At 69.3% G+C, this 56,379-nt stretch carries 51 protein-coding genes and 1 pseudogene (2 of these 52 running past the window's edge); 26 read left to right on the plus strand and 26 right to left on the minus strand.

The annotated features are described in order from the left end of the window. Together J7I98_RS17880 and J7I98_RS17885 are read right to left on the minus strand one after the other, a co-directional pair. On the minus strand, positions 1-1,865 hold the 5' portion of the coding sequence (locus J7I98_RS17880) for a germacradienol/geosmin synthase (protein WP_214921714.1). The gene continues 388 nt to the left of window position 1, outside the view; only the first 1,865 of its 2,253 coding nucleotides appear in the window; the start codon lies at positions 1,863-1,865; its stop codon lies beyond the left edge, outside the window. 90 nt (positions 1,866-1,955) lie between these two features. Next, on the minus strand, positions 1,956-3,056 hold the full coding sequence (locus J7I98_RS17885; RefSeq protein WP_214921715.1) for a DNA glycosylase AlkZ-like family protein: 1,101 nt from the start codon (positions 3,054-3,056) through the stop codon (positions 1,956-1,958). Positions 3,057-3,159: 103 nt separating this feature from the next. On the opposite strand from J7I98_RS17885, the gene J7I98_RS41070 reads away from it, so the two are divergent. Together J7I98_RS41070 and J7I98_RS41075 are read left to right on the plus strand one after the other, a co-directional pair. Continuing rightward, entirely contained in the window at positions 3,160-3,762 is a 603-nt protein-coding gene (locus J7I98_RS41070) for a hypothetical protein (RefSeq protein ID WP_251020838.1), read from the plus strand. After that, positions 3,759-4,430, plus strand: coding sequence for an SGNH/GDSL hydrolase family protein (locus tag J7I98_RS41075; RefSeq protein WP_308377843.1), 672 nt, complete (start codon positions 3,759-3,761; stop codon positions 4,428-4,430). Before J7I98_RS41070 ends, J7I98_RS41075 begins: the two co-directional genes overlap by 4 nt. Positions 4,431-4,492: 62 nt before the next feature. Here the strand turns inward: J7I98_RS41075 and J7I98_RS17895 are convergent, their stop codons facing one another. Beyond that, positions 4,493-5,401: an oxidoreductase gene (locus J7I98_RS17895; RefSeq protein ID WP_214921716.1), complete on the minus strand. Its 909-nt coding sequence runs from the start codon at positions 5,399-5,401 to the stop codon at positions 4,493-4,495. Between the two features lie 243 nt (positions 5,402-5,644). On the opposite strand from J7I98_RS17895, the gene J7I98_RS17900 reads away from it, so the two are divergent. Both J7I98_RS17900 and J7I98_RS17905 read left to right on the plus strand, forming a co-directional pair. After that, a complete protein-coding gene (locus tag J7I98_RS17900; RefSeq protein ID WP_374225146.1) occupies positions 5,645-6,619 on the plus strand; it encodes an endonuclease/exonuclease/phosphatase family protein in 975 nt (324 codons plus the stop codon). Positions 6,620-6,838: 219 nt separating this feature from the next. Next, a pseudogene (locus J7I98_RS17905) lies at positions 6,839-7,564 on the plus strand (SDR family NAD(P)-dependent oxidoreductase); the annotation flags it as partial. A gap of 598 nt (positions 7,565-8,162) precedes the next feature. On the opposite strand, the gene istB reads toward J7I98_RS17905, so the two are convergent. From istB to J7I98_RS17930, 5 genes are all read right to left on the minus strand, one after another. Then, entirely contained in the window at positions 8,163-9,428 is a 1,266-nt protein-coding gene (istB, locus tag J7I98_RS17910; RefSeq protein WP_374225139.1) for an IS21-like element helper ATPase IstB, read from the minus strand. Between the two features lie 240 nt (positions 9,429-9,668). Continuing rightward, positions 9,669-9,857, minus strand: a complete 189-nt coding sequence (locus tag J7I98_RS17915; RefSeq protein ID WP_214921718.1) for a hypothetical protein — start codon at positions 9,855-9,857, stop codon at positions 9,669-9,671. A gap of 39 nt (positions 9,858-9,896) precedes the next feature. After that, the gene (locus J7I98_RS17920) at positions 9,897-10,601 is read right to left on the minus strand and encodes a DUF429 domain-containing protein (protein WP_214921719.1); all 705 of its coding nucleotides are present in this window, start codon (positions 10,599-10,601) and stop codon (positions 9,897-9,899) included. Between the two features lies 1 nt (position 10,602). Continuing rightward, positions 10,603-11,277 carry a protein-L-isoaspartate(D-aspartate) O-methyltransferase gene (locus J7I98_RS17925; protein WP_214921720.1) on the minus strand — a complete coding sequence of 225 codons (675 nt, stop codon included), beginning with the start codon at positions 11,275-11,277 and terminating at the stop codon, positions 10,603-10,605. A 5-nt stretch (positions 11,278-11,282) separates the two neighbouring features. Beyond that, entirely contained in the window at positions 11,283-12,083 is an 801-nt protein-coding gene (locus tag J7I98_RS17930; protein WP_214921721.1) for an SDR family oxidoreductase, read from the minus strand. Positions 12,084-12,246: 163 nt separating this feature from the next. Here J7I98_RS17930 and J7I98_RS17935 point away from each other — a divergent pair, with 163 nt between their 5' ends. Further along, entirely contained in the window at positions 12,247-12,702 is a 456-nt protein-coding gene (locus J7I98_RS17935; protein WP_214921838.1) for an archease, read from the plus strand. Positions 12,703-12,775: 73 nt separating this feature from the next. Here the strand turns inward: J7I98_RS17935 and J7I98_RS17940 are convergent, their stop codons facing one another. Further along, positions 12,776-14,188: an RtcB family protein gene (locus tag J7I98_RS17940; protein ID WP_214921722.1), complete on the minus strand. Its 1,413-nt coding sequence runs from the start codon at positions 14,186-14,188 to the stop codon at positions 12,776-12,778. A 194-nt stretch (positions 14,189-14,382) separates the two neighbouring features. Between J7I98_RS17940 and J7I98_RS17945 the strand changes: the two genes are divergently transcribed. Next, positions 14,383-14,847 (plus strand): Crp/Fnr family transcriptional regulator, encoded by a 465-nt coding sequence (locus tag J7I98_RS17945; RefSeq protein ID WP_214921723.1) that lies wholly within the window; start codon positions 14,383-14,385, stop codon positions 14,845-14,847. A gap of 15 nt (positions 14,848-14,862) precedes the next feature. Beyond that, complete coding sequence (locus J7I98_RS17950; RefSeq protein ID WP_214921724.1) at positions 14,863-15,708, plus strand: alpha/beta fold hydrolase; 846 nt, start codon at positions 14,863-14,865, stop codon at positions 15,706-15,708. Positions 15,709-15,723: 15 nt separating this feature from the next. On the opposite strand, the gene J7I98_RS17955 is transcribed toward J7I98_RS17950, so the two are convergent. Continuing rightward, positions 15,724-17,145 (minus strand): M64 family metallopeptidase, encoded by a 1,422-nt coding sequence (locus J7I98_RS17955; protein ID WP_251020804.1) that lies wholly within the window; start codon positions 17,143-17,145, stop codon positions 15,724-15,726. Between the two features lie 140 nt (positions 17,146-17,285). Between J7I98_RS17955 and J7I98_RS17960 the strand changes: the two genes are divergently transcribed. Continuing rightward, positions 17,286-18,626: a tetratricopeptide repeat protein gene (locus tag J7I98_RS17960; protein ID WP_214921725.1), complete on the plus strand. Its 1,341-nt coding sequence runs from the start codon at positions 17,286-17,288 to the stop codon at positions 18,624-18,626. 35 nt (positions 18,627-18,661) lie between these two features. Here J7I98_RS17960 and J7I98_RS17965 read toward each other — a convergent pair whose 3' ends face one another. Next, positions 18,662-19,102 carry a hypothetical protein gene (locus J7I98_RS17965; RefSeq protein WP_251020805.1) on the minus strand — a complete coding sequence of 147 codons (441 nt, stop codon included), beginning with the start codon at positions 19,100-19,102 and terminating at the stop codon, positions 18,662-18,664. A gap of 132 nt (positions 19,103-19,234) precedes the next feature. Between J7I98_RS17965 and J7I98_RS17970 the strand changes: the two genes are divergently transcribed. Beyond that, positions 19,235-20,068, plus strand: coding sequence for a helix-turn-helix domain-containing protein (locus J7I98_RS17970; RefSeq protein WP_214921726.1), 834 nt, complete (start codon positions 19,235-19,237; stop codon positions 20,066-20,068). Positions 20,069-20,091: 23 nt separating this feature from the next. On the opposite strand, the gene J7I98_RS17975 is transcribed toward J7I98_RS17970, so the two are convergent. Further along, a complete protein-coding gene (locus J7I98_RS17975) occupies positions 20,092-21,681 on the minus strand; it encodes an adenosine deaminase (RefSeq protein ID WP_214921727.1) in 1,590 nt (529 codons plus the stop codon). Between the two features lie 164 nt (positions 21,682-21,845). On the opposite strand from J7I98_RS17975, the gene J7I98_RS17980 reads away from it, so the two are divergent. Together J7I98_RS17980 and J7I98_RS17985 are read left to right on the plus strand one after the other, a co-directional pair. Then, positions 21,846-22,925 carry a dihydrodipicolinate reductase gene (locus J7I98_RS17980; RefSeq protein WP_214921728.1) on the plus strand — a complete coding sequence of 360 codons (1,080 nt, stop codon included), beginning with the start codon at positions 21,846-21,848 and terminating at the stop codon, positions 22,923-22,925. Beyond that, entirely contained in the window at positions 22,922-23,401 is a 480-nt protein-coding gene (locus J7I98_RS17985; RefSeq protein WP_214921729.1) for a carboxymuconolactone decarboxylase family protein, read from the plus strand. Before J7I98_RS17980 ends, J7I98_RS17985 begins: the two co-directional genes overlap by 4 nt. Before the next feature lie 55 nt (positions 23,402-23,456). Here the strand turns inward: J7I98_RS17985 and J7I98_RS17990 are convergent, their stop codons facing one another. The 3 genes from J7I98_RS17990 to J7I98_RS18000 all read right to left on the minus strand — a co-directional run bounded on the left by J7I98_RS17990 (position 23,457) and on the right by J7I98_RS18000 (position 27,090). Next, entirely contained in the window at positions 23,457-25,100 is a 1,644-nt protein-coding gene (locus tag J7I98_RS17990; RefSeq protein ID WP_214921730.1) for a GMC oxidoreductase, read from the minus strand. Positions 25,101-25,194: 94 nt separating this feature from the next. Next, positions 25,195-25,428, minus strand: coding sequence for a hypothetical protein (locus J7I98_RS17995; protein ID WP_214921731.1), 234 nt, complete (start codon positions 25,426-25,428; stop codon positions 25,195-25,197). 111 nt (positions 25,429-25,539) lie between these two features. Further along, positions 25,540-27,090 carry an MFS transporter gene (locus J7I98_RS18000; RefSeq protein WP_214921732.1) on the minus strand — a complete coding sequence of 517 codons (1,551 nt, stop codon included), beginning with the start codon at positions 27,088-27,090 and terminating at the stop codon, positions 25,540-25,542. Positions 27,091-27,205: 115 nt separating this feature from the next. Here J7I98_RS18000 and J7I98_RS18005 point away from each other — a divergent pair, with 115 nt between their 5' ends. Continuing rightward, entirely contained in the window at positions 27,206-28,117 is a 912-nt protein-coding gene (locus J7I98_RS18005; protein ID WP_214921733.1) for a TetR/AcrR family transcriptional regulator C-terminal domain-containing protein, read from the plus strand. 12 nt (positions 28,118-28,129) lie between these two features. On the opposite strand, the gene J7I98_RS18010 is transcribed toward J7I98_RS18005, so the two are convergent. After that, positions 28,130-28,507 carry a hypothetical protein gene (locus J7I98_RS18010; RefSeq protein WP_214921734.1) on the minus strand — a complete coding sequence of 126 codons (378 nt, stop codon included), beginning with the start codon at positions 28,505-28,507 and terminating at the stop codon, positions 28,130-28,132. 169 nt (positions 28,508-28,676) lie between these two features. Between J7I98_RS18010 and J7I98_RS18015 the strand changes: the two genes are divergently transcribed. From J7I98_RS18015 to J7I98_RS18040, 6 genes are all read left to right on the plus strand, one after another. Then, a complete protein-coding gene (locus J7I98_RS18015; protein WP_214921735.1) occupies positions 28,677-29,681 on the plus strand; it encodes a GlxA family transcriptional regulator in 1,005 nt (334 codons plus the stop codon). Beyond that, the gene (locus J7I98_RS18020) at positions 29,678-30,442 is read left to right on the plus strand and encodes a DJ-1/PfpI family protein (RefSeq protein WP_214921736.1); all 765 of its coding nucleotides are present in this window, start codon (positions 29,678-29,680) and stop codon (positions 30,440-30,442) included. Before J7I98_RS18015 ends, J7I98_RS18020 begins: the two co-directional genes overlap by 4 nt. A 121-nt stretch (positions 30,443-30,563) precedes the next feature. After that, positions 30,564-31,766 carry a serine hydrolase gene (locus tag J7I98_RS18025; RefSeq protein WP_214921737.1) on the plus strand — a complete coding sequence of 401 codons (1,203 nt, stop codon included), beginning with the start codon at positions 30,564-30,566 and terminating at the stop codon, positions 31,764-31,766. Positions 31,767-31,999: 233 nt separating this feature from the next. Beyond that, positions 32,000-32,812, plus strand: coding sequence for an SDR family NAD(P)-dependent oxidoreductase (locus J7I98_RS18030; protein WP_214921738.1), 813 nt, complete (start codon positions 32,000-32,002; stop codon positions 32,810-32,812). A gap of 304 nt (positions 32,813-33,116) precedes the next feature. Further along, positions 33,117-33,590, plus strand: a complete 474-nt coding sequence (locus tag J7I98_RS18035; RefSeq protein ID WP_214921739.1) for an RICIN domain-containing protein — start codon at positions 33,117-33,119, stop codon at positions 33,588-33,590. Positions 33,591-33,804: 214 nt separating this feature from the next. Continuing rightward, positions 33,805-34,713, plus strand: a complete 909-nt coding sequence (locus tag J7I98_RS18040; protein ID WP_214921740.1) for a hypothetical protein — start codon at positions 33,805-33,807, stop codon at positions 34,711-34,713. Between the two features lie 106 nt (positions 34,714-34,819). On the opposite strand, the gene J7I98_RS18045 is transcribed toward J7I98_RS18040, so the two are convergent. Together J7I98_RS18045 and J7I98_RS18050 are read right to left on the minus strand one after the other, a co-directional pair. Continuing rightward, positions 34,820-35,023 carry a cold-shock protein gene (locus J7I98_RS18045; RefSeq protein ID WP_214921741.1) on the minus strand — a complete coding sequence of 68 codons (204 nt, stop codon included), beginning with the start codon at positions 35,021-35,023 and terminating at the stop codon, positions 34,820-34,822. A gap of 179 nt (positions 35,024-35,202) precedes the next feature. Beyond that, entirely contained in the window at positions 35,203-37,485 is a 2,283-nt protein-coding gene (locus J7I98_RS18050) for an MMPL family transporter (protein ID WP_214921742.1), read from the minus strand. A 612-nt stretch (positions 37,486-38,097) separates the two neighbouring features. On the opposite strand from J7I98_RS18050, the gene J7I98_RS18055 reads away from it, so the two are divergent. Continuing rightward, positions 38,098-40,815, plus strand: coding sequence for a SpoIIE family protein phosphatase/ATP-binding protein (locus J7I98_RS18055; RefSeq protein ID WP_214921743.1), 2,718 nt, complete (start codon positions 38,098-38,100; stop codon positions 40,813-40,815). 37 nt (positions 40,816-40,852) lie between these two features. Here the strand turns inward: J7I98_RS18055 and J7I98_RS18060 are convergent, their stop codons facing one another. Together J7I98_RS18060 and J7I98_RS18065 are read right to left on the minus strand one after the other, a co-directional pair. Further along, positions 40,853-42,094, minus strand: a complete 1,242-nt coding sequence (locus J7I98_RS18060; RefSeq protein WP_214921744.1) for a PP2C family protein-serine/threonine phosphatase — start codon at positions 42,092-42,094, stop codon at positions 40,853-40,855. A gap of 223 nt (positions 42,095-42,317) precedes the next feature. Further along, positions 42,318-44,384 (minus strand): SpoIIE family protein phosphatase, encoded by a 2,067-nt coding sequence (locus J7I98_RS18065; RefSeq protein ID WP_214921745.1) that lies wholly within the window; start codon positions 44,382-44,384, stop codon positions 42,318-42,320. A 284-nt stretch (positions 44,385-44,668) separates the two neighbouring features. Here J7I98_RS18065 and J7I98_RS18070 point away from each other — a divergent pair, with 284 nt between their 5' ends. Then, entirely contained in the window at positions 44,669-46,372 is a 1,704-nt protein-coding gene (locus tag J7I98_RS18070) for a lysyl oxidase family protein (RefSeq protein WP_214921746.1), read from the plus strand. Positions 46,373-46,453: 81 nt separating this feature from the next. Here the strand turns inward: J7I98_RS18070 and J7I98_RS18075 are convergent, their stop codons facing one another. Continuing rightward, the gene (locus J7I98_RS18075) at positions 46,454-47,125 is read right to left on the minus strand and encodes a DUF4360 domain-containing protein (RefSeq protein WP_214921747.1); all 672 of its coding nucleotides are present in this window, start codon (positions 47,123-47,125) and stop codon (positions 46,454-46,456) included. A gap of 178 nt (positions 47,126-47,303) precedes the next feature. Further along, positions 47,304-49,766 carry a SpoIIE family protein phosphatase gene (locus J7I98_RS18080; protein WP_214921748.1) on the minus strand — a complete coding sequence of 821 codons (2,463 nt, stop codon included), beginning with the start codon at positions 49,764-49,766 and terminating at the stop codon, positions 47,304-47,306. A gap of 215 nt (positions 49,767-49,981) precedes the next feature. Here J7I98_RS18080 and J7I98_RS18085 point away from each other — a divergent pair, with 215 nt between their 5' ends. From J7I98_RS18085 to J7I98_RS18105, 5 genes are all read left to right on the plus strand, one after another. Continuing rightward, a complete protein-coding gene (locus tag J7I98_RS18085) occupies positions 49,982-50,215 on the plus strand; it encodes a J domain-containing protein (RefSeq protein ID WP_214921749.1) in 234 nt (77 codons plus the stop codon). Between the two features lie 10 nt (positions 50,216-50,225). Next, complete coding sequence (gene dnaK / locus J7I98_RS18090) at positions 50,226-52,103, plus strand: molecular chaperone DnaK (protein WP_214921750.1); 1,878 nt, start codon at positions 50,226-50,228, stop codon at positions 52,101-52,103. Next, positions 52,100-52,732 carry a nucleotide exchange factor GrpE gene (grpE, locus tag J7I98_RS18095; RefSeq protein ID WP_214921751.1) on the plus strand — a complete coding sequence of 211 codons (633 nt, stop codon included), beginning with the start codon at positions 52,100-52,102 and terminating at the stop codon, positions 52,730-52,732. The genes dnaK and grpE overlap by 4 nt, the downstream gene beginning before the upstream one ends. Before the next feature lie 82 nt (positions 52,733-52,814). Further along, positions 52,815-53,147 carry a MerR family transcriptional regulator gene (locus J7I98_RS18100; RefSeq protein ID WP_214921752.1) on the plus strand — a complete coding sequence of 111 codons (333 nt, stop codon included), beginning with the start codon at positions 52,815-52,817 and terminating at the stop codon, positions 53,145-53,147. A 56-nt stretch (positions 53,148-53,203) separates the two neighbouring features. Continuing rightward, positions 53,204-54,133 (plus strand): zinc-binding alcohol dehydrogenase family protein, encoded by a 930-nt coding sequence (locus tag J7I98_RS18105; RefSeq protein WP_374225142.1) that lies wholly within the window; start codon positions 53,204-53,206, stop codon positions 54,131-54,133. 128 nt (positions 54,134-54,261) lie between these two features. Here the strand turns inward: J7I98_RS18105 and J7I98_RS18110 are convergent, their stop codons facing one another. Continuing rightward, the gene (locus J7I98_RS18110) at positions 54,262-54,465 is read right to left on the minus strand and encodes a cold-shock protein (protein WP_214921753.1); all 204 of its coding nucleotides are present in this window, start codon (positions 54,463-54,465) and stop codon (positions 54,262-54,264) included. Positions 54,466-54,700: 235 nt separating this feature from the next. On the opposite strand from J7I98_RS18110, the gene J7I98_RS18115 reads away from it, so the two are divergent. Further along, positions 54,701-55,153 carry a YbhB/YbcL family Raf kinase inhibitor-like protein gene (locus tag J7I98_RS18115; RefSeq protein ID WP_214921754.1) on the plus strand — a complete coding sequence of 151 codons (453 nt, stop codon included), beginning with the start codon at positions 54,701-54,703 and terminating at the stop codon, positions 55,151-55,153. Here J7I98_RS18115 and J7I98_RS18120 read toward each other — a convergent pair. From J7I98_RS18120 to J7I98_RS18130, 3 genes are all read right to left on the minus strand, one after another. Beyond that, the gene (locus tag J7I98_RS18120) at positions 55,141-55,626 is read right to left on the minus strand and encodes a GNAT family N-acetyltransferase (RefSeq protein WP_214921755.1); all 486 of its coding nucleotides are present in this window, start codon (positions 55,624-55,626) and stop codon (positions 55,141-55,143) included. The genes J7I98_RS18115 and J7I98_RS18120 overlap by 13 nt on opposite strands. Positions 55,627-55,751: 125 nt before the next feature. After that, on the minus strand, positions 55,752-55,892 hold the full coding sequence (locus J7I98_RS18125; protein WP_214921756.1) for a hypothetical protein: 141 nt from the start codon (positions 55,890-55,892) through the stop codon (positions 55,752-55,754). A 132-nt stretch (positions 55,893-56,024) separates the two neighbouring features. Further along, positions 56,025-56,379, minus strand: partial view of a VOC family protein gene (locus J7I98_RS18130; protein WP_214921757.1) — the 3' portion only. It continues 47 nt past the right edge of the window; the window shows 355 of its 402 coding nt (coding positions 48-402); its start codon lies beyond the right edge, outside the window; it ends in the stop codon at positions 56,025-56,027.

Here is a 56,379-nt window from a genome sequence, read left to right on the forward strand (position 1 = left end):
ACACCGTTGCTGACCTCCTGCTCCGAGTCGATCTCCTTGCGGTAGGAGTAGATGTCGTTGCGAATGCCGACGGTGTCGGCGAAGACGTTCACCAAGGTCCGCATCGGCGCGGACTCAAGGACCTCGGGCGGGAGTTCGCGGCCGGGAGCGTGGACGGTGAGGCCGGTCGACAGGTCCGTCCCGGCCGTGGTGCGGCGCATCTCCAGGTAGTCGACCGGGTCGGGCACCCGGTCCTCGATGATGTTGAACAGCTCCCACAGGTTGGAGCCGACGAAGTCCATCACATAGCCGGGGAACCGGCTCCGCAGCTCCGGCGGCATGGCTGGCGCGCTCAGGGCCCACACATCGGCCAGCCCGCGCTCCACCTGGTTGGCAGGCTCCGGGGCGGGCGAGCCGTCCAGCGGCATGAACCGCGGCAGCCTGTCGACGAATGCTTTGGCCCCGGCCAGGTCGCGCGGGTTCTTGTACGCGGTGACGAAGTAGTCGTCGAGGGAGAGCAGGCAGACGTCCCAGAGGGCCACCCGCTGGAGTTGCTCCTCGGTGGCATCCGGTTGGGTCAGGGCCGCGAACAACGGCCAGTCGTCGGAGTCGAAGGTGTACTCGTCCCAGATCGCGGGGCCGGGCGGCAACTCCAGTGGGTCGAGCAGGCCCATCCGGCGAGCCCAGTTCTTGGCGTGGCGCCGCGCGGAGTCCACGTGCGGGTTGAGCCGCGCGGGCCACGGCAGGCTGAAGGGCGGCAGGACGAACGGGTACCCGGGGGTGTTGCTCGTGTGACCGGGCCGGCGTGGTCGCGCGATCCGCAGGGCTGAGGCACCCAGGCCGGTGTGGCTGATCAGCGGCCGGAACCCCGAGGGGGCCTGAGGCGGCTGGGAGTTCATGTAGCGGCTTGAGCGCAGGTGCCACTCGAGGCCGCCCGCCTGCCAGTCCTGCAGGCCCTTGACGTAACGGGCCACGTCCAGCCGGGCCTCGGGATCGAGGCCGTGTTCCTCCAGAAGAAGCGGCAGCTCCGTGGCGGCGGTGTTCTCGAACTGGTGCAGCCGGGAGGTACGTAGGTCGTTGACACGGTCGGCGGCACCCTGCGGATCACAGCCGAGGAACCGCTCGACCACCAACACACCGTTGTTGAGCTCGCCCTCCTCCCCTGTCTCGCGTTCGTAGGAGAAGACGTCATTGAGCAGATGCACACCGTCGGCGAAGGTGTCCCGCAGCACGCGCAGCTGCCGGGTGCCGAAGAGAGCGGCGGGGACCTCCGCGCCGACCGCGTGCTCCACCAGGGCCGCCGACCAAGGGGCTCCGCCCGAAGTGCGGCGGAGTGCGAGGTACTCGATCGGGTTGGGAACCCGGTCGGCCTCCATATTGGACAGCTCGCGAAGGCAGTCCTGGATGAGGTTCTGCGTACTGGCGGCGAAGCGGCGGCGCCATTCGGCCGACCTGGCGGGGACGGTACGCGGCCACAGGTCTGACAGCGCCCGCTCGTCCGGGTTCGCAGGAGAGGGCGCAGCCCCGTCCAGAGGCGTGAACAGGGCCAACCGGGCAAGGTGCGCTCTGGCGCCGTCGTAGTCCCCGGTGCGCTTGAACACCTGGAAGAAGTGGTCGTCGAAGAAGAAGACCCACACGTACCAGTCGGTCAGCAGCGCGAGTTCCTCGGCGCTCGCATCGGGGTGGACGTACGCGTTCATCAGGGCGTAGTCCATGGAGTCGAACCGGGCCTCGTCCCAGACCGGACTGCCGTCGGCTCCCGCGTGGCCCAGCATCCCCATCCCGCGCGCCCACGCCTTGCTGTGCTGGCGCGCGGACCTCAGATGCGGATTCAGACGCGCGGGCCACGGCCGGTAGAAGTCGGGAAGCCGAAGAGAGCGCGTCATGCCGCAGCCTTCTCTCGCTGGTTGACATTCGGGTTCACATCGGGCGCGAGAGTTCCACAACTGAGCGTGAGTCAGGAGCGTATTCCCAGCTCAACCATCCGATCGAGCGATGTGCAGCCGGGGCTCGGCCGCGCCGCGCGCCGAGGCCACAGTGGCGGCCTCGGCGTCCAGTTCCCTGCGGACGGCGGAGGACAGCGGTCCGAAAGGGGTGACCGTCAGGTCGAGCTTGCGGCCGGTGGCCTTGGCACGCCACGTACCGGCGATCTCCGAGCCGACCAGCAACGCGCCCGGACCACCGATCGCCCGCCAGATCTCCTTCTCTCTGCTCTTGTCCGGCACGACCAGTCCCCGGTCGCGTGCCTGCAGGAACGGATCGCCCGGCGGCAGCAACCGTACGAGTCCCTGGCTCTCCGCCGACAGCAGTGCGTCCAGGTCGGAGGCGGGCAGCCATGCCTTTTTGCCGTTCAGCCACACCTCGGCCAGGTCGTTTTCCGGCCACACCGTCTTGACGACAGTCGGTTTGGTGCCGAGGTACTTCGCCACCTCGGCGGGCGTGGCAGGACCGAGGAAGCGCAGATAGGCGCGCACCAGCTCGGTGGTCCCGGACGCCTCGGCCGGTACGGGAAACCTCTCGCCCAGCGGGGCCAGGATGGTCCTCCCCCCTTCCGACCGGACGCCGATCCCTCCGAAGATCCCAGCCTGTTGGAACAGCAGCCCGGAAATGTGCTGCGCACCGCACCGCGCACACCAATACGTCAGCGACTCCGGTACGGACGCACTGACCGCGGTACTGACCTCACCCTTGGGCATAGGCGCCGTCACCACCTCGCGGAACGCCTCGGCGGTGACCCGGAACGCCTCGATACCGAGCCGCGCGCCCTCCTTGATCACCGCAGTGTCGATCCGCGCCGTCGCGTCGGCATCGTCCAGCGGCCAGAGAGCGGCGGCGAGCGCCGACAGGTCCGCACGCCGGTGCAGATGGGGAGCGCCGCGGAACGACCAGACGAGCTCCAGCCCGTCAAGTGACGCGCGCCGCGCGGCCAGAGCCTGCCGGGCCGATCCGATCGGCGTGTCCTGCGCTCCTATGACGAGTACGTCCGGTGCGGGCGAGGAGCGGTCGAAACCGTGGGCCGCCATCCGGTAGGCCAGTACCTGTTCCCGGCTCACTTCGATCCGGTGTGTGTTGCTCACGACCGCACCCTTCGCACGCGTTGTCCGTACCGTACACACGCCGGTGCCCGCGGAAGCGGCGACCTGACCGTCACATTCCTTCGACAGGATCCGTCAATGGAGCATGACTGCCAAATCAATTGCCCTCGCGATCCCGTTTGCCGCCGCCCTCATGACCGCGAACGCCACCACACCGGCCGCCACACCGGTCGCCGCGCACATAGCCCCCTGGCGCAGCGCCTGGACCGCCTCCCAGCAGGCGCCCACCCACACCGACTGGTTCCCCAACTGGTCCGAGGCGGGCTTCGACAACCACTCCGTACGCCAGGTGATCCGCGTCGGCGCCGAAGGTTCCGAGCTGCGCGTCCGGCTCTCCAACGCCTACGGCACGACGCCGCTCCGGCTCACCGGCGCGACCGTCGCCAAGAGCGCCGGGGGCGCCGCACAGCGGCCGGACACCGTACGCGCGCTGCGGTTCAAGGGGGCGGGCGCCGTTACGGTCCCCGCCGGCCAGCAGCTGTCGAGCGACCCGGTCGCCCTCCCCGTCACGGCCCTCGAACAGCTCACCGTCACCTTCTACTTCCAGGGCACCACCGGGCCGGCCACCTTCCACAACGTCGCCATGTCCACGTCCTACCGTGCCACCGGGACCACCTCCGCGACCCGGCTGCGGACGCCTTCTCGGAACAGAGCTACTCCTGGTACTACCTGGCCGGCGTCGATGTGAAGGACGGCAGCCCGAGCCGCGCCCGGCCCGCGGTCGTCACCTTCGGCGACTCCCTCACGGACGGCTACGGCGCGACCCCCGGCGCCGACCGCCGCTACTCCGACGAACTCGCCAAACGCCTTGCTGCAGACGGCCGTTCACGTCCGGTGCTCAATGCGGGCATCGGCGGCAACAAGGTCCTGGGCGACTCGGACTGCTACGGCGAGAGTGCCCTCGCCCGGTTCCGGCGCGACGCGCTCGGCCGCTCCGACGTGGGCACGGTGATCGTCCTGGAAGGCACCAACGACATCGTCCACCCCGACAGCCCCGCCGACCGCTGCACGACGCCCAGCCCGGAGGTGAGCGCCGAGCAGATCATCGCCGGTCACCGACAGCTCATCCGCGAGGCCCACGCCCGTGGCGTCAAGGTCCTCGGCGGCACCCTTCCGCCGTACCACGGTTACGAGTACTGGACCGAGCGCGGCGAGCACGTACGTAACGCGGTCAACCACTGGATCCGCACGAGCGGCGCGTACGACGGCGTCGTGGACTTCGACCGGGCGGTGGCCGACCCGGCCGACCCCAAGAGGGTCAAGATCAAGAAGGAATACGCCTTCGAAGACCTCATCCACCTCAACGACGCCGGGTACAAGGCGATGGCCGACGCGGTCGACCTGGACTCCCTCTAAGTCGTCGCGACGCCGGCCGGAGGGCCGTCTGCACCTGCGCCAACGCTTCGTCGCCCCTTGGCTCACTCCCGGCCTGTGGGGAGCGAGTCGAGGCGGGCCAGTTCGTCCGCGGAGAGCCGCAGCGCACCACCGGCAACGTTTTCGACGAGGTGGTCCGGATTGCCGGTGCCCGGGATGGCCAGCACATGCGGCCCGCGGTGCAGTGTCCACGCCAGCCGGACCTGGGCGGGCGTCGCGCCGTGTGCGCGGGCGACGGCGAGTACCTCGTCGCTGTCGGCGCCGCTCGCGCCCGCCTCGCGTCCGGCGCCGGCGATCGCGTAGAACGGCACGAACGCGACGCCACGCTCACCGCAGGTACGCAGGAAGTCGTCCTGCTCGGGCCGGGCGCCGATGCCGTACTGGTTCTGTACGCAGACCACCGGCGCGATGGCCTGGGCCTCCGCGAGGTGTTCGGGGCGGACGTTGGAGATGCCCAGGTGGCGGATGAGCCCGGCATCGCGCAGTTCGGCCAGTGCGCCGAAACGCTCGGCGATCGAATCGGTTCCGACGATGCGCAGGTTCACCACGTCGAGGTGGTCACGGCCGAGCTGACGGAGATTCTCCTCGACCTGGCCGCGCAGCTGCTCGGGGGTGGCATGGGGCAGCCACTCCCCCGACGGGTCCCGGCCCGGCCCGACCTTGGTGGTGATGACGAGATCATCCGGGTAAGGGGCCAGTGCTTGGTTGATCAGCTCGTTGGCGGAACGCAGCGGTGAGAAGTAGAACGCGGCGGTGTCGATATGGTTCACACCGAGCTCCACCGCTCGGCGCAGCACACTGATCGCCCGGCCACGGTCGCTCGGTGTGGCGCCGGCCCCGAACGCCTCGCCGCTCTGTGTCAGGCGCATCGCGCCGAAACCGATCCGGTTGACTGTCAGGTCGCCGAGTTCCCAAGTGCCCGCGGCCGCCGCGGTGATTGTCTCTGAGGTCATGATCGGAGTCTGGTCAGACGGCCTTCGGAGCGCCTCCACGTGGCAGCAAGCTGCCAGACGCAAGCCGACTTCACGGTCCGGAACCTGATCAGCGGCTCATGCGTCGTAACAGGCACGTCGTGCTCATCGCTGCGGGGCGAAGACAGGTCCGAGGCAGATGGGTGGCACGTGGTGGAGGGGGCGAACAGCAACGGTACGGCGCCGGGGTCGAGGGCTTCGGCGCTCCGGCGGTGGCTGCGTCGCATCGACCGGTGGCGTTGGGGCAAGGATGCGAAAGGCCGGTCGCCCTGGGCGCGTGGTCGTATTCTCGCGTCGCTTGCCGTGCTGACCGCAGGCCTGCTGGCGTTCCACTCCGCCGTGCCCAACACCGTAGGCCGCCTCGGCAGCCTGCTGGAGACGTTTCTGCCCTGGCTCGGCCTGACCATTCCGGTGCTGCTCGGCCTGGCACTGCTGCGCCGCTCGGTCATCGCGCTGGTGGCCGTGCTGGTGCCCGCAGCCGTCTGGGCAAACCACTTCGGCGGGCTGCTTCTCGCCGATCCGACGGCGGGCCGCGGCGCACACGACATCATCGCGCTCCAGCACAACGTCAGTGACGAGAACACCGATCCCGCGGGCACCGCGGCTGCCCTGATCAAGTCCGCACCGGATCTCGTCGCTCTGGAAGAGCTGACGCCCTCCGCGTTGCCGGTCTACGAGAGGGCCCTGGCAGCCGACTACCCCTACCACGCGGTTGCAGGCAGCGTCGGACTCTGGTCGAGGTATCCGTTGGCTGACGTCCGGCCGTTGGACATCAAGCCGGAGGGGATCGGGGAGGGCTGGAGCCGTGGGCTGCGGTGCAGCGTACGTACGCCACGGGGCGAGATCGCGGCGTACGTCGCCCACCTGCCCTCGGTCCGCGTCCGGCTGAACGGTTTCAGCTCCGGTTGGCGGGACGAGAGCGCCGGCCTGCTGGGCGCGGCCATCGCCGCCGAGAAGCAGGACAAGCTGATCCTGCTGGGCGACCTCAACAGCACAGTGGACGACCGTGGGCTGGCTCCGGTCACCTCGCGGACGGATTCGACAGGGCGGGGCTTCGCCTTCAGCTGGCCTGCGGCTTTCCCCATGTCCCGGATCGACCACATCATGACCCGCTCGGCGACCGTCACCGGCGTCTGGACTCTGCCCGCCACCGGCAGCGACCACCTGCCGACCGCCGCCCGCATCGATCTTGGACCCTGATCGCTGAGCGGGCTTGTTGCCGAGTCCCGCCACGTACGGCCGGGCGGATGCGTGTGGAACGTGCAGCGGTTCGGCTCAGGAACGATCATAGTGAATGGTTGCCATCGAAAAGTCAGCTTTTGTGGCCTTCTGAGAGGACTGTCGTGGCGCGTTCATTCGCCGGTCTCAGCGCCGTCGCCGGCTCCACCGGCCGCAGCGAGGCCGACCGGGCCGCCCAGCCTGCGGGCACCGGTTCCGGCGGTGGTGCGCGGGGGGGCCGGAGTGGCGCTGGTGACCGGCGCGTCCTCGGGCATCGGCGCTGCCGTCGCCGAGCGGCTTGCCGCCGAGGGTGGCTGGCGACTGCTGCTGAACGGGCGCGACCGGGACCGGCTGGACGACGTGGCACGCAGGACCTCGGCCACTGCTCTCCCGGCCGACCTGGCCACGCTGGAGGGCAGTCGGGCGCTGGTGCGTGAAGCGCTGCGGGCCGCGGGGCGCGTGGATCTTCTCGTGGCGGGGGCGGGGATCGGCTGGGCCGGTTCCTTCAAGGACATGCCGCTGCCCGACATCGACCAGGTGCTGTCCGTGGACCTGGTTGCCGTCATTCATCTGGTGCGGCTCCTGCTGCCGGACATGGTGGCGGCCGGGCACGGCCGCATCGTCCTGGTCGGTTCCATTGCGGGCTCCGTCGGCGTCCGCGGCGAGGCGGTCTACTCAGCCGCCAAGGCCGGGTTGCAGACCTTCGCGGACTCTCTGCGCTACGAGCTGCGTGGGACCGGAGTGACCATCACGGTGGTGGTGCCCGGCGTGGTCGACACCCCGTTCTTCGACCACCGAGGAGCTCCGTACAACCGCTCCCATCCGCGGCCGGTACCGGCCCACCGGGTCGCCTCCGCCGTCTGGAACTCCATCGCGCGGGACCGTGCCGAGGTCTACGTACCCGCATGGGTGGAGGTGAGCGCCCGCACGTCGGTGTGCACGGAAGCCACGAGTCCCGGCCGGTTCGCCGGCCCCGCCCGCTGGTGCGTCCGGCGCAGCCGCACCGCGGTGTTGGCGAGGGAGAACATGTGCGTCAGATGCCAGACGCTGTGCAGGGGCAGCAGCCGGTTCAGCGCCGGGTGGTGGGGCGAGAGGTCGCAGACGTCCGCTCCGGCCTTCCGGACCAACGGCGCCGTACTCAGCAGAGGTGGCAGCGAGACGAACCGTACGGCCGGCGAGAGGCGCTCCACGCGGTGCGCCTCACCCAGCGTGTAAACGGTGAGATCGACTCCCAGCCCGGCCGGGCTCATGCCCGCAGCGGCCTCGGCGAAGTGCTCCCAGCACTTGACCTGGCCGCCCGAGGAAGGCGTCCTGACCAGGTCCACGAGCACCGCGACGGACGGCACGTCGGACGCTGCCACCGCGGCATGCAGCAGTCCGACGACACCACCGAACGGATCGCTCATGGGAAGGCACCTCCAGGCCACCAGCCTCAGCGGCCCACCGCACCACTACCCCTGGACACGCCCCGTGTCACCCACGCCACCCGCACGCCGCTCCGATGGCCGTACCGGATCTCTGCCCGTCAGAAGCCGGGCGTCCCCCGCCCCGCGACCGCGGCGGCTTCGAGTCCTCGCGTCCGGTAGCTGTCGGCGTCGAGGGTGACGACCTCCGCGTGATGAGCGAGGCGGTCGACCGCTGCTGAGGCAACCCCGGCGTCGCCGAACACCTCCTCCCAGCGGCCGAACGGGCGGTCGCTGGTGACGATCAGCGAGGCCCGCTCGTAACGGCGCGAGACGAGCTGGAAGAGGAGGTGGGGCGCCTCTCCCTCCAGAGGTACGTAACCCAGCTCGTCCACGATCAGCAGCGGATAGTCGTCCAGCCGCGCGAGCTCCTTCGTCAGCCGTCCCGCGGCCTTCGCGTCACCGAGGCGGGCGGCCCACTCGGCCGCGGTGGCGAACAGGACCCGGTGGCCGGCCTGGCACGCGCGTACGCCCAGCGCGACGGCCAAGTGCGTCTTGCCGGTGCCCGGAGCGCCGAGGAACACCACATTGCCCTTGCGGCCGACGAAGTCGGCCTTGCCCAGCCGGGCGAGGGTCTGCGGGTCGGGCGAGCGCAGGTGAGTGTCGTCGAACATCTCCAGGACCTTGCGCGCGGGGAATCCGGCCGCCTCGATCCGCTCCTCCGCCGCGGAACCCGGCTCCTCGGCCCCGCCGTCCCGCTGCCGCGGCAGGACCGGCGACTGCGACCCGTGTGCAGAGTTTCCCCTGCTCTCGTGCGAGGCCATGGGGCCGGACATGTACGCGAGGATGGCCGCCGAGGCGATGAACGCCATGTGGATTACCGTGCCCCAGAGCAGGTCGTGCTGGGGCGTGTGGTGCACGTCCACGAACATCTGCAGCAGGTGCACCGACGAGATCCCGACGATGGCGGTGGCCAGCTTCACCTTCAGCACATTGGAGTTGACGTGCGAGAGCCACTCCGGCTGGTCACGGTGGCCCTGGAGCCCAATCCGGGAGACGAAGGTCTCGTACCCGCCGACGATCACCATGATCAGCAGATTGGCGATCATCACGACATCGACCAGCTTGAGGACGGCGAGCATGACGTGGGTCTCGTCCGCCCGCCCGCTCACGACGTGGTCGATGAGATGCCACAACTCGTTGAAGAATTTGTAGACGTAGACCCCTTGAGCGGCCACCAGGCCGAAATACAGAGGTGCTTGGAGCCATCGGGTGGCGAACAACGCGCACCCGAGCGTCATCATGGTCGACGGGGACGACTGGGAAGAGGCGGGACGGGACAACGGCACCTCCGGCAGTGGGAAGAGATTCGTATTCTTGTGGGCCACCACCGAAAATCTGAATTCCCGCCACCCTTTGGGGTTAATAGAATTCCAGTAGGACAACGCCTCTCGCGGACCGCCGCAGCGGCGTGACGGTGGAGACCGCCGGCGAACTCAGAACGAACCGCGACGCGTTCTCGGCGATCTCGTCGGGACACCGACTCCGTGCACAAGCCGGCAGCAGCGCGTCGGCGGGCGCCTGGTCGAAGGCTTGCTCTGCGGCCGCACCGGTTTCACACGACGTCGTCAGTCGGTATCCGTCGCGGCCAGCACCGCCATACGCCGACGGTCCGGAGCAACAGCCAGAGCGACCCCCAGGTCCGCCAGGAAGACTCCGTCACCTTGCGCGAGACGGCGTTCCGCCACGGCCCATACGCCTGTGACGTCCTTCAGGTCCGGCAACGTCGTCACGATCTTGTGTATCTCATCAGCCACGACGCATGAGCCTATGCCGTCAGCCGCCTTCCGCTCCGGTCAGTACCAGATCGCGACAGCCCGGCCACGGCTGTCGTATTGCGGCGGGTCGGGGAGGGGCTGCGCGCGGCCCTGGGCGATCCGTTGTGCGCTCCATGCTGCGGCAGCCGCGTCCAGTACGTCGTCCGGCGGCACGCGCCCCACGTCCCCCAGCTCGTCGGGGAGGACGACACCGGCGGCCTCGAGGAGCGAGCGTCGTGCCATCTGACCCGCCCAGCTCTTCTTGCGGTGCGGAAGCGGTGTCTTCCCCGCCAGCGCCCAGAACGACACCTCGGGGTGCACTTCGAAGAGCCGGTCGGCCCCGGCGTCCGCCAAGCAGCCGTTCGCCTCGCGGAGTTTGACGGCGAGGCCCCAGCTCTGGCGGCTCAGCCCGGCTCCGGTGAGTTCCCGGCACCGGCGGTTCGCGGCCTCGTAGTGCTCCTCCTGCCACACCGCGTGGGGCGGCACCCGGAAGACGCTGCCCCTCAGCCGGCCCAGCAGGGCCGCCGCTTCCGCCTCCGCGCGCCGCCATCCCGTATCGAGGAGACCCAGCGGCATGTCCACGGCCACGACTTCGACGCCACCGCCGCCGCTCCGGGCCTCCCCTGCCTCGCGCAGCAGGGAGCGAACGTCGGTGGCCAGGCGTGCCCCCGCGAATCGGGCGTCCCGCAGCTCGACCGCCACCCACCCCGCCGTGCACGCATCGACGCCCAGGACCGCCACCATGTCACCCAGCATCCCCGAACGGCGTCGTCGGGGGATAGCCGTATGCCCCGAACAGGCGGACGAAGCGGGCCGGTACGACGTTCCCGCGGTGCTCGAGGCCGTGGGCGGTCCGCTCGTACAGCTCGACTTCCTCCTGGCCGCCCGGGCCGATCGGCTGGACGAGGCGGCCGCCGATCCGCAGTTGTTCGACCAGCGGGGGCGGCACTTGCGGAAAGGCGGCGCAGACGACGACAGCGTCGTAGGGGGCATGGGCGGCCATGCCGAGGGTGCCGTCGCCGACGACGATCTCGACGTTCTCCACGCCCTCGTCGGCGAGGTTGGCGCGGGCCTCCTCCGCCATGTCGGGCCATCGCTCGACGCTCACGACGTACGTCGCAAGGCGTGCCAGCAGTGCGGTCTGGAAGCCGTATCCGGTACCGATTTCCAGGACGTTCTCGCTCCCGGTGAGGTCGAGCGCGTCGATCATCATGGCGACGAGGGAGGGCTGCGTCGTCACCTGACTGTGGCTGATGGGGATCGGCGCGTCCGTGTACGCCGACGCGCGGTACGAGGCGGGTACGAATGCCGAGCGCGGGACGACACGCATGGCGTGCAGCAGGCGCTCATCCCTCACACCGGCGGCGCGAGCGGCCCTCACCAGGTTTTCAGGGGTGAGGTCCGGGCCGGGGTGGGTCATCGCGTCTATTCGGGCTGGTGGGTGCGCAGCCAGTCCGACCAGGTGGTGTCGCCGAGGCGGCCGTTCGGGGCGGTCATGTCGCGGGCCGCTCGCCGGAGACGTGCGGGCGCGGGTACGTTCAGCACCCGGAATTTCCGGCCGCGGGCCTGCTGCCACTGCCTGACGAGATCACGCAGCTCCAGCACCTCGGGGCCGCCGAATGTTTCGCAGTCCCCGCCGGGCCCCTCCTGGACGCGGTCGGCCACGTACGCCGCGAAGTCGCGCGAGTCCACCGGATGAGTCACCAGGGCGCCGGGTACCGCCAGCAACGGCATCCTCGATGCCTTGCCGAGCATGCGGTCGGCCAGCCAGTGGAACTGCGTGGCCCGCAGGACGGACCAGGGCACTCCACCGGCCCGTACCAATTCCTCGGCGGCGTGCTTCACCAGCATGTAGGGGATACGGGAGCGGTCGACGCCGACGATCGAGATGTACGCGAAATGGGCGACGCCTGCCTTCCGGGCCTCCTCCAGCAGTCGGCGGGTGCCGTCCACATCGACCTGGGGAGGGCTGCGCCAGAAGTCGGTCGGAAGGAGGTAACCGCGCCGGGCGGCCGGGGAGAGTGTCGCCGCATGAATCACGATCTGCGCCCCCGAAACGGAGTCCTGTACTCCGGCGCCGGTGGCGAGATCGCCCTTGATCCACTCCACGTCGGGGTCCTGCCCACGCGACCGGGCCAGCACGCGCACCCGGTACCGGGACTTCAGTGCGGCCACCACGTCACGCCCGAGATGGCCGGTCCCACCGGTGATCAGGACGGTGTCCATGAGCAGCACCTCCGGGTTGAACGGGCTCGCTCTCCGACTCTCCCACCGGTGCGACATCAGGGCACGTGCAGAACACGCAGGTGGACGGCGCGCACGTGGTGACTGTCGGGGACCGCCGGCACGCGTCACGCATCGGCGCGGGATGAGCGGGCACATGCTCGGCATGGCCGGTGACATGGACAACGACAGGCAGGTGCGACGCCCCGGGGAGTGCGGGCATCGGGCCGTCCCGCACACGGCCGACATGCGCATCGAGGCGTGGGGGGCGAGCCGGGAGCAGTGCCTGGTGGAGGCGGTGCTGGGGATGGTGGAGTGCTTCGCCGACCTGTCCGGCGTGCGGGCGAGCGCCGTGCGGCAGATGAGGGTGGACGAGGGCAGCGACGACGACCTGCTGGCCGCGCTGCTGGACGAGGTCATCTTCCGGCTGGAGGTGGACGGCGAGGTGCCGGTGAACGTCGAGGCGGAGACGGATGACGGCGGGCTGGACCTGCGGATGGCGGTGACCGATGTGCGATCGGTGCCGATCACCGGTGCTGTGCCGAAGGCCGTGTCCTGGAACGAGCTGCACCTGGCGCCGGATCCGTACGGATGGTCCTGCGCGGTGACGGTCGACGTCTGAGGCGGTGCGGGCGACGTGGTGCAGGCCGCCGCCCTGCGTAACTGCCCCTGCGTAACAGCCTTGCGTAACGCTGCTATCCCTTCACCACACCGATCGGGACGAGCCGGGCCACCTTGCGGCACAGCCCCGCGCCCTCGCTCGCCTCCACCACCGCGGTGACGTCCTTGTACGCCTCCGGGGTCTCCTCCGCCAGGCCCCGCCAGGACAACGGGCGCACCGCGATGCCGCCCGCCTCCAGCCTGGCCCGCAGCTCCTTGCCACCGATGGTGCGTGCCGCTTTGTGGCGGCTCATGACCCGGCCGGCGCCGTGGCAGGTGGAGTGGAAGGCGTCGCCTCCGCTGACGCCGGTCAGGATGTACGAGGCGGTGCCCATGGTGCCGGGGATGAGCACCGGCTGGCCGACGCCGCGCAGCTCTGCGGGCAGCTCGGAGTGGCCGGGCGGGAACGCCCGGGTGGCGCCCTTGCGGTGCACGCACAGCCGACGCGGCTCGCCGTCCACCACGTGGGTCTCGATCTTGGCGAGGTTGTGGGACACGTCGTACACGAGCGTGAGCCGGGCGCCTGCCTCTCGGCGGAAGACACCTCGGGCCGCCTCGGCCAGCAACTGCCGGTTCGTGCGTCCGTAATTGGCGGCCGCGGCCATCGCTCCGAGGTACGCGTTGCCCTCCGGCGAATCGACCGGGGTGCAGGCGAGCTGCCGGTCCGGCACGGCGATCCCGTACCGGGCCATGGCCCGGTCCATCGCCCGTACGTGGTCGGAGCAGATCTGGTGCCCGAGCCCGCGGGAACCGCAGTGGATCATCACGCATATCTGGTCGGCGGCGAGCCCGAACGCGGCGGCGACCGACTCGTCGTAGATCTCGTCGACCTGCTGGACCTCCAGGAAATGGTTCCCGGAGCCGAGGCTGCCGACCTGGCCGAGCCCGCGCTCACGCGCCCGCTCGTTCACCTGGCCCGGGTCGGCGCCGGCGACCGCTCCGCTGTCTTCGCAGCGCCGCAGGTCGCGCTCCTCGCCGTGGCCCTGCTCCACGGCGTACCGGGATCCGCCCTCCAGGACCCGCTCCAGCTCACGGTAGCCGTCCAGCCGCCAGACACCGCCGGGTCCGGCGCCGCGCGGGATCACCCGGCCCAGGCCGTCCATGAGCGCGGGCAGCGCCGGCTCCAGCGCCCGCCGGTCGCAGTCGGCGGCCAGCAGCCGGACCCCGCAGGAGATGTCGAAGCCGACGCCGCCGGGCGAAACCACGCCGCCGGCGTCGATGTCGGTGGCGGCCACTCCGCCGATGGGGAAGCCGTAGCCCCAGTGGATGTCCGGCATGGCGTACGAGGCAGTCACGATGCCTGGCAGCGTCGCCACATTGACGACCTGCTCCAGCGATTTCTCGGCATCGTGCAACAACTCCCGGGACGCGAACACCACGCCGGGCACTCGCATCTCCCGCTGCTGATCGATCCGGAAGCGGTACGGACGCTCCTCCACGCACTCCATCGCAGCCTCCCGGGTTCGCCCGTGAGCGCCAGTACCCGTTCGGACTGCCTCCATACCTCCGGGCATACCTCCGGGATCCTCATGCTGTGAACGCCGGGGCAGCGCTGCGGGAACTCGGTCCCGGCGACCGCTCCTGTCGTGCGTCCGGCCACGCGGGGTGACACTGGAAGGGGACTCAGAACCGGAGGGCAGCCATGAGCATGCTTTCCCCCACCCGGATCGCCGCCTCCTTGTCGGCGGAGCACCGGTCACGCCTCATGGCGCTGGCACGCGAGGTGCACTTTCCCGAGGGGGCGCGTCTATTCACCGAAGGCGCTCCCGCGGACCGCTTCTGGATAGTCCGCTCCGGCGCGGTCACTCTCGACATCCAGGTACCGGGCGGTCGTGCGGTCGTGATCGAGACCATGGGGCAGGGCGAACTGGTCGGATGGTCCTGGCTGTTCCCGCCGTACCGCTGGCAGCTCGGCGCCGAGGCCATGACTCCCGTGCGTACTAATGAGTTCGACTCGGCGGCCGTGCTGAGGATGATGGACTCCGACCCCGTGTTCGCCTCGTCGGTCAATCACTGGGTCGGGCGAGTGCTCTCCCACCGGCTGCAGGCGGCCCGGGTCAGGCTCCTGGACCTGTACGCCCCGCACGGCAGCGACATCACGCGCTGACGGAGGGCCGCCGCGATGATGCGCCTCGCCAAGAATTCTGGCGCGGCCCTCCGCAGCCGAAGGCGCACGGTCAGGGAAGGGCGCTTCAGGCATCGCGGGGCCGAGCTGGTCTACGACGATGCCGGTGAGGGACCTCTTGCCGTGTACGCGCACGGCGGATTCGTCAGTCGGGCCGCCGAGGACCGGATGGGCCTGTTCGACTGGGCACCGGTCCTGGACGTGGGGGTGCGTCTGGTCCGCTATGACGCCCGGGCCCACGGCCGGTCCACCGGCGAGCCCGTGGACAGCGACTACACCTATCCCTCGCTCGCAGGCGACCTGCTGGGCCTGATCGATCACCTGGGCGCCGCCGGTCCCATCGACGCCATGGGCGCGTCGATGGGATGCGGCACCGTGCTGCACGCCGCTGTCCGGGCCCCCGACCGGTTCTCCCGACTGGTCCTGCTCATCCCGCCCACGGCCTGGACGACGCGGGAGGCGTATGCGCGGGCCAACCGGGAATCCGCAGACACCGTCGAACGAGAGGGAGTCGACGCCTGGCTCGCCGCCAAGAGGAAACAGCCTCGCCCGGAAGTCGTAGCGGGCGTTCCCCCCTTCCGACCGACGCCCACCGAGCGCGTACTGCCCTCCGTCCTGCGCGGCCTGGCGCGGTCCGATCTGCCCTCCCCCACGGCAATCGCCGCGCTGCACCAGCCGGTCTTGATCCTGGCCTGGGTGGACGACCCGGGCCACCCCTTGTCGACCGCGGAAACACTGGCCCATCTGCTGCCGCACGCCGACCTGCATGTCTCCCGGACACGCGCCGACATCCGTACCTGGGGGGAACGCATCGCGGCGTACCTGACCCGGCCCCAGTCGTGACCGGCAGCCCTTACGCTACGAGCCGGCGATCGCGCGGCCGCCGGGCTTGATGGCAACCGGCCGGATCTTCCAGCCGATGGTGGATTTCAGTGCCCCGGCGACCTTCGGGTCCCGCACTGCCGGAGTACGGTCCTCCACGGTGACCGACAGCCTGTGCGTGCGCAGGTCGAGAGGCCGTAGGCCCAGGTCCGTGACCCGCACCTCGGCACGGCCCGCGAAAGACTTCAACTCCCTGCCGTCCAGATACCAGCGGGCCCTGAGCTGACGCCCGTCCGGGCCCGTCAGCCGCGGTAGGGCGGCCTTCGCGGTGTCTCCCGGCCGGAGGGTCCTGTCGGTGGGGGTGATCGCGGTGACGATCCGCGCATGGCGGTAGAAGCCGGCGATCATCGCTTCGACACCGGGCAGGTTGAAGGGCTTTCCGAGGGAACGCATCAGGGAGTTGCCGGTGGGCCGGTTCAGCCCTGTGACGTAGTAGCCACCGCCTTCGTACGCGCCGACCGTGCCGCCGTCGGGTGACTCCTCGCCCAGCCAGCGGTACCACTTTGCGTGCCGCCGGGCCATGTCCTCGGCCGTCAGGGTGGAGATGTTGGAGTCCGCCGGCTCGGGGCCCTCGTACTTTTCGTAGCCCGGGTAGTCGGGGTAGAAGTACTCGTCGGCGAGCTTGCCCAGCGAGTGGCCGGTCTCGTGGATGGCGACCTGGCCGGACTTCTCGTTGCCCGCCGATGCGGTCGCGATGCCCTCGTAACCGAGGGTCGCGCTGGGTTCGTTGTAGCCCGCGCCGCCGTACTTCGCGCTGTTGGCGAGGACGATCACCAGGTCGGCCTCCGGCGCCTTCGCCACGTACCCGTCGACCTTGTCCTGGTCGATGCACAGCAGCCGCTCGATGTCGTCGCACCAGAAGTACGAGCCGAGGGCCGTGTCGCGGACGGTGGCCGGATCGGGGTCGCCGGAAACGCCGGACTGGTTCGATACCGCATCGACCGCCCAGACGTTGAAGAGATTCTGGTACGTCGTGTACGGCTCGACGGCCGCCACCTCGGCCCACTTCTGCTTGGCGTCGGTGTGGAACTGAGCGAGCTCGGCAACGGTGTAGCCGTCCCCTATGACAACGACGTCCAGCCGGTCGGCGGTGGAGCCGTTGTCAATCAGCTTGGCGACCTCGCCGTCGGCGGCTCGCTCGGTCCCCGAGAGCCGGCGCTGTTGCTGCGCCTGTCCATACGGCGATACGGGCGATTCCGGCGATACGTGTGCGTGGCCGGCTCCGGCAGCTGTGCCGTGTTCCGGCCCGGGTATCTCGACCTCGACCTCGCTCCCGGCGACGGCCCTGCCGGGTGTCCCCGGATCGACGGCCGCGCTGCCGGGTGCGGCGGCCAGTACGGCCGTGAGGGCAGCGGCCATGATGGTCGCCGCCATGGCTCTGCGCCGTGCTGAACGCATGAAGTCCTCCCCCTGATACGGAAGTTAAGCGAATGAGTAAGCGCAATGAACTCGGCGCTTAAACTAGGCGGAGGCGCAGGATGCGCGCAATGGTCTACTGCCCATGAATACTGGGGAGTTGGAGCAACCAGGGGGTTCCCATGGACGAACCGGCCGAGATCGGCCGCCGGGTGCAGCGACTGCGTACACAACGCGGCCTGACGCAGCGGCAGTTGGCAGAACCCTCGTACACTCCTGCGTACATCTCGACACTCGAGTCCGGCAAGCTACGCCCCTCCGAGGCCGCACTGCGCTTCCTCGCGGAGCAGCTCGGCACGTCGTTCGAGGAGCTGGCCACCGGACGTCCCGCCCATCTGGCCACCGAGCTGCGGCTCGCCCTCACCGACGCCCAGCGGGATCTCGCCACCGGCGCCGCCGACGAGGCTGCCGTCCGCTACCGCCGGCTGCTCACCGACGCGGAACACCTCGACCTCGCCCCCGAGCAGGCCGAGGCGCTGCTGGGACTCGGCGAATGCGCTCTGGAGACCGGTGAACTGGCCAACGCAGGACGGCACTTCGAAGCGGCGGAACGGCTCCTGGCCGGTGAACCACTCCCCCGCCGCGCCCGCGCGATCCGGGGCCGCGCCATCGCGCACCTCCTCGCCGGGGAGCTTCGCTACGCCTGTTATCTCCTTGAGTCCACCATCGACGAGCTCACCGCGAGCGGCCTGGCCGACCCCGAGGCGCTGGTCCAGCTGTACGCCGCCGTCATCGGCCCGTACATCGACATGGGCGCCCACGCCCGCGCCGCGCACGCCGCCGAGCTCGCCCTTGCCCTGGCACCGCAGGTCAACGACCCGGCGCTGGTGGCGGGCATGCATCGGCAGGTGGCCCGTACGTTCCTCACCGAAGGGCGCACGGCCGACGCCGACGCCTCGCTCGCCAAGGCCCAGGCGATCTACCGGCACCTGAGGCTGCACACCGATCTCGCGCACTGCCACTGGATGCGCGGCTACGTCCAGGCGCAAAACGGTGAACTGACGCTTGCAGAACAGGAGTTGCGTACCGCCCGCGACATGCTCGCCGCCAAGCGCGCCGCGCTCTACACCGCCCAGGTCGAGGTGGAGCTGGCCGATGTACTGCGGCGGCTCGGGCGACACGACGAGGCGGCCGACCTCCTCTCGGCACTACTGGAACTGGGCGACCGGCACGGCGCGGTGCACGCGGGGGGCGCGCACCGGCTGCTCGGGTTGATCGCCGAGGAGAGGGGCGAGGCGGAGGCGGCAGAGGAGCACTACGTCCTGGCCCTCGCCCTGCTGGAGCGCAGCGGGGCCAGCGGCGACCTCGCCGACCTGTGCCGCCTGCTGGGCGACCTGCTGCGCCGCGGCGGCCGCACTGAGGCGGCCCTGGACGTATACCGCACGGGACTGGGCCACCGGGCGGCCCGGGGCACAACGACTCTCGGTCCCGCACCGGCGGGTCCGCAGATCCCGCCGCGCTGATGCAGGCTGTCACGCATGCGTCAGGCGAACACACGTCATGAGGTGGGAACAGCGTTCCCGGAGCGCCGAAGGCCGATGAGCTCAAGTTCGGCGAAGACCGCGACCACCAGCGCCCCGACGACCATGAAGGCCGTACCCAGGCCGGTGAGCGGTATGACGCTCGTGAACGCCAGCACGAGCATTGCCGCGCAGGACAGTGTGTTGCCCACGACGACGATCGCGGCGAGGCGCGACGGGATCCGGGGATAGCCGGCGATGAGGGCGAGCGCGGCGGCCCCGCCCAGCATGGCGACCCCGAACGGTACTGACCAAGAAGTCGGCAGCCCGAGCGGGCCGCTGAGCCACTCGCTGCCGACGAGCATGACAACGCCGAAGACGGCGGTGCTCCAGGCGTCGATGCGCAGGCTGGTACGCAGCAGGTCCGATGCGGCGCTGCCGGCCGCTGGGCGCTGGGCGGTCATGGCCGGGACGGTCATACAGGTCTCCTTGGTGTGAGGGGCGGACTGAACATGCCCGGCCTGGGGAGACGGTGGCATCGCAAGCGTCATGGACTCAATGACCTCTGAGGTCATGGCCTCCCTGATCCAGTGGCAGTTATCCTCCCGGGCATGGATGTTGAACAGCCGTCCCGGGTGGGCGCGTTGCTACGGGACTGGCGTCGGCGCCGCAGGTTCAGCCAACTCGACCTCGCTCTCCTGGCAGACACCTCCGCGCGCCACCTGTCCTGCGTGGAGACAGGCCGCGCACGCCCGAGCCGTACGATGCTGCTCCGCCTGTCCGCCGCCCTGGACGTCCCCTTGCGCGAGCGCAACACCTTGTTGCTGGCTGCCGACTACGCGCCGGCGTACCGGGAGAGCAGCCTCGACGACCAATACATGGCGTCGGTCCGTTCCGCGCTCGACACCATGTTGACGGCGCACGAGCCGTATCCCGCCATTGTGGTCGACCGCTGCTGGAATGTTCTGACAGGCAACCGGGCCATGGCCGTACTCATGGACGGCATACCGCCTCATCTACTGGAGCCGCAGCCGAACGTGTTCCGGCTGGCTCTGCATCCCGACGGGCTGGCCCCGCGACTGTCCAATCTCGGCGAGGTCCGAGGCCTCTTCCTCGAACGGCTGCTCCGCCAGGTCAACGCCACCGGAGACGCGGAACTACGCGCGCTGTACGAGGAGGTGCACCGGTACCCAGTGCGCGCCGACCAGGAGAACGCCGGGACCGACGCCCCGGCAGCGAGGCCGAGCCCGCCGAGTCCGATACAGGTGCCGCTGCGAATCCGCACTCCGTGGGGCGAGCTGTCGATGTTCAGCACCATGGCAACGTTCGGAGCCCCGGCCGATGTGACGCTGTCTGAGCTGGCGATCGAGCTGTTCTATCCTCTCGACGAGTTCACCACGAAGGTCCTCCGCGAGCTGGCCGGGACACCGAGCCAGGGGAGCTGAGTTGGGGCCTGTCCCTTGTCGCCTCAGATCCGCTCGCGGTGGGTGTACCGGTCTTCGAAGGCCCGCCAGTCCGCTTCCAGCTTCCACTGCAGCTCCGCCTTGGGGCTGTCGGCCAGGAACTTTCGACAGTCCGCGCCGGGCGATCCGTCCAAGCCCGGGCCCGGAGTGTCATTCCTGCACGGGGTGACGAATGCGCCGTACCGGTCCTGCTCCTTCCACAGGGTTCGCCCCTCGATAAAGGCGTGGTCCAGTGAGGCCCGGCTCAGGTTGCGCAGCTGCGCGACGTTCAGGCCCTGGTCGGTGACGGCCCGTCGGAAGACCGCAGTGAGGTCACTGCGGCTGACGCCGGGGTCGTCGGTGGCCAGGGCGACCGGTACGCCCGCGGCCAGATAGGTGCGCAGCGGGTGCCGGTCTCCGCCGACCCGCAGAATCTGGGCATTGCTGATCAACGGAGCCTCGACCAGGACGTGGTGCCGGCGCATCCGGGCGGTCAGCACGCCGGGGTCCTTCTCATGGGCGAGGTCGACGGCCTCCGTGATGTGGAACGTCAGATCGTCGTCGGTGACTCCTGCCAGGCCCTTGACGAGTTCACCGGCATGCAGGCTGACCCGTACCGACGGGGCTCGGGACTTCAGGAAGTCGATCATTTTCATGTGCAGGGTGTAGTCCCTCAGCGCAATCGGGGCGTCCTCGGGCTGGACCATGTTGACCCCCACCACCCGGCCCAGCCGACGACGAGCGAGCTCGACGCCGAGGATCTGCTGAGCAAAGACATGGCGGGGCGCTTGGGCACGTCCGACCTGGTAGTCGAAGCGAATGGCAACCCGGCATGCCTCCTGAGCAGGTCGGCTGTCGCAGTCCAGCAGCTTGCGGTAGTCGCGGAAGTGCCGGTCGTAGTCGGCCGCGGCCTGCTCGACGATGGCCCGGAACCGGGGGCTAGCCGTCAGCGTGGAATGGAATTCGGCGAGATCGGACGGGCCCGGATCCTGCGGGTGGATGCGGTCGACGAGCCGCCGCAGTGAGTTGGCCTCCACTGTTACCAGGGTCTCCAGGTAGCTGGTCCGCTCCCGCGCCGCAGTCTGCGCCACTTCGGCGAGCATGTCGGCATCGTGTCCTGCGGCAGCCTCCGCGAACTTCCCGAACGTGGCGAAGAAATGGTCGTGGCCGGGTTGTGGATCACCATTGGGCGGAAGGACGAAGTCCTGCATCGACCACTCCTGGATGACCCGCTGACGGAACGGCCCCGCCGGTACGGCGTCCCTCGCAGGGCGTTGACCGGCCGGACACGGCACCGGCCCGGGTGTCACCACGAAGGTCGAGGTGTCGATGCATTTCGCGTCCCGGGCCGCGTACCGGATCAGCGACTCCGTGCGCACGGCGCCCGCGAGGTGATGGTGCAGATCACCGCCCTTGGGCAGGTCCCCCATGAAGCGCGTGCGCTCTCCCGGGGAATGCGTCACAGTGTCCAAGTACGCCTGAACCTGGACCTGTTCACGGCCGTGATGACCATGGCCTACGGGCGTGGCGGCGGCTGCGGGGAGAACCCCCGTGGCCATCCCCGACGCCGCCAGCCCGGCCAGCACCGGCCACCCGGCTCCGTATCTCTGCGGCATGATCCGTTCCCCTCTTCCGATGCGTCCGGCATCGGCTGAGAGGTCACTCCCCTCCCGGAAGTCGCGATACCCACAAGAGCGGCCCTTGGGGGGGGAACTCCCCCTGTCGTTTCGGGTCGTCGCGTCCCTAGGAACCGTTGGGCCCTCGCGCTACCCTCCGCCGCATGATTTCCACGGTTGTCTGGGGTACCGGGAACGTCGGCCGCTTGGCGATCCGTGCCGTCGAGGCCGACCCGGCGCTGAAACTCACGAACGTACTCGTCCACGACCCCGGCAAAGTGGGCCGCGACGCGGGCGATCTCGGTGGGCTCCACCACGATCTGGGCGTCGCGGCGACGGACGACATCGACGCGGTGCTGGCCGCCCGCCCCCAGGCCGTGGTGTACGCGGCTTCCGGTGACATCCGCCCTGACGATGCCCTCGCCGACGTCGTCAGGGCGATCCGCGCCGGAGCCGTGGTCGTCACCCCTTCGATGTACGCGCTGTACGACCAGGCGGGCGCCCCGCCGGAGTTGCGCGAGCCGGTGCTGGCCGCCATCGCGGACGGCGGCGGCTCGCTGTTCGTCTCCGGTGTCGACCCCGGCTGGGGCAACGACGTACTGCCACTGCTGATCAGCGGACTCGGCACCACCGTGGACGTGATCCGCTGCCAGGAGATCTTCGACTATTCCACGTACGACCAGCCCGACTCGGTCCGGTACCTGGTCGGCATGGGCCAGCCGATGGACTACGAGCCGCTGATGCTCGCCCCGATGGTCCCGACCATGGTGTGGGGCGGGCAGATACGGCTGATGGCCAGGGCGCTGGGCGTCCAACTCGACGAGATACGCGAGACCATGGACCGGCGCCCGCTCGACGCCACTGTGAGTACCCGGACGATGGGCTCGTTCGAGGCCGGCACCCAGGGCGCGGTGCGGTTCGAAGTGCAGGGCGTCGTCGAGGGCGAACCCCGCATCGTCATCGAGCACGTGACCCGAATCCACCCGTCCTGTGCACCGGACTGGCCCACGCCGCCCAACGGCGACGGGGCACACCGGGTGATCATCGAGGGCCGACCGCGCATCGAGGTCACGGTCGAGGCCACCGACGAGGGCGAGAACCGGTCGGCGGGCGGGAACGCGACCGCGGTCGGCCGGCTGGTGGGCGCCATCGACTGGCTCGTGGACGCGGAACCCGGGCTCTATGACGCGCTCGACGTGCCACTGCGCCCCGCAGTCGGCAAGCTCGGAAGGAGTAAACGATGAACATCGACATCCCCGAGGGCAAGAACGCGATCGAGTACGTGTGGGGCGAGATGGTCCCCGGCATCGGGATCGCCGCCTCGAACTTCTCGCTGTCGGTATACGCCCACACGACCCTGGGGCTAAGCGAGTTCGAGGCCGCGCGACTGCGGATCGCGCAGATCAACGGGTGCGCCTTCTGCCTCGACTGGCGGACCGAACGGGACGGGCAGAAGGTCGAGGAGGAGTTCGCCGACGCGGTGGCCCAGTGGCGTACCACCGACGTTTTCGACGACCGGACGCGGCTGGCCGCCGAGTACGCCGAGCGGTACGCCCTGGATCACCACGGCCTCGACGACGAATTCTGGACGCGCATGACGGCGTACTACAGCCAGCTCGAGATCGTGGAGCTGAGCATGAGCATCGGCTCCTGGCTGGCGTTCGGCCGGCTCAACCATGTGCTGGGCCTCGACACTGTGTGCGTGCTGCCCTGGCACTGAGGTGGTCGGGGGGCGCCCGGTGAGCCCGGCTCCCCCTGGGCTCACCCGGCCACCGTCACAGGTCGGTGGCGATGATCTTCTCGATGTTCCGTTCGGCGAGCGCAGTGATGGTGACGAACGGGTTGACACTGGTGTTGCCGGGAATCAGCGAGCCGTCGATGACGTACAGGCCGGAGTAGCCGTGGAGACAGCCGTAGTTGTCGGTGGCCTTGTTCAGCACCGCGCCGCCGAGCGGGTGGTACGTGAGGTGATCGCCCCAGATCTTGTACGCCCCGAAGAGGTCGGTCCGGTAGATCGTCCCCTCCTTCGCGTTGATCTTGTCGAAGATCGTCTTGGCGGCGTCGATGGACGGCTGTTTCCATGCGGTCTGCCAGTTCAGGTCGACCTTGCCCGTGGCGGCGTTCCAGGAGAACTCGGCGCGGTTCGGGTTCTTGGTGATGGACAGGTAGAACGAGGCGTACGTCTCGATCCCTGTGGGCAGCGGTGCCACCTCGGCGAACGCGCCACCGGCGTCCCAGTTGTCGATGCCGGCCGTGGGCATGGATGCCTGGAGCTTGCCGGTCGCGTCCCACATGTGGTTGGCGCGGCCGCACATGACGTTGCCGTTGTCGCCCCAGCCCTTCCCGATCTCGTTGTTCAGGCCGGGCAGCAGGCCGGTGGCCTTCAGCTTGGTCAGGAGCTTGCTGGTGCCGACGCTGCCTGCCGCGAAGAACACTCTGTCCGCGGTCACGGTTTTGGTGGCCGTGGTGTTACCGCTGGTGCTGATCTGGTCGATGAGGACGGTGTAGCCGCCACCGGCCGCCGGGGCGACCGATGTGACCTTGTGCAGCGGCGAGATGGTGACCCTGCCGGTCGCCTTTGCCTGGGCGATGTAGTTCTTCTGCAGGGACTTCTTGCCGTAGTTGTTGCCGTAGAGGACCTCGCCCTCCAGCGCCGACTTGGGGACGGCTCCGGTGGCCTCCTGCTTCATGTAGTCCCAGTCGTACACGTTGGGCACGAAGACGAACGGGAAGCCGGAACGCTGGGCGTGCTTGCGGCCGACCCTGGCGTACTGGTAGCAGGCGGCGCTCTCCCACCAGGCCGGGTCGACGTGGCTGACCCCGAGCCCGGCGTTGGCGCGCGGGTAGTAGGTGCCGTACATCTCGTCGGCGTTCACCGACGGGAGGACGGCGCTGAATCTCTCGCGCTTGGGGGTGACCGCCATGCCGCCGTTGACCAGGGATCCGCCGCCGACGCCGCGGCCCTGGTACACCGTGATGCCGCTGAATTCCTCGGCGTCCAGGATCCCGGTGTAGCGGGAGACGTCCTTGTCGAGCGGAAAGCCGAGGAAGTTGCTGAGGGGCTGCTTGGTCCTGGTGCGAAGCCAGAACGACCGGTAGTCCGGCTTGGTGGTGTTGGCGAAGATCTTGCCGTCCGTGCCGGGCGTGTCCCAGGACATGCCCATCTCGATCATGTGCACTTCGACGCCGGCCTGAGCGAGACGCAGGGCGGCAACGGAGCCGCCGTATCCGGTGCCGATCACGAGGGCCGGGACGTGGGCCCCGGCCTCGATCGGAGCGGCCGCGGAAGCGGCCTTCGGCTGGGCTGCGGTGGCGTGACCGGCGAGGGCGACGGCACCCAGAATAGAACCAGTTCCAGCGATGAATCCTCGGCGCGAGACGCCCTTGGAACCCGTACCACGTACGGCAGGATCATTCATGTGAGGTTCCTCACTCTCAATGGAGTGGAAACAGGTTCTACTGCCGCTTGCGTGTGAAGTCACTACATACCTAGAGGTAACTTGCGCGTACGGGTCAACGGTTGGTGATCCATCGCAGAACGGTCCTGACAGTGGCGTCGTCCAGCGTGCTGAGGACTTTGATGGCGTCCAGGTCGCCGGGGAGCGGCGCGATTCCTGTCGTGGTCAGGGCCGCGTGGAGATCCAGTCGGTGCTTGTCGGCCGGCAGGGGGCGGTACGGGTCGAGCGCCCACTGCGGTGTCCTCCGCGGCGTCCTCCGAGGAAAGGCAGAAACCTGTGTGGTGTTCATCGGAACCTCCTGCGTGTCGTCACTGACCAACAGGAGTCCCGTCAGGTGGTGTTCAGTTGCATGCGAGGCCACTTATCACCCGAACGTCGGCTCCGGCGGGAAGAAGAGCGGCTAAACCCGCACAGCAGGCTCCGGTTCGGCGGATGACGGCTTCGTCCTGCCTGCGCCCCTGAGCAGTACGAGCGAGAAGACACCCGCTGCGGCCATGGAAGCGGCCGCGCCGACCGCCGCGAAGCCCATCCCGTGCGTGAAGGCGTCGCGCGCGGCCGCCAGCACGGTCTCTGCCGTCCTGGCCGGGAGGTGCGCCGCCACCGCAGCCGCGCCGCCCAGCGTTTCGCGTACCGCGTCGGCGTGTGCCACACCGGCCGGCAGGGCGTCGGCCATGTCGCGGCTGTAGACCGCCGCTCCCACGGAGCCGAGTATCGCCATGCCCAGCGCGCCTCCCAGCTCCTGGCCGGATTCGAGCACGGCAGCGGCCGAGCCCGCGCGCTCCGGCGGCGCGGCGCCCAGGGCGAGTTCATTGGCGAGGGTCATGGCCGCGACCAGACCGCCCGCATAGACGGAGGCGCCGACGAGGGTGAACCAGAGGGGCGAGTCGGTACGCACCTGGGCCAGCCAGAGGAATCCGCAGGCGGAGACGAGGAAGCCGCCGCCCATGACGTACGCACGGTCGGTGCGCTGTGCGAGTGCCGCGCCGGCCGGGGCCATGACGGCCACGCCCACGGCCGGCACCAGGCTCCACAATGCGGCCTCGAACGGGCCCATGCCCAGGACGGACTGCAGATACTGCGTGAAGAAGACCGCCATTCCCACCGTGGCGAACATGGCGAGGAGATTGGCGAACACCGCGCCGCCGAAAGCACGTCGGCGCAGCAGACTCAGATCGATCATCGGGTGTGCGAGGCGCTTCTGACGGTGTACGAAGGCGAAGCCGAGCGCGAGCCCCGAGGCGATGCCGAGGGCGGGCAGCGGCTCGTAACCGTGCCGGGCCCATTCCTTGATGCCGTAGATCACCGGGAGCAGGGCGGCGAGTGAGAGTGCCGCGCTCAGCAGGTCGAAGCGGCCCTGCTTCGGCGACTTGAACTCCGGTACCAGGAACGGCACCAGTGCGATCAGCAGCACCATCGCGGGCAGGTTGATCAGGAAGACCGAGCCCCACCAGAAGTGTTCCAGCAGCAGGCCGCTGACCACCGGGCCGAGGGAGATGCCTGTGGTCATGACGGCCGTCCAGATGGTGACCGCCTTGCCGCGCTGCTTCTCGTCGTGGAAGAGATTGCGGATCAGAGCGAGGGTCGACGGCATCAGGGCGGCGCCGCCGAGTCCGAGCAGTGCGCGTACGGCGATGAGCAGTTCGGCCGAGTGCGCGTACGCGGCGGCGACCGAGGCCGCGCCGAAGACCGCGGCTCCCACGAGCACCAGCGTGCGCCGCCCGATGCGGTCGCCGAGCGCACCCATGGTGATGAGCAGTCCGGCGAGTACGAAGCCGTACATGTCGAGGATCCAGAGCTGCTGGGTGGCGCTCGGTGCCAGGTCCTGGCTGACGTACGGGATCGCGAAGTAGAGGACCGAGACGTCCATCGAGACGAGGAGCAGGGGCAGCATCAGGACGCCGAGAGCGGTCCATTCCTTGCGGCCCGCGCGGGGGCCGGGTGTGTTCTCCATGGCTCGATACGGAATCGGGTCGGCGCGTACACCGCAAACAGATACCTAGTGCACCCGTCACACCCCTGCCACAGACAGGCAGAAGGAGCCATAGATGCACTAGTACAGTACGGGCATGAAGGTCGAGCCGCCCTACCTCCGGATCGCCGGGGACATCCGCCGCCGCATCACCTCGGGCGAGCTCGCTCCCGGTGATCTCGTCCCCTCCACACGCCTCATCACCCAGGAGTGGGGCGTCGCGATGGCGACGGCGACGAAAGCTCTCGCCGCGCTGAACCGCGAGGGTCTGGTGCGGGCCGTGCCCGGAGTCGGCACGGTGGTCGCCGAGCCCGGACGGGAGCGCTCGGCCCCGCCCGGCCACGGCCTCACTCGCGAGCGCGTCATTCGCGCCGCGATCACGCTCGTCGACGCGGAGGGGCTCACCGCGCTCTCCATGCGGCGGCTCGCGACCGAGTTCGACACCTCCACCATGGCGCTCTACCGCCATGTCCCGAGCAAGGGCGAGCTCGTACGGCTGATGTCGGAGGCGGTGTTCAGCGAAGAACCGCCGGGACCACGACCGACCGGCTGGCGTGCGCAACTGGCGCTGGAGGCACGGTGGTTGTGGAGTCTGTACGAGCGCCATCCCTGGCTGGCGCGGGCCATGGCCGCCCTCACCCGGCCGATGGCCTCACCTCATGCGATGCGGTACACCGAGCGGGTCCTGAGCGTTCTGCGCGGACTGAGGCTCACGCCGTACGACATGATCCATGTCCACCTCACTCTCCTCGGGTACGCCCAGGGTGTCGCGATGGCCATCGAGCTGGAGTCGCAGGCGCGGCAGGACACCGGGATGACACCCGAGGAGTGGATGGCGTCCAACGAGCCGCGGATGGAGGCGATCCAGGCGACCGGGGCCTATCCGGTGCTGTCGACCCTCTTCGACCAGGACGAATTCGACCTCGAACTCGGCACGCTCTTCGAATTCGGGCTCGAGCGGATGCTGGACGGAGTCGAGGCGCTCATCGGGCGACCCCGGACGCCCTGACGTGCGTGCGTCTCACGCACCGTGCGGGCCGTGATGCGCGATTCGGATGCGCCGCAGGATCCTGCGCAGGCGGCGTACAGGATCCGACGACGTGAGGTGCGGCGACTCGTGCCGACTCGTCAAGGGCACCTGTGGCATGAGAAAGGTCGATCCGGCCGTGTCCATGACGCAGAACGGCGTGCCGCCCATGTCTTCCACGAGGACGCGGAAAGGCCGGGGAGGCTCCTCGGGCAGCTCCGCGGCCAGGATCGTGACGCCTTTGGCGCGGCCCGGCCGGTAGGCAACCACTTTGCCGTCCACCAGGACCTCGATGCCGGCCGCGGGCCGTCCGAGCTGGACGCTGACGGAATGCCCGTGCTGATCGACGTGAAAGCGGTGACCGCGGGTCATGGCGTACCTCCACGGGCGGTACGGGGCGTCCTGCTTCCAGGGTACGCAGCGCCCCGGAGGAGGGCGTCCTGAGACCGGCCCGCGACGGCCCACAGCTCAGGTGAGCGCCCCAGCAGCGTTGCATGCTCACACCGCATCGCAGTTCTGCGGTGCGTGATGGTATCGGCCCATGGACAACCAGCGGCGCATCCTCATCGTGGCCTACGACGACGCGCAGATACTTGACATCGCCTGCCCCAGCGGCGCACTGGACATCGCCAACCGGTACGGCGCCACCCCGCCCTACACCATCGAGCTCGGCACCCTCGGCCGCCGTGCCGCTCGTAGTTCGGCCGGGATCGTGCTCGGGGCGGGGCGCGGGCTGGAGGCGGTGACCGGACGGCTGGATACGTTGATCGTCGTCGGCGGAGCCGGGTACGAAGACGCGGCGGCGGACGGGCGGCTGCTGGCACAGGTCCGGCGGCTGGCCGAGCGCAGTCGGCGCGTCGCCTCCGTCTGCACCGGCACCTACGTGCTCGCCGCCGCGGGGCTGCTGGACCACCGGCGGGTGACGACACACTGGGGTTACGGCGAGCAACTGGCCGCCCGCCACCCCGCGGTGGCCGTTGACGTAGGGCCGCTCTACATCCGCGACGGCAACGTCTACACCTCCGCCGGGGTCACCAGCGCACTCGACCTGACGCTGTCTCTGATCGAGGACGACCACGGGCCGACCCTCGCCCGCGCCGTCGCACGCGAACTGGTCTCCTACCTGCACCGGCCCGCCGATCAGGCCCAGATCAGCATGTTCCTGGCCGCCCCACCGCCAGGGGACCGGCTCGTACGGGACCTCGCCGGCTACATCGCCGGCCACCTGGCCGAGGACCTGACGCCCGGGGTGCTGGCGGCCCGGGCGGGGGTGAGCCCCCGGCATCTGACCCGCCTGTTCACCGCGCATCTCGGCACGACTCCGACACGGGCCGTGCGGGCGGCCCGTACGGAAGCGGCAGCCCATCTGGTGCGGTCGAGCGGGCTGCCGCTGGCAGCGATCGCGCGTCGTTGCGGGTTCGGGTCGCCGCAGACGCTGCGGCAGGCATTCCTGGATCACTATGGGGTCGGCGGAGACAGGATTCGCAAGATGCCGGACATGCCACGAGCGCACGTACCGTCGGCACAGAAGACTCCTGTGCCATGACGAATTCGACGACACGCAGGGCTCTCCTCCGCGGGACCGTGGCCACTGCCGCGCTCGCCACCGCAGGCGTCTCCCAAGCCGGGGTCGCACACGCCGAACGGCCTGGTGGCGCGGGGCTGGACATCGGAATCCTGCTGTACGACGGCTACAGCCTGCTGGACCCCACCGGCCCCGCCGAGGTGCTGTCCCGGCTGCCGGGTGCGAACGTGACGATGATCGCCGAGCGGCGAGGACCGGTCCGAACGGACACGGGCGACGTGGCCGTAATGGCCGAGCGATCCATCGCCGAGGTCAATCGCCTGGACGTCCTGCTCGTGCCGGGCGCCGGCAACCGCGGCACGGTCGGGGCGATGGAGAACCAGGCGCTGCTGAGCTGGATCCGCCGAATCGACCGGCACAGCCGGTGGACGACCTCCGTCTGCACCGGGACGCTGGTGCTCGCCGCGGCGGGCCTCCTGAAGGGGCGACAGGCAACGACGTACTGGGCCTCCGCCGACTATCTGCGGTCCGAGTTCGATGTGACCTACCTGCCTCAGCGCTACGTGCGTTCGGGGAAGATCATCACGGCGGCGGGGGTCTCGGCAGGTCTGGACATGGCCCTGTACCTGGCGTCCCTGATCGCCGGGGACACCACGGCGAAGGCAATCCAGCTGGCCATCGAATACGACCCGCACCCCCCGTTCAACTCCGGCAACGCAGCGGACGCAGCCCCCCAACTCAAGGAACTGGCACAGCGGTTGCTGGCCGAATCCCAGGTTTGACGGGCCTCGGGACGAAGGGTTCGCGCCCCGCTCCAACTGCACACGCGGTGGGGTTAACCCAACCCCGGAACCTACGGTCAGCCCGATTGCCTGCCCGGTGTGCCCTTCCTACGGTTGACCTATGTCGATCAAGCAGCGTCGGATCACCCGCCGGGCAGCGACCGGTCTCCTCACACTCACGGTCGCGCTCCTCGCGGCCCTCCTCCCAGCGGCCGGATCGGTGGCCGCCGCCCAGCCCTCCCGGCTGCAACGGGACGCCGATGCGCTGCGCGACGCCGGGGTCACCGGCGTCTCCGTCAGGCTCGAAACGCCTCACGGCGTGCGTACGGTCCGCAGCGGGGTCGGTGATCTCAGCACCGGGTCGCCTGTGCCGAAGGACGGGTACGTGAGGATCGGCAGTACCACGAAAACGTTCGTCGCCACCGTGCTGCTTCAGCTCGTTGGTGAGGGACGGCTGTCACTCAGCGACACAGTGGACACATGGCTGCCCGGGGTGGTCCGGGGCAAGGGAAACGACGGGCGCCGAATCACACTGCGCCAGCTTCTCCAACACACCAGCGGGTTACCCGACTACACCAAGGACGTCGTCCCGGATCTCAGCGCCCGGGGATACCGCAAGCACCGCTGGACGACGTACACCTCCGAGCAGCGGATCGCCTTCGCGATGAATCACCCGCCCACCTTCGAGCCCGGTGCGCGCTGGGAGTATTCCAACACCAACTACGTCCTCGCCGGCATGGTGATCAAGGCCGTCACGGGCCATTCCTGGGAGCAGGAGGTCCAGGCCCGGATCCTGCGCCCGCTGCGGCTCACGCACACGCTCGCACCGGGCAACTGGCCGTTCCTGCCCCGCCCGCACGCCCGCAATTACCAACAGTTCGAGCCGGGCGGGACGATGACCGACACCACAGTCGCGTACCTGCCCTTCGACGGGGATGCCGACGGGGCGCTGATCAGCACGACGGCGGACACCGACAGGTTCTTCACTGCGCTGGTACGAGGGAAGTTGCTGGCCCCCGCCGAGCTCGCGGAGATGCAGCGGACCGTCAGTGTGCCCGATGACCACGGCGCTCCTGCGGGCACGCGCAACGGTCTCGGCCTCAGCTGGACGCCGCTGTCCTGCGGCGGCGGGTACTGGGGACACAGCGGCAACGGTTTCGGGTACATGGTGTGGCCCGCCGCGACGCCGGACGGGCGGGCCACCGTAACCGTCTCCGTACACAGCAGACCGGGGGACCAGGGCACAGCCATCAGCCAGATACGAGGCATCACCGACCTGGTCGACCACGCCTTGTGCTCCGCACGCCAGGGCAGCAGCCGGTGACGGACGGTTCCCCACAGAATGGAGGCAGTCAGCCGAGGCGGCGGACGGGCGAGCCCGCGAGGATTGGGCCACTTCGTACGGCCACGACCTGGCGGTGAACTTGCTGCGAGCCCACATCGGCTCCGATCCGTCACTCTCCCCCCGCCGCGGAGTGCGGTTCGGTGCCTGGTGGTGGTGACACCAGGCTCAGCGCACCCTGCCGTGCTGCCGCGCCGTATACCAGGATGGCCGGCATGAACCAACGCACAACCTTGATCACCGGTGCGACGCAGGGCCTGGGGCGCGGCATCGCACTCGACCTCGCCGCACGTGGCGGCACCGTCCTGTTGCACGGTCGCGACCGTGACCGTCTCGATTCCGTCGCGGCGGAAGTACGGGCTGCCGCTCCCGGCGCCACCGTCCGCACCTACCTCGCCGACCTGGCCGACCTCGACCAAGTGCATGCGATGGCCGCCCGGATCCGTGAGGCCGAACCCCGGCTCGACGCGCTCGTCAACAACGCCGTCGCGGGCGGTGGCGCCGAGCCGCTTCGGCGGGAGCTGAGCCGCCAGGGGCACGAACTGCGGTTCGCCGTGAACCACCTTGCCCCGTATGTGCTCACCCGAGACCTCCTTCCGACGCTCACCGCGTCGGCGCCCGCACGCGTCGTCAACGTCGCCTCGATCGGCCAGGAAGCCATCGACTTCGACAACGTCATGCTGGAGCGGGAGTACGAGGGCCTGCGCGCCTACTGCCGAAGCAAACTAGCGATGATCATGGCGACCTTCGAGCTGGCCGCCGAACTGGACGGCACCGGCGTCACGGTGAACACCCTTCACCCGGCCCACCTGATGGACACGAACGGGGTCCGCGAGTACGGCCTCACTCCGGCCACGAGCATCGACGAGGGGGTACGGCCAACCGTACGCCTGCTCATGGATCCGGACCTCGAGTCCACCACGGGTCGCTACTTCAACCAGTTCACCGACACCCGAGCACACAACCAGGCGTATGACACCGACGCCCGTGAACGCCTGATGAATCTGACCCGCACCCTCATCGGCTGAAGAGTTATTTGCATACGAATGCTGTTGGATTTCGCACCGCTCTGCCGCGCGCGGGCGTACGACAGCGCGTGTCGTTTCTCGCACCGTGTCGCGATAACTTCGAGTGCCCCCGGTCTCACCCGTTCAGGGCAATTCCCAATGCCGGTACGGACGGGATGGTGGGTGAGCAATGGAGCGAAGGTGCCGGGATTCAACAGATGGGCGCTCAGCTCCCGCTTTTAAGACGGAAGGAGACCTCATGGCCACTTCGTCCTGGCGGAAGACTCTCACTCACGGTGCATTGGCGGCGGCTCTGGTAAGCGTCATGCTCTCGGGTACCGCTCATGCTGCCCCACCGGCCGTCCCGACCGGACCCGTCGTAATCACCAATCACGCGCACACCAACTACCTGATCCCCGACGACACCGTCGGCAACAACGGCACCTACCTGCAGGTGTACTACCGGGCCGACCACCCCTTCTCGCGTGCGTTCCAGTTCGAGGCCGTGACGGGCGAGGACCGGGTCTTCCATTGGAAGAGCGCCAGGACCGGCACCTGCGCCGAGGCCACCGGCGACGCCGGCACCTACGTATACATGCGCAACTGCACGACGAAGAAGGCCCAGTGGTGGAGGCTCAGTTACATCAGCGGCACGGACAGGTGGGTCCTCAGCCCCTACTTGGAAGAGGGCGTCGCCGTAACCGGCACGTACGGCGACGACAACGTCGCACCCCTGCGTGAACTGCCCAGCCGCGAGACAGCAACCGCTTCTCAGCAGTGGCACTTCACGCCGCAATAGCCCCCCGCCCCTGGCACCGCAACGGTGCTCGTAGTGATGAGGCTGCAGCCGCATGGGCTGCAGCCTCATCGCGTGCCGTGCGCTTGGCGGCGCATGGTGTGTTGGCCGGGACGCCGCAGCCGTCGGTGAATATGGTTTCGATGAGACAAGCGATCTCCCGCACCGCTTTGACAGTCGGCGTCGGCAGCCTGAAGCGCACGAAATCGGGAGAACCGTGGACCTGGAAAGCATCACCGATGAGCTGTACGCGCTGCCGCCGGCCGACTTCACCGCAGCCAGGAACGAGCGCGTGGTCGCGGCCCGCAAAGCAGGTGACCGCAAACTGGCCGGACAGATCCAGGCCCTGCGGCGCCCAACGCTCTCGGCCTGGGCCAGCAACCTGCTTGTGCACCGGCAACCGGACCAGGTCCAGCCACTGATCAGCCTCGGCGAAAGCATGCGCCAGGCCCACCGTGATCTCGACGGCGAGCAGCTGCGCGAGCTCAGCCGTCAGCAGCACGCCCTGGTCGCCACCCTGGCCCGGCAGGCGCGCCAGCTGGCGGCAGACGCCGGCCAGGCAGTCAGCGAGGACGTCCAGCACGAAGTGGAGGCCACACTGCACGCGGTGCTGGCTGACGCGGAAGCCGCGCAGGAATGGGCCGCGGGCAGGCTGATCAAACCGCTCAGCCCACCGGTCGGATTCACGAGTGCCACCACCCCGGATTCCGTGCCGCACAAGGCTCCCCGCCCGTCGCCCTCGCCCTCGCAACCCACCGACCGGCGTGCCCGCGCCACCGCCCCCAAAGTCACGGACCAAGCACGCAAAGAGCAGCGCGCAAAGCTCGCCCAGGCCAGGCAGGACGCGAAGACAGCCGACCAGCAGGCACTGGCCCGTGAGGAGGAACTGACGCAGGCGGAGACGGAGAAAGAGCGCGCCGAGGCTCAGCTACGAGAGGCGGAGGAGGAGGTCGCGGCGCTGGCCGAGCAGCTCAAGGAGGCCAAGGAGCGCCGCAAGGCCGCCCTTGACGGTGCCCGCGAGGCAAGGGACCGCGCCCGCGAAGCGGCCACCGAAGCCCGCGTCGCACGCCGCCACGCCCAGGAGACAGCGGCGTACGCAGAGCAGCTGGCGGACAACGACGCGTAAGGGACTGCATGCGCTCGCGCGGCCGGTGAAACCGGCCGAGAGTGCGGCGCAGACGTCGGACGAGGTGCGCTCCGGACCGTCGGGTGCCGGAGCGCTGAAGGTGTTTTCAGGCGGGCGTGACGTTTTCTGCCTGCGGGCCCTTGGGTCCTTGTGTGACGTCGAACTGGACCTTTTGTCCCTCATTGAGCTCGCGGTATCCGCTACTGGCGATGGCCGAGTAGTGCACGAATACGTCCGGTCCGCCGCCGTCCTGCTCGATGAACCCGAAGCCCTTTTCCGCGTTGAACCACTTCACAGTGCCCGTGGCCATGTCGTTCTCCCTGATGAATAGCGCGGGCACTGGCGAACAAGAACGGCACGTCAGCGCGACGCCTTCGAACCACCGACGTAGCGGTGCGTGGCCTCCAGGATATGACCAATCACCCCAAATATGCGTTTGTGGTCTCTTTTCCAGACTTCTTCAGAAGTAGCTCCGCGATTCCGCCACGCCTAGGTCGCGGGGCCCCGGCCGTCCGCCGGGGCGCTCGCTGCGGCGCTCTCCCCCTCGGTGTCCACACGCGGCAGCAGCCGGTCCAGCCAGCCCGGTGTCCACCAGGCGGCCTTCCCCAGGAGGGTCATCGCAGCGGGCACCAGGAGCAGGCGCACGATAGTGGCATCGACGAGGACGCTCGCCGCCAGCCCCAGGCCGAGCATCTTCACCACAATGTTGTCGCTGACGATGAAGGCCGCGAAAACGCTGACCATGATCAGTGCCGCACACGTGATGACCCGCGCGGTGATCTCCAGGGCGTGCGCGACGCTCGCCCGGGGGTCCCCGGTGCGCAGCCACGCCTCGTGCACGCGGGAGAGCAGGAAGATCTCGTAATCCATGCTGAGCCCGAAGACGATGGCGAACATCATCATCGGCACATAGCTCTCGATCGGCACCTCGCCCGAGACGCCGAGCGCCGGACCGCCCCAGCCCCACTGGAAAACCGCCACCACGACCCCGTAGGAGGCCGCGATCGACAGCACGTTGAGTACGGCCGCCTTGACCGCGACGAGCACTCCGCGGAAGACGGCCAGGATGACGATGAAGGCGAGGCCGACGACAACCGCGATGATCAGCGGCAGCCGGCTGGAGACGATGTCCAGGAAATCCACCTGGGCGGCGGTCGTGCCCGTCACATAGGTATCGGCGTCGGTACCGGATACCGCCTGCGGCAGTACGTCGTCCACGAGACGATTGACCAGGTCGGTCGTCTTCTCGTCCTGCGGAGCGGCGACCGAATACGCGGTGCCGATCAGTACATCGCCGTCCGACGTGGGCTTCAGCGGGGTGATCGTCGCGGCGTCGGGCACCTTGCTCAGGGCGTTCTGCGCCGCGGTGGCAAGCGAGGCACGGTCCGCCTGCGGGACATCGGTCTGGTCGATGACCAGTGTCAGAGGACCGTTCGACCCAGGCCCGAAGGCCGAGGACATCAGATCGAAGGCACGCCGGTCGGTGAAGGACTTGGGGTCGGCCCCGTCGCCGATGTGCCCGAGCTGGATCGACAGCAGGGGGATCGCGAGGACGGCCAGGACTACGACACCGGATGCCATGAACCACCAAGGGCGGCGCTCCACGCGCTGGGCATAACGGTGCCATGTGCCGTGGGCCTCCTCGCCGGGCTCGGCGTCGGTCTCGGCAACGGGCTTGCGCACGCAGTACCTGTCGATCCGTCGGCCGACCAGCCCGATCATCGCCGGTACCAGAGTGAGCGCACCAAGCACGGCCGTGACCACGGTGACAGCGGCGGCCAGGCCGAGTTTGCCGATGAAGCTGATCCCGGAAACCCACAGGCCCGACAGGGCGATGACGACCGTGCAGCCGGAGACCAGCACAGCCCGGCCACTCGTTGCCGTCGCCATCCCGGCCGCGGTCACGGGATCTCGTCCGTTCATCAGGTTCTGGCGGTGCCGGGTGATGAGGAACAGCGCGTAGTCGATGCCGACGCCGAGACCGATCATCGTGGCGAGCGTCGGCGAGACAGTGGCGAAGGTGAACGCCGCGGCCAGCAGGCCCAGGAGAGCCAGTCCGCAGATGACGGCGATCAGCGCCGTCAGCAGCGGCAGCCCCGCCGCCACCACGCTGCCGAAGCCGAGCAGGAGCACCAGGATCGCCACGCCGAAGCCGATGGCCTCGCTGGCCCGGTCGTCGGGCTTCGGACGGGCCAGTTCGCCGAGCGGGCCCCCGTACTCCACCTCCACATCGGCCGCGCGCAGCGGTTGGACCGCTGTATCCACCCCGTCCAGGTAGGACGACCCCAGCGTGGAGGGCTGTACGTCGAACCGGACGGTGATGTACGCCGTCTTGCCGTCGGTGGAGTACGGGCCGACGTTCTGGGTCCCGGCGGGCGGCGTCGTACCGGGGGCGGGGAGCGGGTTCTGCGCGCTGAGCACATGGGGCAGCTTCTGAAGGTCCGTCACCACGGTCGCGACCTGGCTGCTGACGTCGGTGAGCGGCTTCGATACATCGTGCAGCACGATCTGGGCGCTGTAACCGCCGGCGGTGGGTTCATGCGCCTTGAGGACGTCGAGACCGTCCTGCGACTGGGAACCGGGCAGGGTGAAGTCGTCCGAGTAGTCGCCGCCGTGCGTTCGGTCCAGCGCCTGGAAGCCCCCGAGTGCGGCCAGCCAGAGGACGATGACGGTCACGAAGTGGCGGGCGCACCATTCGCCGATGCGCCGCAGCATGCCATTGGGGCGTGGATCCGCGGCGCGCTCGGCTGCGGGCTGTGGCGACGATGGCATGCGTTCTCCCGACGACCACCGGCGGTTCCGCCACGGTCCATGGGTGCTCTCACGCGTGGCTCCCAGGAGCGACGCACCGTACCAACGACATTGAAAGCGGCGTCGGCCCGCGCGGCACGCCCACCGGGGAGAACGGGTGAACACGAGGGGCGGTCCGCCGAGGGCTGCGGCACTCCCCCAGCCTGTTCGCGGGGCTGCTCGACCACGACCGGGGCGGTCACTTCGCGATCACCGAGGAACTTGACCGTGCCGAAGCGTGATGCCGGAGGAATGGCTGCCGCGCCCAGGTCGACTCCATGGCCGGCGCGCTGATTTGACGATACGTCAGGTCACCTCGTCGTCACCGTATCGCTTCCCCTCCGTCCTCGCGTGCACGATGATCGGTTCATGGTCGCGGCGTCCGCCCCAGAGAGCGAGGCAACAGATGGCACTCGTGCCCCACGAGCCCACCGCAGGCGTGACTGGTGTCCCCGTGGCGCATCAGGTTCCGCAAACATCTGTCCCCCGCACGCCCGGCCGGGCTTAAATGTGATCCTGAGCGGCTCGCCGACGGCCACTGCGCCCCGCAGCGCGCGGTTCGCCCAGCGTATGTGGGAGGTGTAGAAAGAGGTCATGGCCGGACGCAACCGCCGCCCGCGCTCGGTTCTGAGGATGCGAACTGTCGCTGGCCAGGTCTTTCTCCTGCAGGTGGCGATCGTGGTCCTGCTCGTCGCCGCCGCCATCGCGGTGCTCGTACTGCAGTCCCGGAGCGACAGCGAACGCGAGGCGCGCAACCGGTCGGTCGCCGTGGCCGAGACCTTTGCGAATTCGCCCGGCATCGAAGAAGCGCTGCAGAGCCCCGACCCGACCGCGGTGCTGCAGCCGCGCGCCGAGGAGGCCCGTAAGCGTTCCGGAGTCGACTTCATCGTCGTACTGAACCCGGACGGGATCCGCTACACCCACCCCTTGCCCGACCGGATCGGCAAGAAGTTCGTCGGCAATCTGGAGCCGGCTCTGGCCGGCACCGTCGTCACCGAGAAGATCACCGGGACCATCGGGCCCCTCGTGCAGGCCCAGGTTCCCATCACCGGCAGCGACGGCGCGGTCATCGGTGTGGTCTCCGCCGGGATCACCATCGAGAAGGTCAGCGGCGTCGTCGAAGAGCAAATTCCCCTGCTGCTCGGTTCCGCCGCAGGGGTGCTGCTGCTCGCCACGGGCGGGACCGCCCTGGTGAGCAGGCGGTTGCGCCGCCAGACCGGCGGCCTCGGTCCCGCCGAGATGACGCGGATGTACGAGCACCACGACGCGGTCCTGCATGCCGTACGGGAGGGTGTTCTCATCGTCGGCGGCGACGGGCGGCTGTTGCTCGCCAACGACGAGGCACGCCGACTGCTCGACCTCCCGGCCGAGGTCGAAGGGGCCCCCGTCGCCGATCTGGGGCTCGACCCGGAGACCGCCCGGCTGCTGGCCTCCGGAAGGATCGCGACCGACGAGGTCCATCCGGTCGGAGACCGCCTGCTCGCCGTCAATCAGCGGACCACGGACCAGCACGGCGGGCCGCCCGGAAGCGTCACGACCCTGCGGGACACCACCGAGCTTCAGGCACTCACCGGCCGGGCGGACGTGGCGCGGGGGCGCCTGAAGCTGCTGTACGACGCCGGCATGGAGATCGGCACCACCCTCGATGTGGTGCGGACGTGCGAGGAGCTGGCGGAGTTCGGAGCGACCCGTTTCGCCGACTACGCCACCGTCGATCTGGTGGAGGCCGTACTGCGCGGCGAGGAGCCGGCGGCCACGGGCGCCGGTGCGGGCACGGACATGCGCCGTACAGCTTTCAGCGGCGTCCGCGAGGACACCGCGCTCTACCCGCTCGGTGAGCTGATCCGCTTCGTGCCGTCCACGCCGCTGGGTTCCGGCCTCGCAAAGGGTGAGGCGGTCCTGGAGGCGGATCTGACCGCCTTCTCCGGCTGGCAGGAACAGGATCCGGAGCGGGCGGCGCAGCTCGTCGAGTACGGCATCCACTCGATGATCGCGGTTCCGCTGCGCGCCCGCGGTGTCGTCCTGGGCCTGGCCATGTTCTGGCGCTCGGCGAAACCCGAGCCGTTCGAGGAGGAGGATCTCTCCGTCGCCGAGGAGCTCGTCGCGCGCGCCGGGGTGAGCATCGACAACGCCCGACGCTACACGCGCGAGCACACCATGGCAGTGACACTGCAGCGCAGCCTGCTGCCGCGCGGCCTGCCGGAGCAGAACGCCATCGACGTCGCCTACCGGTACCTGCCCGCGCAGGCCGGCCTCGGCGGGCTCGGTGGTGTCGGCGGGGACTGGTTCGACATCATCCCGCTGCCCGGCGCCCGCGTGGCACTCGTCGTGGGCGACGTCGTGGGCCACGGGCTCCATGCCGCCGCCACGATGGGCCGGCTGCGTACCGCGGTCCACAACTTCTCCACCCTGGACCTGCCGCCCGACGAACTGCTGTGGCACCTCGACGAGCTGGTCGTCCGCATCGACCAGGACGAGGGCAGCGACGATGCGGACGCGGGTGTCACCGGAGCCACCTGCCTCTACGCGATCTACGATCCTGTAACCGGGCACTGCACCATGGCGCGGGCCGGCCACCTCCAGCCCGCGATCGTCCGGCCGGACGGCACGACGGTCTTCGCCGATGTGCCCGGCGGCCCTCCGCTCGGGCTCGGCGGCCTGCCCTTCGAGACGCTGGACCTGCATCTGCCCGAGGACAGCCGCCTGGTCCTGTACACGGACGGGCTGGTCGAGGACCGGGACCGGGACATCGACGAAGGGCTGGCGCTCCTGCGCCGTACGCTCGACGACAACGCCGACCGGACACCGGAGGAAACCTGCGAGGCAGTGCTCGGCGCGCTGCTGCCCGAGCGCCAGCGCGACGACATCGCACTGCTCGTCAGCCGAACCCGCTTGCTCGACGCCGGCCAGGTAGCCGACTGGGACGTGCCGCCCGACCCTTCGTCCGTGTCCAAGGTACGGGCCGCGGTCACCCGCAAGCTGGCCGAATGGGGCCTGGAGGAGGAGACGTTCACCACCGAGCTGATCCTCAGCGAACTGGTCACCAACGCCATCCGCTACGCCACAGGGCCGATCCGCGTACGGCTGATCCGTGACCGCACACTGATCTGCGAGGTCTCCGACCGCAGCAGCACCTCTCCGCACCTGCGGCAGGCGGCGACCACCGACGAGGGAGGCCGAGGGCTGTTCCTCGTCGCGCAGTTCGCCGACCGCTGGGGGACCCGGTACACCGCGGACGGCAAGGTCATCTGGACGGAGCAGCCACTGGGGGGCGGCCAACCGCCGGACATCGCGCGTGCGTACGGGCTGTGAGTGGCGATCCGCAGGGCTCGACGGACCGAATGCAACGTCAGGTGTCGGCCGGGCGGTGGCGGATGCTGGCGGCGAGAACCGCCACATCGTCCTCGGCGTGCTGGGCGTCCAGCCGGTCCAGTACTTGGTCGAGCAGTTCCTGGATGCCGGCTCCGGGTGACAGGCGCAGGGCGGCCAGCCGGTGCAGTGAGACGTCGATGTCCTCGTGGCGGCGCTCCACCAGGCCGTCGGTGAACATCAGCAGGGTTTCGGCGGGGGTAAGGGCCCGGGTGGCCATCTCGTAGCCGCCCAGGCCTGTGCCCAGCGGGGGGCCGACAGGCAGGTCGAGCAGGCTGCCGGTGCCCTCGGTGGTGAACACGGCCGGGGGCAGGTGCCCGGCACTGGCGAGTGCGGCGTTGCCGCGCGCCGGATCGACGCGGACGAGCAGACAGGTGGCGGGGCGGCGGGTGCCGTCCTCTGCGACGGCGGCGTCCAACTGGCGCAGCACGCGGTGGGGTGGCAGATCGGTGGAGGCGACGTACCGGAGCATGGAACGGTATGCGTTCATGTCGACTGCCGCGTCCAGGCCGTGGCCCATGACGTCGCCCATGACGAGCAGGGTGCGGCCGTAGTGCAGGCGTACCGTCTCGAACCAGTCCCCGCCCACGAGGGAGCTGCCGCCGGCCGGGAGGTAGCGGGTTGCGAGATCAAGGTTGGGGTGGGGACGGGCCGGCTCGGCCAGCAGAGCCCGCTGGAGGTTCAGCGCCGTGCTCCGGGCCTCGGCGTAGCGGTGGGCGTGTTCGAGGTGTACGGCCGCCAGGCGTGCCGCGTAGTGCATGGTGGCCATCTCCTGGTCGGTGAAAGCGGCGTCGGCACGGATGGCCAGTACCACCCCGTGCAGACGGCCGTGTGCGAGGAGCGGCACCGATACGGCTGTCAGGGGTACGCCCGCCGGCGCAGTGGTCGAGGCGGTGATCGGCTGGCCTTCATCCATCGCCCGGACCAGCATGTCGCCCTGAGGAGTGCGGGCCTCCAGCAGGCCGCTCCGCCCGGCCGTCGCGACGCGCGAGAGTGATCGGTCAGAGGCAGGCCGCTCGGAGCGGGCGTCTTGCGGCAGCAGGTCCACCGCCGCGGCGTCGCACAGGTACCGGCACAGGAATGCGGCCAGTTCCGCGCAAGTGGTCTGGTCGTGAAGGGTGGTGCCGATCGCCTCGACAGCATGCTCCATCAGCGCGAGCCGGTCCTCGAGGCGGGCGACCGGAGCGCGCGCCTCGTCGGCAGACTCACCGTCCCCGCTCATCGAACGCCACCTCCGCGGTCGCACACACCCCCGCCTGCAGTCGGGCGTTCGACCAGCCATATCAACAGCCACCGGACCGGTCACCACGACGCACCGAGCGCCTGACGAGCAGGAACCGGTTCGGTCCCACGGCTGACCTGCTGTGCAGGGGGCCACCGTGCGATCACCAGGCGGTGGCACGCCTCGGGCGGCGCTCCACCACGGGGTCGGCGGCCCGGACTGCTCAGGGAGTTGTGTGCCGGTGGACGCGGGCCAGGACCAGGACCGTGTCGTCGGTCGGGGGGTCGGGCAGGAGGTTCTTGAGGATGCGGTCCGCTGTCGCTTCCAACGACCCCGGCTCCCGGGCCAGTTCGGTGCGCAGCGCGCTCAGACCGGCCTCGATGTCCCGGCCGCGTGCCTCGATGAGGCCGTCGGTGTACAGGGCGAGGGTGGCGTTTTCGGGGAGTTCGATCTCGGTCGTCCTGAAGGGGAAGCCGCCGACGCCCAGAGGGACTCCCAGGACGTCGTCGATGGTCTCGACTCTGCCGTCCGGGTGGAGCACCAGGGGCGGGGGGTGGCCGGCGCTGGCGATGCGGGCTCGGCCGGTCTTCGGGTCGTAGACGATGTAGAGGCATGTCGCCAGCTCGATGCCTGCGTCCTGGGCGCACGCGTCGAGCTCGGCGAGGAGGTCGTCCGGTTCGCGGTCGTGCCTGGCCAGGGCCTTGGTGGTGATGCGGAGCCGACCCATGGCGGCGGCGGCCGGCACACCGTGTCCCATGACGTCGCCCACCACGAGGACGACCCGGTCGTCGGGCAGGTTGATGACGTCGTACCAGTCGCCGCCGACTTCGGTGATGCGGCTGCCGGGCACGTACCGGTGGGCCATGTGCACGTATGGGCTGGTGGCCAGTGCGCTGGGCAGCAGCGCGCGCTGGAGTGTGAGCGCGATGTCCTGTACGCGGCTGTACAGACGCGCGTTGTCCAGGCAGATCGCGGCGCGTGAGGCGAGCTCGCCGGCGAGGCTGAGATCGTCCTGGGTGTAGGGCGGCCGGGCCGCGGACCGGCCGAACATGGCGATTCCCTGGACGGTGCCCCTGGCGACGAGCGGGGCGACGAGGATGCACGTCAAGCCGCTCTCGGCCAGCAGCCTCGCGCGAGCCTCATTGGAGACGGTCCGGGCCAGGAACTCCTTCACTTCGGCGGAGATGGGGCGTCCGGTTCTCAGCATTTCGTGGATGACCGATCCGGGCGGGTACGTCACGGTCTCCGCCCCGCTCACGAGTTCGGTGGCGGGAGGCGGCAGGACGGTCCCGGAGGCAATCCGGCGGGTGACCAGTGGCAGCTCGGGGTCGAACAGCTCGGTCTCGTCCGCCCACTCCACGACCTCTACGACCGAGCCGTCGCAGAAGCCCGGGACTACCGTTTCGACCAGCTCCTGGGCCGTGAGGTTCACATCCAGGGTGGTGCCGATCCGGGCGGCGGCACGGTCCAGCAGAGCCAGCCGCTGACGGCCGGCGGTCGCTTCCAGGATGGCCTGTTCCCTGTCGGTCACGTCCACCATCAGCCCGCCCACTCCGGGCCGCGAGCCGGCCGCCTGGCTCAGGGGGAAGAAGCTCACCGACCGCACCTGGTCCCGGTCCGGACGGCCCCGTGTACGCATGCCCACCAGCATCCCCACGACGGGCCGGCCGCCCGCGGCAACGGCGCGGAGCACGCGCTCGTACTCGCCGCCGTCGGACATGACCATGATCTCGTCCATGTGCCTCCCGAGGTGCGCCTCGATCGGGAGCCCGTCCATGTCGGCGAGCGCCTGGTTGAGGTGGACGTACCGGAGGTCGGGGTCGAGCATGACCAGGCCGATGGGGCAGGTCTCGAAGAGGGCGTCGAGGAAGGCGAGGTTCGTCTTGACCCGGTCGAGCTCCTCGCTGCGGCTCGCCAGGCCCATGACGACCGAGCGCCCCTGCGCGCCGGAGACGGGAAAGACCCGGAAGCCGCAGTCGAAGACCGTGCCGTCGCGATGCCGTGCCGCCAGGCGGCCGCGCCAGTACCCCAGGGTGCGGCCTCGTTCCAGCATCCGGGCGCACGATGCGGAGGTGCCGCCGGACGCGTCGGGGAAGAGTACGGCGCCGGGCTGGGACAGGACCGCGGAGGAGTCGTACCCGAAGAGGTCCCGCGCGCCGGGCCCCCAGTAACAGACAAGATCGTCGTCGTCGATGCCGAAGACGGCGACGGCCACGTGCTGGAGCAGCGTCCCTGGCTCGGACCAGAACGGACCATGAGGCTTCTGGTCCCCCGGCCGATCCGATGGCACGAGACGTCCCCTTCCGGCTGCCACTCTCTACTTCATTATGCGGACATTTCGGCAGATCTGGTCGCTGAGAGATTCGCCCGCCGCGCTTTACCACAGCCGAGGAGCTGCGGGGCGGAAACAGCGCCACGTCGGCCTGAACCGGAATCCACGACCTGTTTTCGGCCAACCATGCGTGACTCACGAGCCCGCAGACAACCCATGGTGACGTCCGCCATCTCTGACAGGCAGGGGAACAGCAGACCAGCCTGCACGCGGAAACGCGGAAACGCAGAAAACGAGGAACGATGACCAGATCCCACCCAGTCCGTCCATGGCGTCCGGCGCTCGCTGCCGCTGTGGCGGTCGCCGTGACCGCCGGCGTCGTCGCCGCCGCGCCCGACGCCGACAAGGCACAGGCTCAGGATCGGCCCACGCCGAAGCTCAGCCTGATCGCCGCCTCGACCTCGGTGACCCTCGACTCCTGGAAGGAGTTCCCGGGCGTCTACCTGGACCTCGGTACGTACGTCACCGCCGACGGCGGGCCCCTCGAGCTCAAGGTGACCCGTAAGTCCTACAAGGACCCGGTCGTCGCCCAGCAGATCATTCGTGAGGGGACGACGGTCCGGACCAAAACCCTTCCCGAGGGCCTGGTGAAGGACTTCTCGGGGCTGCCGGACTTCGCCCAGGTCAAGGTCACCAACGCGGCCGGCAGGACTGTGGTGAACAAGTCCGAGGCATTCTGTCCGAACAACGCCTCCGGTCGGATACGCCCCGATGCCCCGGCCAAGTCGAAGTACCCCGAGAGCTGTCCCGAGAACCCGTTCACGCTCGGTTCCGTGTGGGGTGTCGAGAACGGCTGGGCATCCAACACGTACGCGGGCTACAACTCCGACCCGATCGCCCTGCCTGCCGGGAAGTACACCGCCAAGGTGTCCGTGAACAAACGCTACCGCGATCTGTTCGGCATGGAGAACAAGCCTCAGACGATCAAGGTGACCGTACGCGAGCGCAGCCAGGAGGGCGGCGCGGGCGGGTCGGCCGCCATGAAGCACGGATCACACTCGGCCGGGCACTCCGGTCACGGCGCGATGCGCGCACCCGCGCCCGCACCTGCGACGAGCGGGGCGGGACCGTCGTACAACGTGGGCCACGGGCCCCACACCCCCGCACCGCCGGCCCTGCCGTGGGCGCTCAAGAAGGCGGGCCTCAGGGCGGCGAAGGTCGGTGACGGGGCCGGGCAGACGGACGGTTCGCGGAAGGCGCCGGCGGTGAAGCCCAACGCGAAGCGGCCGACCGGCTCGCCGACGGTGCCCGATGTGCCCAAGCCCGACCTCCGTTCGCTGCCCGCGTACGGCATCACCATCGGCAGCGGAGACAACGACACTCCGGGCAAGGACTACCTGGCCTTCAGCGCCAATGTGTGGAACGCGGGTCCCGCGCAGCTGGTGGTCGACGGCTTCCGCGCTCCGGGCAAGAAGCTGATGGACGCCTACCAGTACTTCTACGACGCCAATGGCAAGCAGGTCGGCTACACACCGACCGGCACCATGGAGTGGGACCCGCGCCCGGGCCACGAGCACTGGCACTTCACCGACTTCGCCAGCTACCGGCTGCTCAAGGCCGACCAGAAAGAGTCGGTGCGCAGTGGCAAGGAGGCTTTCTGCCTGGCCAACACCGATGCCGTCGACTACACGGTGAAGAACGCCAACTGGCACCCGGGCAACACCGACCTGTCCACCGCGTGCGGCCAGGAGAGCTCGATCTCTGTCCGTGAGGTGCTCGACGTCGGTTCCGGCGACACGTACACCCAGGACCTTCCCGGCCAGTCCTTCGACATCACCAATGTGCCGAACGGCACCTACTACATCCAGGTGCTGGCCAACCCCGAGAAGCGGCTCAAGGAGACCAACCTCAAGAACAACAGCGCGCTGCGCAAGGTCGTCCTGGGCGGCCGGCCGGGTGCTCGTACGGTGACCGTGCCCGCTCATGATCTGGTGAACGCCAACTGACGTCCGCTCTTCCCAGCGGCCTTTGACGCGCGGCCTTTGATGTCGGCTCCCGAGCAGTGGTCTCGGGAGCCGACGCACGTGCTAGGCCCGGCACTCCTTCCAGGCGAGCCGGTAGACGGTCTTGATGTCGCCGTCCGTCGAGTCCATGGCGATGAAGCTGTTGGTCTTGGCCGGGTCGGAGGTGCCGGCGTTGACCCGCAGCTCGGTGTTGATGTTGAAGTTGCGTTTCACGCCGCACGGCGCCCAGACGAGCTGGCCCCAGTCGGTCTCGTCCGTCGCGTTCCAGTTGTTGTCGTACGGGCCGCGGAACGGATGCGACGCGGCCGCCGTGTCGGGCGAGCCCTGGAAGTAGTACGACGCCTTCTGAACGGCACTGGCGCCCGGCTCCAGGTGCGCGTAGCCGCGGTAGTCGGCGCTGGCGACGGCGTAGGTGAAGCCGTGCGGGACATGCACGATGAGGTTGAGCTGGCAGTTCTTGCGGAAGTCGGTGGGCTTCGCGCCGAGGCCGACCTGGGCGAGGTACTCGCTGTACGTAACGGTGAAGGCCGTGTTGTCGGGGGCGACGGCTATGGCGGCGGTGCCTGTGGGGCAGCCCGAGCCATTGACGGTCGCGACCTCGATGACGATCTTGTCGGGCGGGGCGACGATGGAGCCCTCCGCCGCGGTGGACGTGGTCGGTGCGAGGAGAGTCGCCGCGAGGACGGCCGTGGTCGCGCCGCAGGCGAATAACGCGTGGGACAGGGTTCTGGGCATGGGGCTCCGATCGGTTGTCGGTCGAAGTGGGCGGCCAATCCCGGTGAAGTCATGGACATGTCAATCTTTCAACCGGCTGACCCGCCCGAACGCTTCGGATCGTAGGGGCCAATGCCGCAGCCGGACAGGCCGGTTATCGGCCGCAAAGCGGGGAGGACCGGCCCGGGGCCCGCGCCGGTCATTCCTCCGAGGGGAAGGCCTGTTCGGTCCAGATCGTCTTGCCCGACCGGGTGTAGCGCGTTCCCCACCTCTGAACGAGTTGGGCGACGATGAACAGGCCGCGCCCGCCTTCGTCGTCCTCCCCGCTGTGACGCAGATGCGGTGACGTGTGGCCGGCGTCCGCGACCTCGCACAGGAGCGTGCGGTCACGGATGAGGCGCAGGTGAAGCGGTCCGCCGGCGTGCCTGACCGCGTTGGTGACCAGCTCGCTGACGACGAGTTCGGTCGCAAAGGTCAGCTCGTCCAGGCCCCAGGCGTGAAGCTGTCCGGTGGCCAGCTCGCGGGCGTGGCCCACCGCGACCGGCTCGGCGGGCAGTTCCCAGTCGGTGACCTGCGAAGTGTCGAGTTCCCGGGTGCGTACGAGCAGCAGGGCCGTGTCGTCCTCCATGGTGCCTTCGGGCAGGAGTTCCGACACGGCCCGGTCGCACAGTTCTTCCAGCGACGCGTGCCGGTCACTGAGTACTCGTCCCAGGGTGTCGAGTCCGTGATCGATGTCGCGGTCGCGCGCTTCGACCAGGCCGTCGGTGAAGAGAGCCAGCAGGCTGCCCTCCGGCAGCTCGATCTCCATCGACTCGAACGGCAGGCCGCCGAGGCCCAGGGGCGGGCCGGCCGGGAGGTCCGGGAACGACAGTCTGCCGTCGGGGTCGACGACCGCCGGCGGAAGGTGGCCCGCCCGGGCCATGACGCATCGTCGCGAGACCGGGTCGTAGACGGCGTAGAGGCAGGTCGCCCCTGTTGTCACATCGTCATAGAGGCCCTCGGGCTGTCCGAGCGCATGTGACTGCTCCTCCTCCGCCTGCCCGACCAGGTCGTCGAGCCGTGTCAGCAGCTCGTCGGGAGACATGTCCATCTGGGCGAACGCACGTACCGTCGTACGCAGTCGTCCCATGGTTGCGGCCGCCTGCAGGCCGTGGCCGACCACGTCTCCGACGACGAGTCCGACCCGCGTTCCGGACAGGGGGATGACGTCGAACCAGTCTCCGCCGACCCCGGTTACGTCGTCCGCCGGGAGGTAGCGGTAGGCCAGGTCCACGGCCGATTGCTCCGGCACGTGCTGCGGCAGAAGCTGGCGCTGCAGGGCGAGGGCCGCGGCGCGTTCACGGGTGAAGCGGCGGGCGTTGTCGATTCCCACCGCCGTACGGGCCACCAGCTCGACGGCCAGAGCGACTTCACCGTTGTCGAACGTGCCCGCACGCGTATCGCGGATGAAGGTGACGAGTCCCAGTACGCTGCCACCGGCCCGCAACGGCACCACCAGAGTGGTGTCGTCGAGCACGAGCCCGCCCGAGGCGAGGCTGCGTTCCTGGGGCGAACCCGGCGGGAAATCGACGCGGGGAGGCTGATGGCTCTGCGACTCCTCCCCCTCCCCCGACTCCCCCGGTGCCTTCAGGTCACCCTCCTCGGGCGAGCCGGCCGAACGGCGGGCGACCCGTACGAGGGCCATCGCCGCCGAGCCGCCGGTGACCGGCGCCTCCCCTTCGAGCACCGCCTTCGCGAGGTCGACCGTTACGGTGCCGGCGAAGTCCGGGACCGCCACCTCGGTGATCTTCTCGGCGGTGACCGTCACGTCCAGGGCGGTGCCGATTCCGCGGCCTGCCTCGACGAGCAGGGCCAGCCGCTGCTGGGCCCGGTAACGGTCGGAGACGTCAAAAGCGTCCTCGCATACGCCGAGCACGTTCCCGTAAGCGTCCTGGAGCCGGTAGTACGAACAGGACCAGAGGTGGATCGTTCCCGGATCGCTGGGAGGCTCGCCCTCGAAATGCAGGTCGAGAATCGGCTCACCGGTGTCCAGTACATGGTGCATGACGGAGTCGAGCGTGTGGGGGTATCCCTGATACCCCTGGGTCACGAACCTGCCCGTGGCGTACAGCTCATCGGCCCGCATGCCGCGGAACTCGGCGAACGGCCGTCCTATCTCCCGTTCATAGGCCGCGTTGCACCAGGTCAGGCGCAGGTCGGTGTCGTAAATGCCCAGGCCGACGGGTGACTGGGTGGCCAGCCCGTGGAGCATGGCCAGCCGGGATTCCCACACCCGCAGGTCGTCGAGCTCCGTCGCCACGAGGACGCGCTCCGCCGCACCGGTGCCGGGCAGGTTGCACACCGCCGTCGCGACGAGTACTTCGCGGCCGTCCCGGTGCCGGGCGGAGCGGATCTCGTTTCCGCTCTCGATTCCACCGAACGGGCGGACCAGGGCGGGGGCGGGCTGCTCGTCCGGAGGGGAAACATGGCCAGGCCCGGGTAGCAGGAAGGTACTCAGGGGCTTTCCGACGATCTCGTCCTGCGCGTAGCCGAAGAGACGCTCGGCGGCGGGACTCCAGCCAATGACCGTGTCCTGGGCGTCGAGAACCGCCGTGGCCGCCCTGGTGACGTCGAGGGGGCCACGGAAGTCGGCAATCTGCTGTGCCGCGTTCCATGCGCTCATGGCGCCACACCGGCCCGGTTCATTACGTACAGAATCGGGCCTGGCCAGGACGGGCACAACCGGTGTGCGCCCATGCGACGGTTGCCGCGCCACGACGCCGTGGCCCATATGCCCCGAACTGGAACATCTTGACAATTGCGTCGGTACGTTCTATTCAGTTCTTTGAAGAGGTTTCCTCCGTATCCGCAGGTCAGAGCGGCTGGGAGGTGAGCGCAATGGCAGGGCGGGAGGCATCGGGCCGACGGCCCGGCCATTACGCGGTGCTCGGCGTGGAGCCGAGCTCTTCGGCCGGACAGATCACCTCGGCCTACCGCAGGCTCGTGCGCGCGCTGCACCCCGACGCCAACCCCGACAGCCCGACGGCGGACCGCAGGTTCGCCGACGTCGTGGCCGCCAGCACGGCGTGGCCACATCTGCCCGACCTGCTGTGGAAGTGGAGCGCAGGGTGAGGAGAAGGCAATGTCACGTGCAGTGGGTATCGACCTTGGTACGACGAACTCGGTGGTCTGTGTGCTGGAGGGCGGTGAGCCCACGGTCATCACCAACACCGAGGGCGCCCGGACGACCCCCTCGGTGGTCGGTTTCGCGAAGAGCGGTGACGTGCTGGTGGGCGAGATCGCCAAGCGGCAGGCCGTAACCAACATTGAGCGCACCGCACGGTCGGTCAAGCGCCACGTGGGCGAGGCGCAGTGGCGTTTCCCGGACAGCGGGGACATCGACGGCAAGCGCTACACCGCTCAGGAGATCTCGGCGCGCGTGCTGCAGAAGCTCAAGCGCGATGCCGAGGCGTACCTGGGTGAGGACGTGACGGACGCCGTCATCACCGTTCCGGCCTACTTCAACGACTCCCAGCGCACCGCGACCAAGGAGGCCGGGGAGATCGCGGGCCTGAAGGTGCTGCGGATCATCAACGAGCCGACGGCCGCGGCGCTCGCCTACGGCCTGGACAAGGAGAACGACCAGACCATCCTCGTGTTCGACCTCGGTGGCGGCACCTTCGACGTATCGCTGCTGGATATCGGCGAGGGCGTGGTCGAGGTGAAGGCCACCAACGGTGATACGCACCTGGGCGGTGACGACTGGGACCAGCGGATCGTGGATCACCTGGCCAAGCAGTTCAAGAACGCGTACGGCATCGACCTGTCCAAGGACAAGATGGCCACGCAACGGCTTCGCGAGGCCGCCGAGCGGGCCAAGATCGAGCTGTCGGCCGCGACCGAGACCACGATCAACCTGCCTTACCTGAGTGCGTCGGCCGAGGGGCCGCTGCACCTGGACGAGAAGCTCACGCGCTCGCAGTTCCAGCAGCTGACCGCCGACCTGCTGGAGCGGTGCAAGGCCCCGTTCCACAATGCGGTCAAGGACGCGAAGATCAAGCTCGCTGACATCAACCATGTGATCCTGGTCGGCGGCTCGACCCGGATGCCCGCTGTGACCGAGCTGGTCAAGGAGCTGACCGGCAAGGATCCGCACAAGGGTGTGAACCCGGACGAGGTCGTCGCCATCGGCGCATCACTGCAGGCCGGTGTCCTCAAGGGCGAGGTCAAGGACGTTCTGCTCCTCGACGTCACGCCGCTGTCGCTCGGTATCGAGACCAAGGGCGGCATCATGACGAAGCTGATCGAGCGCAATACGACGATCCCGACGAGGCGCTCCGAGGTCTTCACGACGGCCGAGGACAACCAGCCGTCCGTGCAGATCCAGGTCTTCCAGGGCGAGCGCGAGATCGCGTCGTACAACAAGAAGCTCGGCATGTTCGAGCTGACCGGTCTGCCGCCGGCCCCGCGCGGTGTCCCGCAGATCGAGGTCACGTTCGACATCGACGCCAACGGCATCATGCACGTTGCCGCCAAGGACCTCGGCACCGGCAAGGAGCAGCGGATGACCGTCACCGGCGGCTCCGCGCTGCCGAAGGACGACATCGACCGGATGGTCCGCGAAGCCGAGCAGCACGCGGAGGAGGACCACAGGCGCCGTGAGGCCGCCGAGACCCGCAACCAGGCCGAGCAGCTCGTCTACCAGACGGAGAAGTTCCTGAAGGACAACGAGGGCAAGGTGCCCGGCGAGGTCAAGACGGAGGTGGAGGCCGCTGTTGCCGAGCTGAAGGAGAAGCTCAAGGGCGAGGACTCCCCGGCCATCCGCGAGGCGACCGAGAAGGTGGCCGTGGTCAGCCAGAAGCTCGGCCAGGCCATGTACGCCGATGCCCAGGCGCAGAGCTCCTCTGCGGGCGCCGGCGGGGCGGGCGAGAGCAGTTCGGGTGCGCAGGCCGGCGACGAGGAGGACGTCGTCGACGCGGAGATCGTCGATGAGGACAAGCAGCGAGGAGGCGAGGGATGAACCGCCCGACCGATGTCAGCGGCCACCCCGATGCGCCGCTCGAGATCGTCCGTGAAGGGCGGCGCGGCGGTCCCCCAGCCGCCCTGTCGACCCGTGCCGCCGGCCCCGATGAGCGGACCGGCAGGGCGGCCGACGCGCCGTCCGGGCGTGGCGGGGGCGACGCGCCCCGGCCGTCCCGGGAGGAGGCGCTCCGTGCGGAACTGCGTGAACGCACGGCCGACCTGCAACGGCTGAAGGCCGAGTACGACAACTACCGCAAGCGGGTACGCCGCGACCGCCTGGCGGTCCGCGAGATCGCCGTGGCCAACGTACTCGGCCGGCTCCTGCCCGTGCTCGACGCCGTCACCGAGGCCACCGCGCAGGGCGAGGTGACCGGCGGCTTCGAACGCGTCGCCGAGGCGCTGCGGTCCGAACTGGCGGCACTGGGCCTGCAGCGCTTCGGCGCGGTGGGCGATCCCTTCGACCCGTTCGTGCACGAGGCCATCTCGTACAGCCATACCGACGAGGTCGAGCGCCCCACCTGTACCGCGATCCTGCGCCCGGGCTACCGGGTCGGCGACCACCTCCTGCGCGCCGCCGAGGTGGCGGTCGCCGAACCGCCCACCGGTCCGCACAGGCAGGAGGTGTGAGCCATGGCCCGACGGCCGGCCGAGCGCGACGCCGGCCCCGACGTGCGGCGCCGGCCGCCCCTGGCAGGAGGCGCGCGTCAACGTGCTGCCCATCGATGACGCCGATGCCGCGCTCTACACCATCGGACAGGTCGCAGAGATGCTGGACGCGCGGGTCACCTTCCTGCGGCGCCTGGACGAGCAGGGCGTCGTGGTTCCGGCGCGGTCGGCCGGAGGGCAGCGCCGGTACTCGCGACGCGAGATCAGCCAGGTGGCCGAGGCGATGAAGCTGATCGACGAAGGACTCACTCTCGCCGGGGTCCGCCGGGTGCTGGCCCTGAAGGCGCACATCCGCGGCCTGGAGGCCGAACTGGCCGCGCGGGACGCGGTCGTCGAGCGGGGGCGGCTGCCTGCCGACCAGCAGCGTCCCGGCTGAAACACCAAGGGCTGAGGCTGGGGTCCGACGCAGTGGTCTGAGACAGGAGACCGACGATGGCGCCACCAAGCCGTGGGGCGACGTCCGCCTGGGTGGTGGAGCGCCCGGGTCCGATCACGTCCGCCCCGCTGCGTCTGGTGGAGCGCCGGACTGCCGAGCCCGGCCCGTACGAACTGCTGGTGCGCGTGCGCACCTGTGGAGTGTGCCGGACCGACCTGCACCTGGCCGAAGGCGACCTGACTCCTCGCAAGCCACAGTGCACGCCGGGCCACGAAGTGGTCGGCGAGGTGGTCGCCGCCGGACCCGCCGTCCAGGACTTCCGCCTCGGTGACCGGGTGGGGGCCGCCTGGCTGGCGGGAACCTGCGGGCAGTGCCACTACTGCCGCACGGGACGCGAAAACCTGTGCCCAAGCTCGCGCTACACCGGCTGGGACATCGACGGCGGATTCGCCGAACATCTCGTCGTGGACGCCCGATTTGCCTACCGCCTCCCGGAAGGGTGGAACGACGAGGAAGCCGCACCCCTGTTGTGCGCGGGAATCATCGGCTACCGGGCGCTCCAGCGGGCCGACCTGCCGCCCGGCGGCCGGCTGGGCATCTACGGATTCGGCGCCTCCGCACACCTGACCGCCCAGCTCGCCATCGCCCGGGGTGCCGACGTCCACGTCGTTACGCGGTCACCGACGGCGCAGCGGCTGGCCCTGGAACTGGGGGCGGCATCAGCCGGAGCCGGCGCACCTCCGGAGCCGCTGGACGCCGCGATCCTGTTCGCACCGGCCGGGCACCTGGTGCCGGTGGCGCTGTCGGCACTGGACCGGGGCGGCACGCTCGCGATCGCCGGGATCCACCTGAGCGCCATCCCCCCGCTCGACTACGCCCGCCACTTGTTCCAGGAACGGACCGTGCGAAGCGTCACCGCCAACACCCGCGAGGACGGCGCGCGTACCTCGCCGAGGCAGCGCGGCTGCGACCCACCGTCCGGGTGACGAGCTATCCGATGCGGCGGGCCGACCGGGCCCTGGAGGATCTGGGGGCCGGCCGGCTCACCGGGGTGGCCGTGCTCGTCATGCGGTGACCGACGGCCTTGCTGCGGTGATCCGGCGCGCAGGCCGGTTCAGGCGGGCGTGACGTTTTCCGCCTGCGGGCCCTTCTGTCCCTGGGTGACGTCGAACTGGACCTTCTGGCCCTCGTTGAGCTCGCGGAATCCGCTGCTGGCAATGGCCGAGTAATGGACGAACACGTCGGGGCCGCCGCCGTCCTGCTCGATGAAGCCGAAGCCCTTTTCCGCGTTGAACCACTTCACAGTGCCGGTGGCCATGTCGATCTCCCTCATGAAAACGGGTAGCGAGCCCCACGTCGTGCGGGTCGACGGTGATTGTCCCTGCCCGATCGGGCAGGGACGGGCAGAAACGCCATGCCGGCGAAAGGACTTCAACCGACTGTTGTGTTGGGGACAGTCCACACCGAGCGTTCGTCGACAAGTGCTGCGCCACTCGGTGCATTTTGCCGACCGGCTCCGCAGGCCTGCGCCGGGGCGGGGTACCGCTGCTCGTATGGCTGGAATCGAACTCAAGAGTTCCGCATTCGACGACGGAGCGTTCATCCCGCGCCGCTATTCCAAGGACGGAGAAGACGTCTCCCCCGATCTGTCCTGGTCCGGTGTGCCCGACGGCACTTCAGAGCTGCTGTTGCTGTGTGAGGACCCCGACGCGCCCAGTGGGACCTTCATGCACTGGCTGGTCACAGGCATCGACCCCGCGAGCGACGGTGTGGAGGCCGGGCAGACGCCACGCGGCGGAAAGGAGCGGCTCAACGGCTTCGGCGACCGCGGGTGGGGCGGACCGCGCCCTCCCGCCGGCGACAAGGCGCATCGGTACTTCTTCCGCATCTACGCACTCCCGGAGCCGACCCCTCTGGACGACAAGGCGAGCGCCGCTGACGTGCACGCCGCAGTGGACGACCGGCAATTGGCCGACGGCACATTCTTCGGCCTCTACCAGCGCTGAGCGTCCCCCAATTCCAACTCCCCCACCTTCTGGTCCCCGCTCATTTCCCCCGTCGGCCGGATCCCGAGCCCCAGGTAGAAGCCCTCGGGGCCGTCGTCTCCCGGGAGCCAGGTGGTGGTGAGACGGGTGCCGCCGCGGCGGCGGATTTCATCGGCCACCGATTGGACGGCGAAGCGGCCGTAGCCGCGGCCCTGTTCGCCGGCCGCGATGTTGAGGCGCCACAGGCCCGAGCGGATGTCGGTGCCCTTGCCGTCGCCGGCGAAGTCTATGTCGATGAAGGCCATGAGGAAGCCGACGGGCCGGTCGCCGTCGAGGATGAGGCGAGGCCAGGCTGTGTCCGGGTTCACGTACGCCTCGGCCAGGGACTTCATGACGGGTGCGACCAGGTGCTCCTGGTCGGGGCGGACCTTCAGGCCGACAGCGGCGTCGAAGTTGTCGTCAGTGATCTTCGCCAGGCGGAGTGTCGTCGTCATGCCGAAACTGTAATCAGTTGGATCAAGTGATTTTTCAGGCTCGCCCCGTACGGCAGCGGGGAGGAAGGAGATCGGCATCCCGCGGGGCGAGATGCCGCAGATCTCCAAGGCTCCGGCAGGTGGGATCAGGTCTCGTCGTCCTCCGTACGCTCGCCTTCTGCCTGGGACGGAGTGGGTCTGGGAGTACTGGGGTGCTGCTCCTCGGCTGGATCGTCGTCCTCGCCCTCAGCCTGCGACGGGGTGGTGTACTCGTCGTACTCACTCATGACAAACACTCACTTTCAGTACGGATCGGCGTACGAAAAGTAGCGCAGTCGCCGGAGGTGGTGGCGCCGATCGCCCGGGCGACGTGCTGCGGATGGCTCAACGCCCGTGAGGGTGGTCAGCAACTGCCTCAGTTACGCGTGCGGGGCCTCTTCGGCCTCCCCCGCCTTCCGCTCCTCGGCGCTGCGCAGTACGCAGAACTCGCTGCCCTCGGGGTCCTCGAACACCACCCACCCCGTGCCGTCGGGACTGCGGCGATCCGCCACCACTTTCGCCCCCAGTTCCACCAGCCGCTCCACCTCGGCATCGCGCGAGATGTCCGGCTGGAGACACAGGTGCACCCGGTTCTTCACGGTCTTCGGCTCGGGCACGTCGGCGAAGTACAGGTGCACGCCGCTGGGCAGCTTGATGACCGCGACGTGGTCACCGGGCTCGTCGTCGTCGTTGAGCGGGTGTCCGACGACTTTGCTCCAGAACTGCGCAGTGTCA

This window comes from Streptomyces sp. ISL-98, assembly GCF_018614055.1.
Taxonomy (GTDB): Bacteria; Actinomycetota; Actinomycetes; order Streptomycetales; family Streptomycetaceae; genus Streptomyces; species Streptomyces spiramyceticus.

Excerpts from the sequence above, each read along its gene's own strand:
- J7I98_RS17970 (WP_214921726.1), top strand. The coding sequence starts at position 19,235 with ATGGATGTTGAACAGCCGTCCCGGGTGGGCGCGTTGCTACGGGACTGG.
- J7I98_RS18020 (WP_214921736.1), top strand. The coding sequence starts at position 29,678 with ATGACGAATTCGACGACACGCAGGGCTCTCCTCCGCGGGACCGTGGCC.
- J7I98_RS18010 (WP_214921734.1), bottom strand. The coding sequence starts at position 28,507 with ATGACCCGCGGTCACCGCTTTCACGTCGATCAGCACGGGCATTCCGTC.
- J7I98_RS18060 (WP_214921744.1), bottom strand. The coding sequence starts at position 42,094 with ATGAGCGGGGACGGTGAGTCTGCCGACGAGGCGCGCGCTCCGGTCGCC.
- J7I98_RS17955 (WP_251020804.1), bottom strand. The coding sequence starts at position 17,145 with ATGCGTTCAGCACGGCGCAGAGCCATGGCGGCGACCATCATGGCCGCT.
- J7I98_RS18110 (WP_214921753.1), bottom strand. The coding sequence starts at position 54,465 with ATGGCCACCGGCACTGTGAAGTGGTTCAACGCGGAAAAGGGCTTCGGC.
- J7I98_RS18015 (WP_214921735.1), top strand. The coding sequence starts at position 28,677 with ATGGACAACCAGCGGCGCATCCTCATCGTGGCCTACGACGACGCGCAG.
- J7I98_RS41070 (WP_251020838.1), top strand. The coding sequence starts at position 3,160 with ATGACTGCCAAATCAATTGCCCTCGCGATCCCGTTTGCCGCCGCCCTC.
- J7I98_RS18075 (WP_214921747.1), bottom strand. The coding sequence starts at position 47,125 with ATGCCCAGAACCCTGTCCCACGCGTTATTCGCCTGCGGCGCGACCACG.
- J7I98_RS17920 (WP_214921719.1), bottom strand. The coding sequence starts at position 10,601 with ATGGTGGCGGTCCTGGGCGTCGATGCGTGCACGGCGGGGTGGGTGGCG.
- J7I98_RS17930 (WP_214921721.1), bottom strand. The coding sequence starts at position 12,083 with ATGGACACCGTCCTGATCACCGGTGGGACCGGCCATCTCGGGCGTGAC.
- J7I98_RS18125 (WP_214921756.1), bottom strand. The coding sequence starts at position 55,892 with ATGAGTGAGTACGACGAGTACACCACCCCGTCGCAGGCTGAGGGCGAG.
- J7I98_RS17960 (WP_214921725.1), top strand. The coding sequence starts at position 17,286 with ATGGACGAACCGGCCGAGATCGGCCGCCGGGTGCAGCGACTGCGTACA.
- J7I98_RS17945 (WP_214921723.1), top strand. The coding sequence starts at position 14,383 with ATGAGCATGCTTTCCCCCACCCGGATCGCCGCCTCCTTGTCGGCGGAG.
- J7I98_RS18085 (WP_214921749.1), top strand. The coding sequence starts at position 49,982 with ATGGCAGGGCGGGAGGCATCGGGCCGACGGCCCGGCCATTACGCGGTG.
- J7I98_RS18035 (WP_214921739.1), top strand. The coding sequence starts at position 33,117 with ATGCTCTCGGGTACCGCTCATGCTGCCCCACCGGCCGTCCCGACCGGA.
- J7I98_RS17935 (WP_214921838.1), top strand. The coding sequence starts at position 12,247 with ATGGCCGGTGACATGGACAACGACAGGCAGGTGCGACGCCCCGGGGAG.
- J7I98_RS18045 (WP_214921741.1), bottom strand. The coding sequence starts at position 35,023 with ATGGCCACGGGCACTGTGAAGTGGTTCAACGCGGAAAAGGGCTTCGGG.
- J7I98_RS17940 (WP_214921722.1), bottom strand. The coding sequence starts at position 14,188 with ATGGAGTGCGTGGAGGAGCGTCCGTACCGCTTCCGGATCGATCAGCAG.
- J7I98_RS18120 (WP_214921755.1), bottom strand. The coding sequence starts at position 55,626 with ATGACGACGACACTCCGCCTGGCGAAGATCACTGACGACAACTTCGAC.
- J7I98_RS17990 (WP_214921730.1), bottom strand. The coding sequence starts at position 25,100 with ATGAATGATCCTGCCGTACGTGGTACGGGTTCCAAGGGCGTCTCGCGC.
- J7I98_RS18105 (WP_374225142.1), top strand. The coding sequence starts at position 53,204 with ATGGCGCCACCAAGCCGTGGGGCGACGTCCGCCTGGGTGGTGGAGCGC.
- J7I98_RS17975 (WP_214921727.1), bottom strand. The coding sequence starts at position 21,681 with ATGCCGCAGAGATACGGAGCCGGGTGGCCGGTGCTGGCCGGGCTGGCG.
- J7I98_RS18115 (WP_214921754.1), top strand. The coding sequence starts at position 54,701 with ATGGCTGGAATCGAACTCAAGAGTTCCGCATTCGACGACGGAGCGTTC.
- J7I98_RS17980 (WP_214921728.1), top strand. The coding sequence starts at position 21,846 with ATGATTTCCACGGTTGTCTGGGGTACCGGGAACGTCGGCCGCTTGGCG.
- J7I98_RS17895 (WP_214921716.1), bottom strand. The coding sequence starts at position 5,401 with ATGACCTCAGAGACAATCACCGCGGCGGCCGCGGGCACTTGGGAACTC.
- J7I98_RS17995 (WP_214921731.1), bottom strand. The coding sequence starts at position 25,428 with ATGAACACCACACAGGTTTCTGCCTTTCCTCGGAGGACGCCGCGGAGG.
- J7I98_RS17950 (WP_214921724.1), top strand. The coding sequence starts at position 14,863 with ATGATGCGCCTCGCCAAGAATTCTGGCGCGGCCCTCCGCAGCCGAAGG.
- J7I98_RS18025 (WP_214921737.1), top strand. The coding sequence starts at position 30,564 with ATGTCGATCAAGCAGCGTCGGATCACCCGCCGGGCAGCGACCGGTCTC.
- J7I98_RS18080 (WP_214921748.1), bottom strand. The coding sequence starts at position 49,766 with ATGAGCGCATGGAACGCGGCACAGCAGATTGCCGACTTCCGTGGCCCC.
- J7I98_RS17925 (WP_214921720.1), bottom strand. The coding sequence starts at position 11,277 with ATGACCCACCCCGGCCCGGACCTCACCCCTGAAAACCTGGTGAGGGCC.
- grpE (WP_214921751.1), top strand. The coding sequence starts at position 52,100 with ATGAACCGCCCGACCGATGTCAGCGGCCACCCCGATGCGCCGCTCGAG.
- dnaK (WP_214921750.1), top strand. The coding sequence starts at position 50,226 with ATGTCACGTGCAGTGGGTATCGACCTTGGTACGACGAACTCGGTGGTC.
- J7I98_RS18070 (WP_214921746.1), top strand. The coding sequence starts at position 44,669 with ATGACCAGATCCCACCCAGTCCGTCCATGGCGTCCGGCGCTCGCTGCC.
- J7I98_RS18055 (WP_214921743.1), top strand. The coding sequence starts at position 38,098 with ATGGCCGGACGCAACCGCCGCCCGCGCTCGGTTCTGAGGATGCGAACT.
- J7I98_RS17985 (WP_214921729.1), top strand. The coding sequence starts at position 22,922 with ATGAACATCGACATCCCCGAGGGCAAGAACGCGATCGAGTACGTGTGG.
- J7I98_RS17965 (WP_251020805.1), bottom strand. The coding sequence starts at position 19,102 with ATGACCGTCCCGGCCATGACCGCCCAGCGCCCAGCGGCCGGCAGCGCC.
- J7I98_RS18050 (WP_214921742.1), bottom strand. The coding sequence starts at position 37,485 with ATGCCATCGTCGCCACAGCCCGCAGCCGAGCGCGCCGCGGATCCACGC.
- J7I98_RS18000 (WP_214921732.1), bottom strand. The coding sequence starts at position 27,090 with ATGGAGAACACACCCGGCCCCCGCGCGGGCCGCAAGGAATGGACCGCT.
- J7I98_RS18005 (WP_214921733.1), top strand. The coding sequence starts at position 27,206 with ATGAAGGTCGAGCCGCCCTACCTCCGGATCGCCGGGGACATCCGCCGC.
- J7I98_RS18030 (WP_214921738.1), top strand. The coding sequence starts at position 32,000 with ATGAACCAACGCACAACCTTGATCACCGGTGCGACGCAGGGCCTGGGG.